The 57,671-nt window shown below is 70.3% G+C and carries 46 protein-coding genes and 1 riboswitch (2 of these 47 cut by a window edge); of the genes, 33 read left to right on the top strand and 13 right to left on the bottom strand.

The features are described from left to right. The 15 genes from murD to OU415_RS03215 all read left to right on the top strand — a co-directional run. Positions 1-1,351: the 3' portion of a UDP-N-acetylmuramoyl-L-alanine--D-glutamate ligase gene (gene murD, locus OU415_RS03145; protein WP_270946985.1), read on the top strand. It extends 47 nt beyond the left edge of the window; only the last 1,351 of its 1,398 coding nucleotides appear in the window; its start codon lies beyond the left edge, outside the window; the stop codon is at positions 1,349-1,351. A 6-nt stretch (positions 1,352-1,357) separates the two neighbouring features. Next, entirely contained in the window at positions 1,358-2,767 is a 1,410-nt protein-coding gene (gene ftsW / locus OU415_RS03150) for a putative lipid II flippase FtsW (RefSeq protein WP_270946986.1), read from the top strand. A 20-nt stretch (positions 2,768-2,787) separates the two neighbouring features. Then, the gene (murG, locus tag OU415_RS03155) at positions 2,788-3,918 is read left to right on the top strand and encodes an undecaprenyldiphospho-muramoylpentapeptide beta-N-acetylglucosaminyltransferase (protein ID WP_270947113.1); all 1,131 of its coding nucleotides are present in this window, start codon (positions 2,788-2,790) and stop codon (positions 3,916-3,918) included. Continuing rightward, entirely contained in the window at positions 3,915-5,345 is a 1,431-nt protein-coding gene (murC, locus tag OU415_RS03160) for a UDP-N-acetylmuramate--L-alanine ligase (protein ID WP_270946987.1), read from the top strand. The genes murG and murC overlap by 4 nt, the downstream gene beginning before the upstream one ends. A gap of 2 nt (positions 5,346-5,347) precedes the next feature. Next, positions 5,348-6,094 carry a cell division protein FtsQ/DivIB gene (locus tag OU415_RS03165; protein WP_270946988.1) on the top strand — a complete coding sequence of 249 codons (747 nt, stop codon included), beginning with the start codon at positions 5,348-5,350 and terminating at the stop codon, positions 6,092-6,094. A 140-nt stretch (positions 6,095-6,234) separates the two neighbouring features. Beyond that, the gene (locus OU415_RS03170; RefSeq protein ID WP_408641775.1) at positions 6,235-7,422 is read left to right on the top strand and encodes a nitric oxide synthase oxygenase; all 1,188 of its coding nucleotides are present in this window, start codon (positions 6,235-6,237) and stop codon (positions 7,420-7,422) included. Between the two features lie 138 nt (positions 7,423-7,560). Further along, a complete protein-coding gene (locus tag OU415_RS03175; RefSeq protein WP_270946989.1) occupies positions 7,561-7,947 on the top strand; it encodes an effector-associated constant component EACC1 in 387 nt (128 codons plus the stop codon). 4 nt (positions 7,948-7,951) lie between these two features. Further along, complete coding sequence (gene eccCb / locus OU415_RS03180; protein ID WP_270946990.1) at positions 7,952-12,133, top strand: type VII secretion protein EccCb; 4,182 nt, start codon at positions 7,952-7,954, stop codon at positions 12,131-12,133. Between the two features lie 214 nt (positions 12,134-12,347). Beyond that, the gene (locus OU415_RS03185; RefSeq protein ID WP_270946991.1) at positions 12,348-13,211 is read left to right on the top strand and encodes a MurR/RpiR family transcriptional regulator; all 864 of its coding nucleotides are present in this window, start codon (positions 12,348-12,350) and stop codon (positions 13,209-13,211) included. Between the two features lie 396 nt (positions 13,212-13,607). Then, positions 13,608-14,723, top strand: a complete 1,116-nt coding sequence (locus OU415_RS03190; protein ID WP_270946992.1) for an ABC transporter ATP-binding protein — start codon at positions 13,608-13,610, stop codon at positions 14,721-14,723. A 92-nt stretch (positions 14,724-14,815) separates the two neighbouring features. Beyond that, positions 14,816-16,195, top strand: coding sequence for an ABC transporter substrate-binding protein (locus OU415_RS03195; protein ID WP_270946993.1), 1,380 nt, complete (start codon positions 14,816-14,818; stop codon positions 16,193-16,195). Next, complete coding sequence (locus OU415_RS03200; protein WP_270946994.1) at positions 16,192-16,917, top strand: tyrosine-protein phosphatase; 726 nt, start codon at positions 16,192-16,194, stop codon at positions 16,915-16,917. Before OU415_RS03195 ends, OU415_RS03200 begins: the two co-directional genes overlap by 4 nt. Positions 16,918-16,967: 50 nt before the next feature. Then, entirely contained in the window at positions 16,968-17,804 is an 837-nt protein-coding gene (locus tag OU415_RS03205; RefSeq protein ID WP_270946995.1) for a phosphodiesterase, read from the top strand. A 3-nt stretch (positions 17,805-17,807) separates the two neighbouring features. After that, positions 17,808-18,761, top strand: a complete 954-nt coding sequence (locus tag OU415_RS03210; protein ID WP_270946996.1) for a carbohydrate ABC transporter permease — start codon at positions 17,808-17,810, stop codon at positions 18,759-18,761. 10 nt (positions 18,762-18,771) lie between these two features. Continuing rightward, positions 18,772-19,665 (top strand): carbohydrate ABC transporter permease, encoded by an 894-nt coding sequence (locus tag OU415_RS03215; RefSeq protein WP_270946997.1) that lies wholly within the window; start codon positions 18,772-18,774, stop codon positions 19,663-19,665. Positions 19,666-19,699: 34 nt separating this feature from the next. Here the strand turns inward: OU415_RS03215 and OU415_RS03220 are convergent, their stop codons facing one another. The 5 genes from OU415_RS03220 to phnA form a co-directional block, all read right to left on the bottom strand. After that, positions 19,700-20,596, bottom strand: a complete 897-nt coding sequence (locus tag OU415_RS03220; protein ID WP_270946998.1) for a LysR family transcriptional regulator — start codon at positions 20,594-20,596, stop codon at positions 19,700-19,702. A gap of 31 nt (positions 20,597-20,627) precedes the next feature. After that, on the bottom strand, positions 20,628-22,067 hold the full coding sequence (locus OU415_RS03225; protein ID WP_270946999.1) for an aldehyde dehydrogenase family protein: 1,440 nt from the start codon (positions 22,065-22,067) through the stop codon (positions 20,628-20,630). 118 nt (positions 22,068-22,185) lie between these two features. After that, positions 22,186-23,313, bottom strand: coding sequence for a TIGR03364 family FAD-dependent oxidoreductase (locus tag OU415_RS03230; RefSeq protein WP_270947000.1), 1,128 nt, complete (start codon positions 23,311-23,313; stop codon positions 22,186-22,188). A 39-nt stretch (positions 23,314-23,352) separates the two neighbouring features. Next, a complete protein-coding gene (locus OU415_RS03235) occupies positions 23,353-24,621 on the bottom strand; it encodes an MFS transporter (RefSeq protein ID WP_270947001.1) in 1,269 nt (422 codons plus the stop codon). Continuing rightward, entirely contained in the window at positions 24,618-25,841 is a 1,224-nt protein-coding gene (phnA, locus tag OU415_RS03240; RefSeq protein WP_270947002.1) for a phosphonoacetate hydrolase, read from the bottom strand. Before phnA ends, OU415_RS03235 begins: the two co-directional genes overlap by 4 nt. Before the next feature lie 237 nt (positions 25,842-26,078). Here phnA and OU415_RS03245 point away from each other — a divergent pair, with 237 nt between their 5' ends. The 4 genes from OU415_RS03245 to OU415_RS03260 all read left to right on the top strand — a co-directional run bounded on the left by OU415_RS03245 (position 26,079) and on the right by OU415_RS03260 (position 30,338). Then, positions 26,079-27,416, top strand: a complete 1,338-nt coding sequence (locus tag OU415_RS03245) for an ABC transporter substrate-binding protein (RefSeq protein WP_270947003.1) — start codon at positions 26,079-26,081, stop codon at positions 27,414-27,416. Beyond that, positions 27,413-28,291, top strand: coding sequence for a carbohydrate ABC transporter permease (locus tag OU415_RS03250; RefSeq protein WP_270947004.1), 879 nt, complete (start codon positions 27,413-27,415; stop codon positions 28,289-28,291). Before OU415_RS03245 ends, OU415_RS03250 begins: the two co-directional genes overlap by 4 nt. After that, positions 28,284-29,084 (top strand): carbohydrate ABC transporter permease, encoded by an 801-nt coding sequence (locus OU415_RS03255; protein ID WP_270947005.1) that lies wholly within the window; start codon positions 28,284-28,286, stop codon positions 29,082-29,084. Before OU415_RS03250 ends, OU415_RS03255 begins: the two co-directional genes overlap by 8 nt. Positions 29,085-29,369: 285 nt before the next feature. Next, entirely contained in the window at positions 29,370-30,338 is a 969-nt protein-coding gene (locus tag OU415_RS03260; protein ID WP_333776930.1) for a helix-turn-helix transcriptional regulator, read from the top strand. A gap of 45 nt (positions 30,339-30,383) precedes the next feature. Here the strand turns inward: OU415_RS03260 and OU415_RS03265 are convergent, their stop codons facing one another. Further along, entirely contained in the window at positions 30,384-31,301 is a 918-nt protein-coding gene (locus OU415_RS03265; protein ID WP_270947006.1) for an SDR family oxidoreductase, read from the bottom strand. 534 nt (positions 31,302-31,835) lie between these two features. On the opposite strand from OU415_RS03265, the gene ftsZ reads away from it, so the two are divergent. From ftsZ to OU415_RS03325, 12 genes are all read left to right on the top strand, one after another. Continuing rightward, entirely contained in the window at positions 31,836-33,296 is a 1,461-nt protein-coding gene (ftsZ, locus tag OU415_RS03270) for a cell division protein FtsZ (RefSeq protein ID WP_270947007.1), read from the top strand. A 134-nt stretch (positions 33,297-33,430) separates the two neighbouring features. Then, on the top strand, positions 33,431-34,150 hold the full coding sequence (pgeF, locus tag OU415_RS03275; protein WP_270947008.1) for a peptidoglycan editing factor PgeF: 720 nt from the start codon (positions 33,431-33,433) through the stop codon (positions 34,148-34,150). After that, complete coding sequence (locus tag OU415_RS03280; protein WP_270947009.1) at positions 34,147-34,881, top strand: YggS family pyridoxal phosphate-dependent enzyme; 735 nt, start codon at positions 34,147-34,149, stop codon at positions 34,879-34,881. Before pgeF ends, OU415_RS03280 begins: the two co-directional genes overlap by 4 nt. Positions 34,882-34,951: 70 nt before the next feature. After that, on the top strand, positions 34,952-35,575 hold the full coding sequence (sepF, locus tag OU415_RS03285; RefSeq protein WP_270947010.1) for a cell division protein SepF: 624 nt from the start codon (positions 34,952-34,954) through the stop codon (positions 35,573-35,575). Between the two features lie 19 nt (positions 35,576-35,594). Then, a complete protein-coding gene (locus OU415_RS03290) occupies positions 35,595-35,879 on the top strand; it encodes a YggT family protein (RefSeq protein WP_093160639.1) in 285 nt (94 codons plus the stop codon). A 47-nt stretch (positions 35,880-35,926) separates the two neighbouring features. Then, on the top strand, positions 35,927-36,757 hold the full coding sequence (wag31, locus tag OU415_RS03295) for a DivIVA-like cell division protein Wag31 (protein WP_270947011.1): 831 nt from the start codon (positions 35,927-35,929) through the stop codon (positions 36,755-36,757). An 88-nt stretch (positions 36,758-36,845) separates the two neighbouring features. Continuing rightward, entirely contained in the window at positions 36,846-37,271 is a 426-nt protein-coding gene (locus tag OU415_RS03300; RefSeq protein ID WP_270947012.1) for a hypothetical protein, read from the top strand. Positions 37,272-37,588: 317 nt separating this feature from the next. Beyond that, positions 37,589-40,744: an isoleucine--tRNA ligase gene (ileS, locus tag OU415_RS03305; RefSeq protein ID WP_270947013.1), complete on the top strand. Its 3,156-nt coding sequence runs from the start codon at positions 37,589-37,591 to the stop codon at positions 40,742-40,744. A 133-nt stretch (positions 40,745-40,877) separates the two neighbouring features. Next, a riboswitch (SAM riboswitch) is annotated at positions 40,878-40,993 on the top strand. 39 nt (positions 40,994-41,032) lie between these two features. Next, positions 41,033-42,370 (top strand): aminotransferase class V-fold PLP-dependent enzyme, encoded by a 1,338-nt coding sequence (locus OU415_RS03310; RefSeq protein WP_270947014.1) that lies wholly within the window; start codon positions 41,033-41,035, stop codon positions 42,368-42,370. 399 nt (positions 42,371-42,769) lie between these two features. Next, positions 42,770-43,444 (top strand): signal peptidase II, encoded by a 675-nt coding sequence (lspA, locus tag OU415_RS03315; RefSeq protein WP_408641771.1) that lies wholly within the window; start codon positions 42,770-42,772, stop codon positions 43,442-43,444. 41 nt (positions 43,445-43,485) lie between these two features. After that, on the top strand, positions 43,486-44,370 hold the full coding sequence (locus tag OU415_RS03320) for an RluA family pseudouridine synthase (RefSeq protein WP_270947117.1): 885 nt from the start codon (positions 43,486-43,488) through the stop codon (positions 44,368-44,370). Positions 44,371-44,415: 45 nt separating this feature from the next. Continuing rightward, complete coding sequence (locus OU415_RS03325; RefSeq protein ID WP_270947015.1) at positions 44,416-44,718, top strand: hypothetical protein; 303 nt, start codon at positions 44,416-44,418, stop codon at positions 44,716-44,718. 60 nt (positions 44,719-44,778) lie between these two features. On the opposite strand, the gene OU415_RS03330 is transcribed toward OU415_RS03325, so the two are convergent. From OU415_RS03330 to OU415_RS03345, 4 genes are all read right to left on the bottom strand, one after another. Further along, positions 44,779-46,158: an NAD(P)(+) transhydrogenase (Re/Si-specific) subunit beta gene (locus OU415_RS03330; RefSeq protein ID WP_270947016.1), complete on the bottom strand. Its 1,380-nt coding sequence runs from the start codon at positions 46,156-46,158 to the stop codon at positions 44,779-44,781. Beyond that, entirely contained in the window at positions 46,155-46,460 is a 306-nt protein-coding gene (locus OU415_RS03335) for an NAD(P) transhydrogenase subunit alpha (protein WP_270947017.1), read from the bottom strand. The genes OU415_RS03330 and OU415_RS03335 overlap by 4 nt, the downstream gene beginning before the upstream one ends. 35 nt (positions 46,461-46,495) lie before the next feature. Further along, complete coding sequence (locus OU415_RS03340; RefSeq protein WP_270947018.1) at positions 46,496-47,608, bottom strand: Re/Si-specific NAD(P)(+) transhydrogenase subunit alpha; 1,113 nt, start codon at positions 47,606-47,608, stop codon at positions 46,496-46,498. Between the two features lie 258 nt (positions 47,609-47,866). After that, on the bottom strand, positions 47,867-48,790 hold the full coding sequence (locus OU415_RS03345) for an AsnC family protein (protein ID WP_270947118.1): 924 nt from the start codon (positions 48,788-48,790) through the stop codon (positions 47,867-47,869). Positions 48,791-49,014: 224 nt separating this feature from the next. On the opposite strand from OU415_RS03345, the gene dnaE reads away from it, so the two are divergent. Further along, on the top strand, positions 49,015-52,599 hold the full coding sequence (dnaE, locus tag OU415_RS03350) for a DNA polymerase III subunit alpha (protein ID WP_270947019.1): 3,585 nt from the start codon (positions 49,015-49,017) through the stop codon (positions 52,597-52,599). A 44-nt stretch (positions 52,600-52,643) separates the two neighbouring features. On the opposite strand, the gene OU415_RS03355 is transcribed toward dnaE, so the two are convergent. Then, positions 52,644-55,139 carry a glycoside hydrolase family 3 protein gene (locus OU415_RS03355; protein ID WP_270947020.1) on the bottom strand — a complete coding sequence of 832 codons (2,496 nt, stop codon included), beginning with the start codon at positions 55,137-55,139 and terminating at the stop codon, positions 52,644-52,646. After that, a complete protein-coding gene (locus OU415_RS03360) occupies positions 55,136-56,395 on the bottom strand; it encodes an MFS transporter (protein ID WP_270947021.1) in 1,260 nt (419 codons plus the stop codon). Before OU415_RS03360 ends, OU415_RS03355 begins: the two co-directional genes overlap by 4 nt. A 173-nt stretch (positions 56,396-56,568) precedes the next feature. Between OU415_RS03360 and OU415_RS03365 the strand changes: the two genes are divergently transcribed. Beyond that, positions 56,569-57,177, top strand: coding sequence for a TetR/AcrR family transcriptional regulator (locus OU415_RS03365; RefSeq protein ID WP_270947022.1), 609 nt, complete (start codon positions 56,569-56,571; stop codon positions 57,175-57,177). An 11-nt stretch (positions 57,178-57,188) separates the two neighbouring features. On the opposite strand, the gene OU415_RS03370 is transcribed toward OU415_RS03365, so the two are convergent. Next, a protein-coding gene (locus OU415_RS03370) for a multicopper oxidase family protein (protein WP_270947023.1) crosses the window boundary here: on the bottom strand, positions 57,189-57,671 show its end. The gene runs 1,080 nt beyond the window's last position; 483 of the gene's 1,563 nt are visible here — the last part of the coding sequence; the start codon falls outside the window, past its right edge; the stop codon is at positions 57,189-57,191.

Here is a 57,671-nt window from a genome sequence, read left to right on the forward strand (position 1 = left end):
GGTGTCCGGCCGCTCGGCGGCTGAAGCGCTGCTCGCGGCGGGCGCCGCGGTGACCGTCACCGACGGTTCGGCCGATCGGCTCGCCGCCCTCGCCTCGTTGCAGTCGCAGGGCGCGGAGCTGGTTCCCGGTCTGTCCGAGCCGCCGACCGGCACGGACCTGGTGGTCACCAGCCCCGGCTGGCGGCCGGACGCGCCGCTGCTGGCGGCATCGGCCGCCGCGGGCGTCGAGGTGATGGGCGAGGTCGAGCTGGCCTGGCGCCTGGACCAGGAGAAGGAGACCCCGGCGACCTGGCTCGCGGTCACCGGCACCAACGGCAAGACCACCACCGTCAGCATGCTGGAGTCGGTGCTGCGCGCCGCCGGCGTCGACGTGGTGGCCTGCGGGAACGTGGGCCTGCCGGTGGTCGACGCGGTCCGCGCCGGGCACGAGGTGCTGGCCGTGGAGCTGTCCAGCTTCCAGCTGCACTGGTCGGAGTCGCTCGCGCCGCACGCCGCCGTCGTGCTCAACCTCGCCGCCGATCACCTGGACTGGCACGGCGACCTCGACGCCTACGGCGCCGCCAAGGCCAAGATCTACGCGGGCAACTCGGTTTCCATCGCCAACGCCGACGACGAGTGGTCGACCCGCCTGGTCGCCGCCGCGACCGGTCGGACGGTGTCCTTCACGCTCGGCGCCCCGGAGTCGGGGCAGCTCGGCGTCGAGGGCGGCGAACTGGTGGACCGGGCCTTCGGCGACCGCGCGGTGCTCGCGTCGCTCGCCGACGTGCACCCGGCGGGCCCGCACAACGTCGCCAACGCGCTGGCCGCGGCGTCGCTCGCGCGCGCCTACGGCGTGCAGCCGGAAGCGGTGGCCGACGGGTTGCGGGCGTTCCAGCCCGGTGCCCACCGGTCGGTCCCGGTGGCCGAAGCCGCCGGAGTGTCCTATGTGGACGATTCGAAGGCGACGAACCCGCACGCGGCCGACGCGGCGCTGCGGGCGCACCCCGAGGTGGTGTGGATCGCCGGCGGCCTGCTCAAGGGCGCCGACGTGGACGAGCTCGTCGCGGCCAACGCCGACCGGCTCGCCGCGGTGGTGCTGATCGGCCGCGATCGCGAGCAGTTCGCCACCGCACTGGCCCGACACGCGCCGGATGTGCCCGTGCGCGAGGTGTCGGCAGGGGACGATGCGGGAATGCTGCAAGCTGTCCGGCTGGCCCACGAGTTCGCAAGTCCGGGTTCGGTGGTGCTGCTCGCCCCGGCCGCCGCGTCGATGGACATGTTCACCGACTACGCCCACCGCGGTCGCGCCTTCGCCGACGCGGTGCGCGAGGTTCTGGCCGACACCCCGACGGCGCCCGCGCACGGCGGGTGATCTGCCGTGCCCACCGCCACCAAGACCGCGCGCAGCGGCCCGAAGCGGACCGGTCTGACCGTCCTGTCCCCGCTGACCGCTTGGCTGACCCGGCCGCTGGCCTCGTTCCACCTGCTGCTCGCGGTCTTCGGCCTGCTGACGGTCTTCGGCCTGGTGATGGTGCTCTCGGCCTCCAGCGTCGACTCGTTCAACAAGGACGGTTCGTCCTACAGCGTCTTCAGCAAGCAGGTGATGTACTGCATCGCCGGGCTGGTGCTGTTCTACGCGGCGCTGCGGGTGCCGGTGAAGCTGATGCGCCGCCACAGCCTGATCCTGCTCACCATCTGCCTCGGACTGCTCGCCCTGGTGCTCACGCCGCTCGGCACCAAGCTCAACGGTGCGCGGAGCTGGTTCGTGGTGGCCGGTGTGTCGTTCCAGCCGGTGGAGTTCGCCAAGGTCGCCTTCGCGCTGTGGGGCGCGCACGTGCTGGTCACCAAGCGCGGCCTGATGAACCAGTACCGCCACCTGCTGGTGCCGGTGGTGCCCGCCGCGCTGCTGATGTTCACGCTGGTGATGCTGCAGCCCGACCTCGGTTCGACGATCACGCTGTTCGCGGTGCTGCTGGCGCTGCTGTGGTTCGCCGGTGCGCCGCTGCGGTTGTTCGTGGTGATGCTGCTCGGCGCGGCGACGGCCGGTGTGGCGCTGTCGATGGTCGCCGACTACCGGATGGCGCGGATCACCTCGTTCCTGGACCCGATGGGCGACCCGTCCGGCCAGGGCTACCAGGCCCTGCAGGCGCTCTACGCGCTCGCCGACGGCGGGCTGTTCGGCCGCGGGCTGGGGCAGGGCTGGTCGAAGTGGCAGTACTTGCCCAACGTGCACAACGACTTCATCTTCGCGGTGATCGGTGAGGAGCTGGGCTTCGTCGGCTGCGCGATGGTGCTGGTGCTGTTCGGCACCGTCGCCTACGTGGGCATGCGCATCGCGTTCCGCAACACCGACCCGTGGATCCGGCTGGTCGCGGCGACGCTGACCACCTTCCTGGTCTGCCAGGCGGTCATCAACATCGGCTACGTGGTCGGCCTGCTGCCCACCACCGGGCTGCCGCTGCCGCTGATCTCCTCCGGCGGATCCTCGGTGGTCACCAGCATGCTGGTGTTCGGGCTGCTGGCGAACTTCGCCCGGAACGAACCCGAGGCGATCGCCGCGCTACGGTCTTTGGGACCGGGCCGCGTCGGCAAGCTGCTGCGGCTGCCGACCCCGGCGCCGTACCGGCCGCCGGCCAAGCGGCGCCCGGCACGACCCACCCCACGAAGCCGACCGGGTGCGAAGGGCTCCGGCACGGCGGCAACACGCCGGGGAGGCGGGGACACCCGCGCGCGCGGCGCGCGCAGCGGCCCCGGATCCCGGGCGCAGACACGAGGAGGACACCGTTGAGCGGCGATCAGACGGCCCGCATCGACCAGGGCGCGCTCGGCGACCCCAGGGGTGCTGCCGCGGCGCGGCGCCCCCTGTCGGTCGTGGTCGCCGGAGGCGGCACCGCCGGGCACGTCGAGCCCGCGCTGGCGCTGGCCGATGCGGTGCGCCGGCTGCGCCCGGACGCCCGGGTGACGGCGCTGGGCACCGAGCGCGGCCTGGAGAACAAGCTGGTTCCGGCGCGCGGCTACCCGCTGGAGCTGATCCCGCCGGTGCCGATGCCGCGCAAGCCCAACGCCGACCTGCTGAAGCTGCCGCTGAAGGTGCGCGAGTCGGTGAAGCAGACCCGCGCGGTGCTCGACCGGGTCGGCGCCGACGTGGTGGTCGGCTTCGGCGGTTACGTGTCGCTGCCCGCCTACCTCGCCGCGCGCGGCCGGGTGCCGATCGTGGTGCACGAGGCCAACGCGCGCGCGGGCCTGGCGAACAAGGTCGGCGCGAAGTTCGCCGAGCGCGTGCTGGCGGCGACCCCGGACAGCGGGCTGCCCGGCGCGCAGACCATCGGCATCCCGCTGCGCGAGTCCATCACCCGGCTCGACCGCTGGGCGCTGCGCGCGCAGGCCCGCCAGCACTTCGGGCTGCACCCGCACGCCCCGACGATCCTGGTCTTCGGCGGTTCGCAGGGCGCCCGCACGCTCAACACGGCGTTCTCCGGCGCGGCCGAGGCACTGGGCCGGGCCGGGATCGGCGTGCTGCACGCGCACGGCCCGAAGAACACCATCGCGGTGCAGCAGGTCCCGGGCGCGCCCGTCTACAACGCGGTGCCCTACCTGGAGCGGATGGACCTGGCCTACGCGGCGGCGGACCTGGTGGTGTGCCGGTCCGGTGCGATGACCGTCGCCGAGGTCTCCGCGCTCGGACTGCCCGCCGTGTTCGTGCCGCTGCCGCACGGCAACGGCGAGCAGGCGCTCAACGCGCAGCCGGTGGTGTCCAAGGGCGGTGCGCGGTTGGTGTCCGATGAGGACATGACCTCGCAGAAGGTGATCGACGAGGTCCTGCCGCTGGCGCTGGACCCGCAGCGGCTGCAGGAGATGAGCCGCGCGACCCTCGGCAGCGGACACCGGGAAGCCGACCACGTGTTGGCGCAGATCGTGCTGGAGGTGGCCGGACAGTGACCGCAACGTCAGACGTCGACGCCGTGCTGTCCCGGGTGCACCTGGTCGGCATCGGCGGGGCCGGGATGAGCGGCATCGCCCGCATCCTGCTCGCCCGCGGCCAGCAGGTGTCGGGCTCGGACGCCCGCGATTCGCGGACCGTGCTCGCGCTCCGCGCGCAGGGCGCGAACATCGGCATCGGGCACCGCGCGGAGAACCTGGACCAGTTCGACACCGATCCGTCGGCCGTCGTGGTGTCCACCGCGATCCGCCCGGACAACCCCGAGCTGGTGGCCGCGCAGGAGCGCGGCATCACGGTGCTGCGCCGCGCCGAGGCGCTGGCCGCGCTGATGGCCGGGCACCGGGTGGCCTGCGTGGCGGGCACCCACGGCAAGACCTCGACGACGTCGATGCTGACCGTGGCCCTGCAGCACTGCCGGTTCGACCCGTCGTTCGCGATCGGCGGCGACCTCAACGAGTCCGGCGCGAACGCGCACCACGGCGACGGCAGCATCTTCGTCGCCGAAGCCGACGAGAGCGACGGCTCGTTCCTGGTCTTCGCCCCGTCGGTGGCGGTGGTGACCAACGTCGAGCCCGACCACCTGGACCACCACGGCACCGCCGAGGCCTACACGAAGGTCTTCGAGGACTTCGTGCAGCGCATCGAGCCCGGCGGCGTGCTGATCATCAGCGCCGACGACGCGGGTGCGGTGGAGCTGGCGGAGCGCGCCGAGGCCCTCGGGGTCCGGGTGCGCCGCTACGGCAAGTCCGCGACCGGCGCCGACGACGCGCGGCTCGTCGACTACCGGGCCGTGAACGGTGCCGGGGTGGCGACCGTGGAGCTCGGCGGCCAGCGCATCGACGTGCAGGTGGCGGTGCCGGGTGAGCACATGGCGGGCAACGCGATCGCCGCGGTGCTGGCCGGTCTGGAGCTCGGTGCGCCGCTGGGCGGACTGCTCGACGGGCTCGCCGCTTTCGGCGGTGTGCGGCGCCGTTTCGAGTTCCGCGGGCGGGCGCGCGGGATCCGCGTCTACGACGACTACGCGCACCACCCGACCGAGGTGGACGCCCAGCTGCGGGCGGCTCGCCCGGTGGCCGGGGACGGCCGGCTGGTCGTGGTGTTCCAGCCGCACCTGTTCTCCCGCACGGCGGCGTTCGCGGCGGAGTTCGCGAACGCGCTGGCGCTGGCCGACGAGGTGGTCGTGCTCGACGTCTACGGCGCGCGGGAGGATCCGCAGCCCGGCGTCACCGGCAAGCTGATCGCCGACCAGATCCCGCTGCCTTCCGAGAAGGTGCACTACCAGCCGTCGTTCACCGAGGTGACGCCGCTGGTGGCGGGCCTGGTGCGCTCCGGTGACCTGGTGCTGACCATGGGTGCCGGTGACGTGACCATGCTCGGCGCGGAGATCCTCGCGGAGATCGACCGCGGATCCGCCGAGGAGGACTGAGGGTGACTTCGACGCGCCGCCGCGCAACGGACCGGCCCGGGGTGCGCAGCACTCGCGGACGACCGGTGCGCGGCGGCGCGTTGGCGCCGGCGAAGTGGCGCCGCTGGGCGCTGCCGCTGGTGCTGGCCGCGGTGACCGTGCTGGCGCTGGTCCTGTACTTCACCCCGCTGCTGGGCGTGCGGTCGGTGGAGGTCTCGGGCAACACCTCGCTCGACCACGAGGAGGTCGTGCGCGCCGGGGGCATCGAGACCGGAACCCCGATGATGCAGGTCGACGCGGGCGAGATCCGGGACCGCCTGCAGACGGTCCCGAAGGTCGCGGCAGCGGAGGTGACGCTGTCCTGGCCGTCGACGGTCCAGGTGCGGATCACCGAGCGGGTCGCGGCGGCGTTCCTGGTGGCGCGCAACGGAATTCAGCTGGTGGACGCGACCGGCATGCCGTTCCAGACGGTCCCTGACCCCCCGGCGGACCTCCCGGAGCTGAAGGTCCGGGAAGCCTCCCAGGCCGATCCGGCGACCAAGGCCGGGATGCTGGTGCTGACCTCTGTCCCGGAGCCGGTGCGGGGTGAGATCACCACGGTCGAGGCGGAGAACCCCAACGACATCCGCCTCCTGCTCAAGGGCGACCGCAGGATCGAGTGGGGTTCCAAGGACCAGTCGGACAAGAAGGCGCAAATACTCCCGGCCCTCCTGACCCGCCCGGGCAACGTCTACGACGTGACCACCCCAGCCCTGCCCACGGTGTCCTGACCGGTCGTGAGTGCAAAAACCGGCTAGAACCGGCCTACGCACTGACGACCCCGGAGCCAGTGGGATCAAGATCGTTTTTGTCGCGCTAACGTGTGAGGGTGTTCAGGGTCAGCGGCGAGGCGCCGGAGTCCGTTTTCTCCATGCCGGCTCATCCGACCAGGCGGTTGCGTCCGGTGCAGCCGCCCGCTCGCCGCGCCGCGCCTCCGGTGGACATGCGGGAGGCCGAGGAGTTCTTGCGGCTCTTCCACGCTGAGAACCGGGACTCCGGGTCGTTGCAGCAGCGCTTGGACCGGGTTCGCTACGAGGTCGAGACCGTCGGCACCTACCGGCACACCGCGGAGGAGCTGACCTTCGGCGCGCGGGTGGCTTGGCGCAACAGCGCTCGGTGCATCGGGCGGTTGTACTGGCGGAGCTTGAAGGTGCGCGATCTGCGCGACGTGCGCACCGCCGCCGGGGTTGCCGGGCATTGCGTCGAGCACCTCCGAATGGCTACCAACAAGGGCAAGATCCGGCCGGTGATCAGCGTTTTCCCGCCGGAGATGCCGCAGCGGCCCGCGCCGCGGATCTGGAACGACCAGTTGATCCGGTACGCCGGGTACCAGTGCCCGGACGGTTCGGTGCTCGGTGATCCGCGGTACGCGCGGTTCACCGAGGCGATGGCGGGTTTCGGTTGGCGGCCGCCGCGGCGCGGCGCCTTCGACGTGCTGCCGCTGGTCGTGGAGACCGCCGAGGAGGGGCCGCGCATGTTCGGGCTGCCCTCGGACGCAGTGCTGGAAGTGCCGATGAGCCACCCGGACCTGCCCTGGTTCGCCGAACTCGGGTTGCGCTGGCACGCGGTCCCGGTGATCAGCAACATGCGGTTGAGCATCGGTGGCGTTTCCTACCCGGCCGCGCCCTTCAACGGCTGGTACATGGGCACCGAGATCGGTGCGCGCAACTTCGCCGACACCGATCGCTACGACATGATCCCGGTGGTCGCCGAGCGGTTGGGGCTGGACACCTCGAGCGAGGACACCCTGTGGCGGGACCGCGCGCTGGTCGAGCTCAACCGCGCGGTGCTGCACTCCTACGGCAAGGCCGGGGTGACCATCACCGACCACCACACGGAGTCCCAGCGCTTCTTGACGCACCTGGCCAAGGAGGAGTCCGCGGGCCGGAAGTGCCCGGTGGACTGGAGCTGGATCGTGCCGCCGATGTCGGGTTCGCTGACGCCGGTCTTCCACCGCTACTACGACGAATCCCACCAGCTGCCGAACTTCCACCTCGACGACGACGCCGCCCGCCGGGGCACCGACGGCGGCCCGCCGTGCTTCTCGCCGCGCGGCTGAGGTGCGCCTTGGGCCCGGCAGCGGCGATTTCGCATGAAACACCCACGTTTCCGTCGATGTCACCGATCGCACACGCTGCGTTGCGGGTTTTTGATATACATGGCCCGTCCAATCGCACAAGGCGTTCGGGAGCGGGGCATGGCCGAGGCGAGGATCAGCATCCACGAGTCGGCAGTTCCGCCGCAGCGGCTGCACCAGCTGCACGACCAGCTGTCGCGAGACCTCCGCGCGGTGCCGGGGATCGACATCCGGCGGGCGCGGGAAGAAGCGCCGCAGAACAGCAAAGCGGGGACGGGGGCCCAGCTGGCCGAGCTGATCGTCACCGGCACGCTCTCCGGCGGCACCGTCGCCGCCGTCACCCGCGTCCTCATCGCACTGATCAACCGCTCTGCGAAGCGCTCGGTGACGGTCAAGAAGGCCAACGGGGACGAGATCACCGTCGACGCCACCTCGGCTGACGTCCAGCGCCGGATTGCGGAGTTGTTCGCAGCGGACGAGGAAGTCCGTCCCACCCCAGATCGGTGAGGCGATGGGCAACCGCCGCGCGCTGCTGGTCGCCACCTCCCTCTACGCCGATGCCCGCCTCCGACGGCTGCGCTCGCCGGTGAAGGAAGCCCACGAGTTCGGTCGGCTCCTGGAGAACGAGGTCATCGGGGCGTTCGACTCGGTGCTGCCGGTGCTCAACCAGTCCAAGGCCGAGGTCGAACGGCAGATGGAGTCGTTCTTCCGGGACTGCGGACCGGAGGACGAGGTGCTGCTCTTCGTCTCCGGCCACGGCATCAAGAACGACCACAACGAGCTCTTCTTCGCCGCCTCCACCACCGACATGAGGTTGCCGTACTCCACTGCGGTGCCGGCCTTCGCGGTGCAGCGCATGATTCAGCAGAGCCAGGCGCGGTCGATCGCGGTAATCCTCGACTGCTGCTACAGCGGGGCCTTCACCAGCAACGTCATCGCTCGCAGCGGTACGTCGATCGACATCGAGGAACAGCTCGGCGCCGGCGTGTACGTGATGACCGCGACCAACGAGATCGAGTACGCCTACGAGCAGGAGAAGCTCGTCCTCGACAAGCCTGTGAGCGCTAGCGCTTTCACCGCAACGCTCATCGAGGCGCTGCGGACCGGGGCCGCCGACACTGACCGCGACGGGATCATCACCGCCGAAGAGCTCTACCAGTTCGCCTTCCGCAAGCTGAGTGCCGAAGGGCAGCAGACACCGACCAGCAGCGGGGCGGGGCACGGTTCGATCCGCATCGCCAGGGCCGCGCAGCGCAGGCTTTCCGGCGAAGTCGTCGCCCCGCAGCTGAAGGAGCTGATCGCCAGGGGTGGGAGCGCATTCGTCCCGGTCGGGCTGGCGCACGAGGCCGACCGGCACCACGGCGAGATCGTGCACGTCGACCCGTTCGGCCACCACGGTCATCTCGCCGTGGTCGGCCGGTTCCGCTCGGGCAAGTCCACGCTGCTGCGGACGCTCATCGTCGGCCACTGCGAGAAGCAGTCGGCCACCGAGGTCCGTTTCCACTGCCTCGACGGCGATGGTGCGCTGGTGGGGCTGGCTCGTAACGAGCACGTCGCGGCCCACGCGATCGACGCGGACAGCGCTCGGGAAGTCCTGCGCGAGGTCGAGCAGCTCATCGCGCGGCGGAAGAACCTGTTCCACCGGTTGGGCATCGCCGACCTCGAGACCTACCGCCTGCTGCGTCGTGGTCACTCCGACCTGCTGCCGGGCGACGACCACGCCGACGTGTTCCTGGTCGTCGATGGCTGGGAGACCTTCAGCGAGGACAGCAGGGAGTTCGGTGCTGCGGTCCGGCGGATCGCCGAACGCGGGGTGCGCTTCGGGGTGCACGTCATGCTGACCGCGCGGCAGTGGGAGAACCTCCCGCACCAGGTGGCGGTCCTATTTCGGGGCTGCATCGAACTCGCCCTGGATGACCCGGCGAGCTCGCGGATCGACCCGGAGCTGTCGGCCACGCTGCCGGACGAGCCGGGCTGGGCGCTGTCCGGCAGCCAGCGGTTCCGCGTCGCACTGCCGCAGCTAGCGGACGAGCCCGGGGACATCGCCACGATCCTGGAGAACTTGCGCCGCACGCCGATCGCGATCGAGACGCCGCAGCGCGCCACCGGCGGCACGGTTGATCCCGTCGCGCTGTGGAATCTCAGCAGCGGGTTCGACGTGTACCGCGCCTGGGCGCAGCGTCCTGTCGAGGAGCGATACAAGATCGTCTTCGGTGTGGACGACTTCGGGCGTCCGGTGCAGCTGGACATCAAGGAAACGGCCTCCGGTGGGATGGGCCCGCACGGGCTGTGCGTCGGTGCGACAGGCTCCGGAAAGTCGGAGCTGCTGCGCGCCATCGTGCTCGGGATGATGGCCACGCATCCCACGACTGCCCTGAACTTCGTGCTGATCGACTTCAAGGGCGGCGCGACGTTCAACGAATTCGCGGCGGCACCGCACGTTTCGGCGGTGGTCTCCAATCTGGAAGACGACGTATCGCTGATCGACCGCATGCAGGACGCACTGGCCGGTGAGATGAACCGCCGCCAGGAACTCCTGAACAAGGCGGGCGCGAAGAACGTCTGGGACTACCGCCGGATGTGGGAATCGGGCGACGAGCGGTGCCGAGAACCGCTGCCGACGCTGTTCGTCATCGTTGACGAGTTCACCGAACTGCTGACTCAGCAGCCGGACTTCGCCGAGCTGTTCGTGATGATCGGTCGTATGGGTCGTTCGCTGCAGGTCCACCTGCTGCTCGCGTCGCAGCGGCTGGAAGAGGGCAGGCTGCGCGGTCTGGACTCGCACCTGTCGTACCGGATCTGCCTGCGCACGTTCTCCGCCGCGGAAAGTCGAAGGGCGCTCGGTGTTCCAGATGCCTACGAGCTGCCGCCGCAGCCCGGCGTCGGATACCTCAAGCAGCCTGATGGTATGGAGCGCTTCCGCGCCGTGTACGTGTCCGGCCCGGCCAGCGGGGATACCAGCGCCACCTTCCTGGACTCGTTGCTGGCCGAACTCCGCGACCAGGGGCCGCCGGCGCGCGAGATCTGGCTGTCGCCGTTGGCCGAACCTCCCGCTTTGAACACCTTGCTGCCGTCGTTGCGGCAGACCGGCGACCGGGGTTACGCGGCTGCCGGTCATGCGGGCAATGGCCAGTTGCAGGTGCCGGTGGGGCTGATCGACATGCCGTACCACCAGCGGCAGGACCCGATGCTGCTGGACCTGAGCGGTCAGGGTGGCCACGGTGCGATCGTCGGCGGGGTCGGCTCCGGCAAATCGAACGCCGTGCGCACGCTGATCGCTTCGACCGCGCTCACCCACACCCCGCATGAGGTGCAGTTCTACTGCGTCGACCTCGGCGGTGGCGGGCTCTTCGCGTTGCAGGACCTGCCGCACGTCGGCAGTGTCGCCGGACGCCGCAACGCGGATGTCGTGCGGCGGACGGTTGCCGAGCTCAAGACACTGCTGGCCGAGCGGGAAGCCCGCTTCGCGCAGCACGGCGTCGAGGGCATGAACGACTACCGGAAACGCAGGCGGCGCGGTGAGTTCTCCCATGACCCGTACGGCGACGTGTTCCTCGTCATCGACGGCTGGCGGGCGTTCCGCGAGGAGTTCGACACCCTCGAGCAGGATGTGATGAACCTGGTGTCCGAAGGCCTCGCGTTCGGGATCCACCTGTTCGTCACGGCCGCGCGCTGGGCGGAGATCCGCCCGGCGATGAAGGACATGATGCAGACCCGCATCGAGCTGCGGCTGGGTGACCCGAGCGAATCGGAGATCGAGCGCAAGCTCGCGGTGAAGGTGCCGCAGGGGCGGCCGGGTCGTGGCTTGCATCCGTCGAAGCTGCACTTCTTGATCGCGTTGCCGCAGGTGAGCGACGACGTCTCCGACGGTGTCGCGGACCTGGTGAACCGGGTCAAGAGCTCGTGGAAGGGGCGCCCGGCGCCGCAGGTCCGCCTGCTGCCGGATCTCCTGCCGCACCAGCAGCTGCCGCGTCCGGAGCAGCAGCCGAACCCGAAGCTGGTGCCGATCGGCATCAACGAGGACGGTCTGCACCCGGTGTACCTGGACTTCAACGCCGAGCCGAACTTCTACGCGTTCGGCGAGCGGGAGTCGGGCAAGACGGCCCTGCTGCGCACGATCGTCCGGGGCATCACCGAGCGGTACACGCCGAAGGAAGCGCTCATCCTGCTGGTGGACTACCGGCGCACGATGCTCGGCTTCCTCAACACCGGCCACCTGCTGGAGTACGCGGTCGGTGCGGACCAGCTCAAGAGCAACGTCAAGGATGTGGCGGGGTCGCTGAAGAAGCGCCTGCCGGGTCCGGACGTGACGCAGGAGCAGCTGAAGAACCGTTCCTGGTGGAAGGGTCCGGAGCTGTTCGTGATCGTCGACGACTACGAGCTGGTGGCGCCGCAGGGCAACAACCCGCTGGCTCCGCTGGCGGAGTTCATCCCGACGGCCAGCGATGTGGGTCTGCACATCATCCTGGCCCGCAACTCCGGTGGTGCGGGTCGTGCGCTGTACGAGCCGCTGATCGGCAAGATGCGCGAGACGTCGGCCCCGGGTCTGGCGATGAGCGCGAACAAGGACGACGGCCAGCTGGTGGCGAACATCAAGTCGCGTGCGCTCCCGCCGGGTCGCGGTACCTTGGTGAGCCGCAGCCTGCGTGGTGGCCCGCAGATGATCCAGACGGCGTTCATCCCGCCGGAGTGAGTCTTTCGGCGTTCTCGGGCGGAATTCCGGGAAGGTCAGGTCGGCCAGTCGCGGAGTTCGTGGAGCAGGTCAGGAAGGCACCTCGACGACGACGCCGCCCGCCGTGGCACCGACGGCGGACCGCCGTGCTTCTCGCCGCGCGGCTGAGGTGCGCCTCGTCTCGAAAACCGCGCTGGCGGGTGGTTCAGCGCTGCCCGCTGGTATTCATGTCGTCATGAACGACCAACCGGTTGGTGGGACGCTCGCGCGGATCAGGGCGACCTTGCCCGCCCTGCTGCCCAGCGAGCAGCGGGTCGCCGAGGTGCTGCTCGCGCGGCCCAAGGAAGTCGTCGACTGGTCGGTCGCCGATCTGGCCGCCGCGGCCAGCACCTCCTCGGCGACCGCGGTGCGCGCCTGCCAGCACCTCGGGTTCCGGGGTTTCCAGCAGCTGCGGCTGCTGCTGGCCCGCGACATCGGTGCCGGGGCGCAGCAGGCCGAACCCGAGTTCTCGCCGGAGGATCCGCCGGAAGCCGTCGCATCGGCGGTGTTCAGCGCGGTGAGTTCCGCCGTTTCCGCCGGCATGAGCACCATCGACGCGGATGCGTTGGCGCGTGCCGCGGATCGGATGACCGCTGCTCGCCGGATCCTGTTCGTCGGCAACGGCGGTTCGTCGTTCGTCGCGCAGGCCGCGGCCTTCCGGTTCGCTGCCGCTGGTTTCCCGGCGGACGCCCCGGTGGACGCGGTGACGCAGCAGATCACCGCGCGGTTGCTGGCTCCGGAGGACCTGTGCGTGGCGGTCAGCTCCAGCGGGGCCAACGAGTTGACGGTCCGGGCCGCTGAGGCGGCGCAGAAGGCCGGGGCCGGGATGATCGGGGTGACGGGTTTCGCGCGGTCGCCGCTGGCCTCGGTCAGCGACATCGTGCTGGTGACCGGAACCGCTCCGCCGGTGGCCGAGCCCAACGTGCTGTCCGGTCCGATGACGCAGCTGGCGCTGCTGGTGTCGTTGCAGATCACCGTGGGGTTCCGGCGCGCGGACCGCTCGCAGGAGGTGCTGGAGGAGGTCTGGCGGATCGTTTCGCCCGATCTGCGCCGAAGCTGACCGACGCCTGCTCAATGAGGGTTTTCCATCCTCGTTCTGCGTGGCGGTGCGGGTAGCGGAACCTCAGCGCCCGCCTGGACTCCGGTTGCCCGACTTTATGTATGCCAATACACGGCAGTCGGGCCGTCCTCGCCAGGCGAACGCTGAGAACCCGCGGCGGTGCGAGCTGCGAGGGTGGGTTATGCGCCTGCGGCGCATGCGACCCGCACAGGGCGGTACCGGTCGTGCTTCGCGGTCGCAGTCCGAGCAGGATGAAAAAGGCTCAATCCTGGCCGAGCGGATGGATCCTGCTCGGCTGCCGGTCATCTCTCGTTCACGGAGCTCGATGAGACTCCCCGTGTAAGCGCGTTACTCAAGATCCACCGATCTGTGGAACGCGAATTCATAGGAGGAGTCGTGGGACGGATTCGCCTCGAGCGGCTGGGGCGGCGCTTCGGCGCCGTCGCGGCGGTGGACGGCATGGACCTGGAAATCGAGCACGGAGACTTCCTGGCTCTGCTCGGGCCGAGCGGCTGCGGGAAGACGACCCTGTTGCGCATGATCGCCGGGCTCCTGCCGCCCAGCGAAGGGCGCATCCTGGTCGACGGCGAGGACGTGACGGACCTGCCGCCCAAGCGGCGCGACCTGGCGATGGTCTTCCAGAGCTACGCGCTCTACCCGCACCTGACCGTGGCGAGCAACATCGGCTTCCCGCTGCGGATCCGCCGCCGTCCCCGCGCCGAGGTGCGGGAACGCGTCGCAGCGGTCGCCGCTCAACTGGAACTCGGCGGGCTGCTCGACCGGCGCCCCAAGGAGCTCTCCGGCGGCCAGCGGCAACGGGTCGCGCTGGCCCGCGCGCTGGTGCGCGATCCGAAGGCGTTCCTGATGGACGAGCCGCTGTCCAACTTGGACGCCAAGCTGCGCACCGCGACCCGGGTCGAGCTGGCCGCGCTGCACCGGCGGCTCGGATCCACCTTCATCTACGTCACGCACGACCAGGTCGAGGCCATGACGATGGCCACCCGGATCGCGCTGATCAACGGCGGTCGCCTCGAACAGGTCGGCACCCCGGCGGAGGTCTACGACCAGCCCGAGTCGGTCTTCGTCGCCGGATTCCTCGGCGCACCACCGATGAACCTGCTGTCCGCCCGGGTGGCCGCCGGGGACGAGCGCGTGCGAGTCACCGCGCCCGGGCTGGACGTCCCGTTGTGGCGCGGGACGACACCGGAGCAGGAGGTGGTGCTCGGGATCCGTCCGGAGCACCTGTCCTTCGCCGCGCTGACCGAGGAACCCGGCGAACGCCCGCTGCTGCGCGGAGTGGTGCGGGCGGTGGAGAACCTCGGCAGCGAGGAGGTGGCGATCTGCGACGTGGGCGGCACGGACGTCGCCGTTCGAGGTCCTCGTCCGCTCGGCGTCGTCGCCGGAGAAGCGGTCGCGCTGACCGCCGATCCCCACCGGATCCACCTCTTCGACGAGCCCACCGGCCGACGGCTGGTGTGGCAGGACGACCCGGTGCCCGTCAGCGCTTCTTGAGAACCCGTTCGACGAACTCGCTGAAAACCCTTGGCACGGCCCCAAAGGCGGCCAACGGCGCCGCAGAACCCCCCGAACAAGGAGAACCGAGAGTGAGAAACGCACGCCGGTCCGGCGTCCTCGGCGCGATGCTGGGCGCCGTGGTGCTGCTGGCCACCGCATGCGGTGGTCTGGGCAGCACCGCGGCGGATTCCGGTGCCGCCGAGATCGCCCCCGAACTCGATCCGAACCAGCAGGTGGACATCACCTTCGAGAGCTACAACCTGGCCACCGCGGGCGCGTGGACGGACACCATCAACGGGCTGCTCGCGGAGTTCCAGGCCAAGCACCCCAACATCAAGGTGCACGGGCAGCCCCCGCAGGGCGCGGCCGGCAGCAACGCCGGTGCCAACACGGTCGCCAGCGTGCAGAGCCAGCTCGTGGTCGGCAAGGCCCCGGACGTCGCGCAGCTGACCTTCGGCGATCTGGACTACGCCGTGCACCAGCTGCGGCCGAAGGCGCTCGACGACATCGTCGGCCGCGACGCGGTGCAGGCCCACTTCGAAGGTGCGCACCCGGTGCACCCGCGGGCCCGGGAGCTGGCGAAGCTGGACGGCAAGACCTACGGCATGCCGTACGTGTTCTCCACGCCGGTCCTCTACTACAACGCCGACCTGTTCCGCCGCGCCGGGCTGGACCCGGACAAGCCGCCGACCACCTGGGCCGAGGTGCAGCAGGCCGGTCTGGCGATCAAGAACAGCACCGGGACCCCCGGCGCGTACCTCGACTGCCTGACCAAGACCTCGGGCGACTGGTGCCTGCAGGGCCTGATCCGCTCCAACGGCGGCCAGGTGCTCTCCGCCGACCGCAAGTCGCTGACCTTCGCCGAACCGCCGGCCGTCGAAGCGATCTCGATGGCCCAGCAGCTCGTGAAGTCCGGGGTCACCCCGGACCTGACCCAGGCGCAAGCGATGGATGCGATGGGCCGCGGGCAGCTCGGCATGTTCCTGGAAACCAGTGCGCTGCAAGGGAGCTTGCAGTCGCAGTCGGCGGGCAAGTGGGAGCTGCGGGCAGCGCCGATGCCGTCCTTCGGCGGCAACCCGACGGTGCCCACCAACTCCGGCTCCGCGCTGTTCGTGATGTCCGACGACAAGGCCAAGCAGCGGGCGTCCTGGGAGCTGATCAAGTTCCTCACCAGCGACGAGGCGTACCAGGCGATCTCCTCGAAGATCGGGTACCTGCCGCTGCGCACCGGCCTGGTCGACGACCCGAACGGGCTCAAGCCGTGGGCCGACCGGAACCCGCTCATCCGCCCCAACCTGACCCAGCTGGACCGGCTGGAGCCGTGGGTGTCCTTCCCCGGCGACCACTACGTGCAGATCCGCGACCTGATGCTGCAGGCGGTGGAGAACTCCGTCTACCGCGGTCAGGATCCGCAGGCGACGTTGTCCGAGGCCCAGCGCAGGGCCACCGAGCTCATGCCGCGCTCATGAGCGCGGCGACGCAGCGGCACGTGCCGCTGACCGGCACGCACAACGTGCGCGACGTCGGCGGCTACCCGACCGCCGACGGCCGGTCGATCCGCTGGAACACGCTGATCCGCGCGGACGCGCTGCACCGGTTGACCGACGCGGGACGGGCGCACTTCGCCGAGATGGGCTTGCGGACCGTTCTGGACCTGCGGGAACGCGCTGAACGGGAGCACGCGCCGGACGCGTTCACCGGACCGGATCCGGTGCAGCGGTGGGTGCCGATCTTCGCCGAGCGGTTGGACTCGGCGGCGATGGGCCTGCCGGAGATCTACCGGCGGATGGTCGACGACTTCGGCGACCGGCTCGTGCTCGCCGTGCGGGAGCTGGCCCGGCCGGGCGCGTTGCCCGCGGTGGTGCACTGCAGCGCCGGGAAGGACCGGACCGGTGTCGTCATCGCCCTGGCGCTGTCGGTGGCCGGGGTGGCACCGGAGGTGATCGCCGAGGACTACGCGATGACCGGCGAATTCCTCGGCGCCGAGTACCTGGCCGACATCGAGCAGCGGATGGCCGCGATCGGCCTCTCCCAGCAACCGCGCGACAACGCCGTCGCCTGCCCGCCCGAACTCATCCACGACACCCTGACCCGCATCACCGGAAAGCACGGCACGGTGCGGGACTTCCTGCTCGCGCACGGCGCGACCGGAGAAGAACTCGAAGCACTCCGCACCGCGCTCGTGTCGTGAGCGCGAAACCCGCGCTCACGATCCCGCGCAAGTCCCCGAGGAGCCCGGAAATGTCCTTGCCCCGCCACACGATCATCCAGATCAGCGACACCCACATCGTCCCCGAAGGCGACCTCCTGCACGGCCGCGTCGACACCGCGGAGAACCTGACCTCGGCCCTGGAAGACGTCGAGAAGCTGTCCACCCCGCCGGACGCGGTGCTGCTCAGCGGAGACCTCGCCGACACCGCGGACCCCGCCGCCTACCGCCGGCTGCGCGCGATCGTCGAAGCCTTCGGCGAGCGCACCGGGATCCCGGTGCTGTACGCGATGGGCAACCACGACGAGCGAGCCGCGTTCCGGGCGGGCCTGCTGGACGCCGACGGCGTCGAACCGTACGACCACGTCCGCATGCTCGGTGACCTGCGGTTGATCGTGCTGGACAGCACGGTGCCCGGCAAGCACCACGGCGAGCTGACCGAGGAACAGCTGTCCTGGTTGGCCGACGAGCTCGCCACGCCCGCGCCGGGCGGCACCGTCCTCGCCCTGCACCACCCGCCGATGGATTCGCCGATCCCGCTGATGGATTCGGTCGCCTTCCACGGCACCGCGCAGCTGGGCGAGGTGTTGCGGGGCAGCGACGTGCGGATCGTCGTCAGCGGCCACGCGCACTACCCGTCGGCCGGCCTGCTCGGCGGCGTGCCGGTGTGGATCAGCGGTGCCAGCGCTTACACCCAGGACGTGCTGATCGAGCAGAACGGTCTGCGCGGGGTCGTCGGCGGCGCCTACACCCGCATCGACGTGTTCGAGGAGACCGCGATCGCGACGTCGGTCCCGATCGGCGCCCGCGAAACGGTCTACGAGATCACCATCGAGCAGCTGAAGTCCTACATGGAGCAGGAGAGCTGACACGTGCTGGTCCCGGTCGCCCGACCGGCGGCACCAGCCGCGGAGAGCCGGCCCGCCCGGCCCTCCGCGGCGCGGCGGCTGCGCGGTCTGCTCCCACCGCTGCTGTACCTGGCCCCGGCCCTGGTCTTCCTCTACGCGTGGACCTACCGGCCGCTGGCCCAGACCTTCCAGCTCTCCTTCTACAACTGGAACCTGCTGCCCAGCTCGCCGATGGAGCCGGCGGGCCTGGACAACTACGCGCGCGTGCTCCAGCTGCCCGAGATGGGGCAGGCGGTCGGGAACACGCTGATCTACATGGCGGCGCTGCTGCCGTTCACGGTGCTGCTCCCGATCGCCGCGGCGCTGCTCGCCCGGCGGATCCGGGGCCGCGCCCGGACCGCGTACCAGGCCCTGATCTTCGTGCCCACGCTGGTGACCCCGGTGGCCGGGGCCGCGGTGTGGCGGTGGTTGCTGGACCCGAACAGCGGGCCGGTGAACCAGCTGATCACGGCGTTCGGCGGCGAGGCGGTCAACTTCTTCCGGGAGCCCGGTGCCGCGATCACGGCGATCATCGCCATCTCGGGGTGGAGCCTGCTGGGCTTCGCCACCCTGGTCGTGTCCGCGGGCCTGGCCGGGATCAACGACGACTACGCCGCTGCCGCGTCGCTCGACGGGGCCTCCCGCTGGCAGACGACGCGGTGGATCACGTTGCCGCTGCTGTCGCCGACCGTGCTGTTCCTGGTGCTGATGACCACGCTGCTGTCGGTGCAGATCACCTTCCCGCTGATCGACGTGCTCACGCAGGGCGGGCCGGACGGGACCACCACGAACGTCTACTACCTGCTCTGGGAGTACGGCTTCCGCAACTTCGACGCGGGCTTCGCCGGCGCCGCCGGAACCGTCTTCTTCCTCTCGTTCGGGCTGGTGGCGGTGTTCTTCGTCTGGCTGTCGAACAAGTTGAGCTTCTACGACAACTGAGAGGTGTGAGATGCCGCTGACCGTGATGGCCGCGCCGCACGCGGCCGAACGACCTCCCGCGCGGGTGGCGCGGCCCGAGGACGGCCCGGTGGGGGAGGGGAGCCGGGGACGTTCGGTGATCGGGCACCTCGTGCTGATCGCGCTGGCGATCGTGGCGGTCTTCCCGGTCTACTGGATGTACTCGACCTCGGTGCGCCCGCCGTCGGACGCCCTCGGCCAGTCGCTGCTGCCGTGGCCGCTGTCGTTGGCGAACTACGAGTACGTGTGGCAGGTCATCCCGATGGGGAAGATGCTGCTGAACACCTTCGCGGTGGCGGCGGCGTCCAGCCTGGCGCAGCTGCTCGTGGCGCTGCTGGCGGCCTACGCGTTCGCGGCGTGGGACTTCCCCGGGAAGGGGCTGCTGCACCTGCTGTTCGTCGGCGCCTGGCTGGTCCCGTTCCAGGTCACGATGATCCCCAACTACGTGTACCTCTCCCAGCTCGGGCTGCTCAACACGCTGGCCGGGGTGGTGGTCCCGACGGTGTGCTCGACGATGGCTGTCCTGCTGCTGCGCCAGCACATCCAGGCGTTCCCCCGGGAGCTGCTGGACGCGGCGCGGATGGACGGCCGCTCGTCGTGGGGGACGCTGTGGACGGTCGTGGTGCCGAACCTGCGCCCGGCGTTGGCGTCCATGTCGATCCTGCTGTTCATCTCGGCGTGGAACGAGTACTTCTGGCCCGCGCTGGTCCTGCAACGCACGGACTCGGTGCTGCAGATCGGCGTGCGCAGCTTCCTGTCCGCCGAAGGCGACAACTGGGGCGCGGTGATGGCGGCGTCGGGCCTGGCCTGCCTGCCGATCTTCGTCCTCTACCTCCTCCTGCAACGCCAGGTCGTGGACGCCTTCGTCCGCTCCGGCCTCCGCTGAACGCCTGTCCTTCCCACTGTGCCGAGCGGGAAGGTCAGGTCGGCCAGTCGCGGAGTTCGTGGAGCAGGGCCAGGAAAGCCCGTTCCGCTGCGGACAGGAGGCGGTCCCGGCGGTAGCCGATGACCACCGGGCGGACCGGTGGTTCCGGACTGACGTGGATCACGGCCAGTTCGCCTTCGCGGACCTCGTGCGCGACCGCGTGCTCGGAGATGAGCGAGACGCCCAGGGCGGCCATCACTCCCTGCTTCAGGGTTTCGGTGCTGGACATGTCGATCGGCTCCAGCGCTTCCAGTCCCCAGTGGACGATCGTTTCCTCTTGCAGGCGGCGGGTTGCCGAGCCTCGCTCGCGCATGAGGAACCGCTCGCCGGACAGGTCGCGCGGGGTCGCCCTCGCCCCGGCCAGGGGGTGGTCGGCCGGGGCGATGAGCACCAGGCGGTCGGAGAACATCGGCTCCACCACCACCTGGTCGGCGTCCGGGCGGTCGGCGAACACCGCGATTCCCACCTCGCCGTCCAGCAGGTCGCGCAGGACCTGCTCGCCGTTGCTGGTGCGCACCGCGAAGCGCAGGTCCGGGTGGCGGTGGTGGAAGCGGGCGATGAGCCGCGGCAGCAGGTAAGTGCCGACCGTGCTCGTGCCGCCCACCACCAGCTCCCCGGCCTGCAGGTTCTTGACCTGCTCGATCGCCGCCACGGCCTCGCCTGCCAGCAGGAAGATCCGGCGCGCGTAGTCGGCGAGCACCTGCCCCTCGGTGGTCGGCCGGATGCGCGCGCCGGACCGGTCGATCAGCGTCGCCTTCAGCGACTGCTCCAGCTGCCGGACCTGGTTGGACACCGAGGGCTGGCTCATGAACAGCTGCTGCGCCGCTGCGGAGAACCCGCCGCAGTCCACCACGTGCAGGAAGATCCACAACCGGTGCAGGTTGAGCTGCATCCTGCCACCTTCGGCGTGCGGTGCTCGGCGGTCAATAGCTGATGCACGCCGACCGCCACTCGGTGTAGAAGTCCCACACCTGCGGCGAGCACTCCGGCGGGCCGTGCTGCGACTGCTTGGAACCCACGTGCGGCAGGTGCGCGTAAGCGCCGACGCCGGGCCGGTTGACGTGCAGCATGCCCGCCTCGAAGCGGTCCAGCGCGGCGAAGATCCGCGACTGGTCGCGGGTGCAGATCGTGCCGGACATGCCGTAGCGGACCGAGTTGGCGATGCGCATCGCGTCGTCGAAGCCGTCGGCGGCGATCACCGACAGCACCGGGCCGAAGACCTCCTCCTGCGCGATCTCGGCGTCCCACGGCACATCGCGCAGCACCGTCGGTTCCACGTAGTAGCCGTCGGGGAGATCCGGCGCGGCGTTGCCGCCGCAGACGACCTTCGCACCGTCATCTTGGGCCCTGGCCACGGCCGCCAGGCACGCCTGCAGCCGGTCTTCGTTGACCACCGGGCAGATGTCGCTGGCCGGATCGGTGCCGGGACCGACGCGCATCGCCGAGACCCGCGCGGCCAGCCGGTCGACGAGCTCGTCGAGGATCCGGGAGTCGGCGACGACCCGGCTGGTGGCGCTGCAGCGCTGTCCGGCCTGGCCGAAGGCGCCCTTCACGATCGCGTCCACGGCCACCTCCAGATCCGCGTCGTCGAGCACCACGACCGCGTTCTTGCCGCCCAGCTCCAGCTGCGTCTTGAGCAGCCGGTGCGCGCCCGCGCGCTGGATGGCGGTGCCGACCGGGACCGAGCCGGTGAACGAGATCCCGGCCACCGCGTCGTGCGCGACGAGGGCTTCGCCCACCGGCCGATCGCCTTGGACGAGGTTGAGCACGCCCGGCGGGAGTCCGGCGTCGGCGAAGACCTGGGTCAGCAGTTCGGCGGTCAGCGGCGTCAGCGGCGACGGCTTGAACACCGCGGGGCAGCCGGCCAGCAGCGCCGGGGCGACCTTCCACATCGGAATGGCCAGGGGGAAGTTCCAGGGCGTGATCAGGCCGACCACGCCGATCGGGCGGCGGAAGGTGAACGCCCAGGTGCGCGGTTCCTCGGCGGGGGTGGTGACGCCGTTGAGCCGCCGGGCCTCGCCGGTGGTGAAGTCCAGGACGGCCAGCGACCGCTGCACCTCGCCGCGGGCTTCGGAGAGCAGCTTGCCCTGCTCGCGGGTGATCGCCCGGGCGAACTCCTCGCCGCGCTGGTCGAGCAGGCGCCACGCCTCGCGGAGGTGCTCGGCGCGGCGGATCGGTCCGAGGTCGTGCCAGCCCTGCTGGGCGGCTCGGGCGGCCTCGACCGCGGATTCCACGTCGACGCCACCGGATTCGGCGAACTCGCCGATGACGTCCGAGGTGTCGGCCGGGTTGACGTTCGGCCGGGTGAGCCCGGTTTCCGGGGCGACCCACCGGCCACCGATGAAATTCACGAATTCGGGCATGGGAACTCCACTTCCGGATGATCGCGGTCCGAGAGGCCAGTGGCACGCATGAAGTCGGGCACCGGGAGTCCAGGCGGGCGCTGAGGTTCCGCTACCCGCACCGACCCCCGAAATGAGTTCAAGGACAGGCGAGGACTTCTTCGGCGAGGCCGAAGGAGAGGGTCATGCCGGCCCCGCCGAGACCGTTGACCACGGTGACGTCGGGTTCCGGATGGGCGATGAGTTCGGTCCGGCCGTCGGGGAGGGACGGGTAGACGCCGTGCCAGCGCTCGGTGATCTCCGGGCGCGGGACGGCCGCGAAACCGTTGAAGTAGTCCAGGATCGCGCTGTTGACGTCTTCGCGTTCGAACGGGTCGTGGGTGTCGGCGTAGTGGTGCGAGTCGCCGATGGTGACCCGCCCGTCGGCGGTTTGCGACACCAGCACGTGGATGCCGTGCTCCAGGTGGAACGGCAGCTCCTCCGCGAACCGCTGCCGGAGCGGGGCCAGGGACTCGCAGTGCGAGAACGCCCGGTAGTGCAGCAGGGTCAGGCCCGCGCACAAGGTCGGCCCCAACGCCCAACCGCCGGGCTGCGGGGCGGTGCGCATCATCTGCAGCTTGCAGCGCCGGATCCCGGTGCGCTCGAACGCTTCCGGGTACAGCGCCTGGAACTCGTTGCCGCTGCAGACGAAAACCCGTTGCACCCGCCAGTTCCCGGCGGTGGTCTCGACGGTCGGCATCGAGATCCCGCGCACCGCGGTGCCGAACCGGACGTCGACGCCGAAGTCCCGCGCCAGCACCTCCGCAACGCCCGGGATCGTCTGCCGCGGGTCCACGTTGATCTCGGTCGGGCTCCACAACGCCGACAGCAGCCCGTCCTGGACCACGACGTCGCTGCGCTCGGCCACCTCGGCCGGGGTGAGCAGCCGGCAGCCTGCGTCCCGCGCGCCCGGGGTGGTGGCCAGGAACTCCGCCAGCACGTCCTGCTCGTCCTGGTGGTGGGCCAGGTGCAGGGACCCGACGTCGGCGTGCCACAGGTCGGCGCGCTTGATGACGTCCAGCCAGATCTCCCTTGCGCGAAGCGCCCTCTCGTAGGTCTCGGTGGGCTGGCCGATCGGCCACAGCAGCCCGAAGTTGCGGATCGAGGCGCCGACCGCGCGCTCGTCCCGGTCGAACAACACCACGCGCGCGCCCCGCTTCGCGGCGGCCAGGGTGTGCGCCAGGCCGACGATCCCGCCGCCGACGACTGCGACATCTGCTTCGTTCACGACTAGCTCCTCCCACGCGGAATGCCTTGTCCTGAAGCCCTATTCGGCGGGTCGTTGGTTCCAGCGGGGGACGAGGACCAGACCGGCGAGCAGCGCGGCCCCGGCGAAACCGAGGAACAGGCTGGTCCCGCCCAGGTATCCGGGCAGCAGGCCGCCGAGGATCGCCCCGACCGATCCGCACCCGTTGACGAACCCGGCGGCGGCACCGGCCCGCGCCGAGGTCCCGAAGTCCACCGCGGCGACGCACGAGATCATCGCGTCCGCGGCGTAGGCGGTGAAGCCGATGACGGCCAGCACGGTCACCATCAGCCCGACGCTGCCCGACGCCGTCAGCGGGATGAACAGCGCCAACGCCACGACCAGCGCGGCCAGGCTCAGCACGCACGGCGGCATGCGGCGCGCGGCGAACAGCTTGTCGGAGATGAAGCCGATCGCGATCGGCGCGAGCAGACCGGCGACGCCGAAGGCGACCGGGATGACGACCGCTTCGAACTTGCCGACGTCGGGGATCCGCTCGGTCACGATCACCGGGCCCCACAGCAGGATCGCGTACCGCGCGGGCTTGAGCAGGAAGTACGCGAGCCCGAGCGTGCGCACGTTCCGGTCCCGCACACCGGTGAGCAGCGCTTCGCGCAAGCTCGGCCGCTCCTCGGCGGGCACCGCTGCCTCGTCGTGGGAATCGAGCCCGACCTGCGCCGGGTGGTTGCGCTGGAAGACCGCGAACGCGATCAGGACGATCACCAGGACGCCGGCCCCGGCGAGGAAAGCCACCCGCCAGTCCGACCAGAGCGTGTAGGCCACCCAGCCCACGAACGGGCTCGCGACCAGCCCGCCGAAGGCGTAGTTCGTGCTCCACAAGCCGAGCACCCGGCCGCGCTGGTGGCTCGGGAAGAAGCTGGACACGTTCTTGCACAGCGACGCCCACCCGGTCGACTGCGCGAGGCCCTGGACGATCATCAGCGGCAGGAACAGCGCCACCGCGGGCACCAGTCCCATGAACATCGCGGCCACCGCGGACATGGCCATCCCGCCGAGGACCACGACCCGCGGCCCCCACCGGTCGGCCAGCGATCCCCAGACGAACTGCCCGACCGCGTAAGCCGCCAGGTAGGCCGCGTCGAGGTCGCCGAGGACCTGCTTGGTGAGCACGGTGTTGACCGACGGGTCGTCCAGGATGCCGACCTTGGCCGCGGAGAACGCCTGCCGGGTGAAGTAGAAGGCGGCGTAGGCGATCCAGGTGATCGCGAAGATCCGGAGCTGCCAGCGGCGGGTCCGGACCGCGACGGGGGTTGCGGTCGTCGTCGTCATCTGTCCTGCCTCCCCAGGTTCAGCGCGACCCAGTAGGCGTCGAAGTTGCGCAGCCGGTGCCCGTCGGGGACCTGCACGGGCCGGTTGATCAGGAACGGCACCTCCTGCTCGGTCAGTCCGCCGTGGGAGCGCAGGTGCCCGTCGAGCTGCGTCAGGTCGTGGCGGTCCGGGCTGGTGCCCAGCGCGGTGTTGCGGTCGCCGATGACCACCAGCTCGCCGATCCGGTCGGCGGGCAGCTCGAAGGCCTCGCAGGCCTCCTCGCGGCGCAGGACCTGCTGCACGCCGGGGACTCCGGCGATCCGCCCGGCGATGGCCGGGACGTCGGCGTCGGCGGGCAGGTGCACGGTCGCGAACGACCCCAGCGCGCCGTGGTGGACGGTGTACGGATCGGTGATGGGCAGCACGACCCGCCCGCCCGGACCGGCCAGTTCGTCGAGGTAGACGACGTTCGGGGCGCCCCCGGCGGTCTTGGCGTTCATGCCGTGGTCGGCGGTGATCACCAGCACCGCGCCCAGCTCGTCGAGCCGCTTGAAGTAGCGGTCGAGCATCGCGTAGAAGTCGTTGGCGACCGGGGAACCCGGCGCGTGCTTGTGCTGGATGAAGTCGGTCAGCGACAGGTACATCAGGTCGGGCCGGTCGCGTTCCAGCAGCGCGACCCCGGCGGCCATCACGAACTCGCTCAGGTCCGCGCTGTACACCGAGGGCAGCGGGCGTCCGACCAGGTCGAGCACGTCGGTGATCCCGTTGTCGGCGGTGGTGGCGCGGTCGGCGTGCTCGGCGGAGAAGCACACGCCCTTCTCCAGGCCTTCGCCCAGCAGCCGCCGCAGCTTGTCCTTGGCCGTCACCACCGCGACCTTGGCGCCGATCCGCTCGAACTCGGCGAAGATCGTCGGTGCGCGCAGATAGCGCGGATCGTTCATCATCACTTCGGAATCGGATTCCGCGTCGTAGAAGTAGTTCCCGCAGATCCCGTGCACCGCGGGCGGAACCCCGGTGGCGATGGAGATGTTGTTCGGGTTGGTGAACGAGGGCATCGTGCACTCGCCGACCAGGCTGGTGCCGTGCTCGGGGAGTTCGGCCAGATAAGGCATCAGACCTGCGGCGATGGCCTGCTCGTGGTAGTCGGCCTCGCTGCCGTCGATGCACACGACCACCACCGGTGCGGCGGGGGCGCGGTAACTGCGGCCGTTGACTTCCAGCACGTCCGAAGCAGCGTTCATCGATGTCTCCAATGGGTGGGAAGTGGTTGCGACGGAAGGACTTTCGCGTTGCGCGGAGGGGAATTCCGGTGGTGATTACTTCTTAACAGCGCGGCGAACCGCCGGGAACCTGCGTTGTCGCTATGGGGTCCATAACCGATCGTGCAAGCCGGTCGCGCACCCACACGAATGGCCCATTGACCTGGGATGCGGCAGATCAATAGCGTCAGCAATCGTTTTCCGGAGGGGGGATTCGACGTGACTCGCCCGCGAGAGGGGATCAGCCGGCGGTCGTTCCTGGGCGGCGTCGGCGCCGCTGCGCTGGCCGCTCCGGCGCTGGTCGGGTGCGGCCCGTCGCGCGATCCGAACGAGATCACCTTCTGGAACTTCTACGGGCCCGGCGGGCAGCAGAAGTCGCAGAGCGACTGGTTCGTGCAGCTGGCCGAGGAGTGGAACGCCACGCACGACATCAAGGTCCGGCTGCGCTACATACCGACCAAGGACTACACCTCCGGCCCGACCCTGCAGACCTCGTTCAGCGCGGGCGCCGGACCGGACGTCTTCCTGCTCAGCCCCGGCGACTTCCTGCGCTACCACAACGGCGGCGCGCTGCTCGACCTCACGCCGCACCTGGCACCGGAGGTGCGCGCGGACTTCCTGCCCGAGGTGCTGCAGACCCGGCTGGTCGGCGACCGGATCTACGGCCTGCCGATGGAGATCGAACCGCTCGCGCTCTACTACGGCGAAGCGGCGATGGAGCAGGCCGGGCTCGCCGAGGGCGACCTGCCGCGCACCTGGGACCAGCTGATCTCCGTCGCGGAGAAGCTGACCACCCCGGACCGGTTCGGGCTGCTGCTGGAGACCAACCCGGGCTACTACCAGAACTTCACCTTCTACCAGGCGATGTGGATGGCCGGGGGAGAGGTGTTCACCCCGGACCAGCGGCGCGCGGCGTTCAACGGCCCGGGCGTGCACGCGGCGCTGCAGTTCTGGCAGGACACCGTCAACGCCGGCGTCGCCCCGCGCCGGGTGAAGGGCTCGGGCGGCAACGACTCGATCTCCAACATCGCCGACGGCTACTGCGCGATGCAGCAGCTCGGCGTCTGGGGCATCGCCGAGATCGCCGAGCAGGCCCCGGACTTCCGCTACGGCGTCGTCCCCATGCCCAGTCCGACCGGCGGCGGCTACACCACCGCGCTGGGCAGCTGGGCGATGGTGGCCAACGCCAAGAGCGCGAATCCGCAGGCCGCGGCCGAGTTCGTGGTGTGGGCGCTGGGATCCACCGATCCGGCGTGCATCGAGCGGATGCGCCGCTGGAACACCATCGCCAAGACGAACCTGCCGCCGCGCTACTCGGTCCAGCGCGCCGCGCAGCAGCACGGGGCCTTCGACCACGGACCGATGCGGGTGTTCGCCGAGGAAGTGATGGCCGAGGCGCGACCGGAACCGCGCTACCCGCCGGAGATCTACCGGGCGATCTCCGACGCGGTGCAGTCCTGCCAGCTCGACGGAGGTGACCCGGTGGCCTCGGCGGAGGCCGCGGCAGAGCAGATCGACACGTTCTTGTCCACCTACGACGGAGCGCCGATCAATTGAGCGACCGACGACGATCCGACGCGGCGGCGGCCTTCGCCTTCCTGGCCCCCGACGGCATCGGGCTGCTGCTGTTCATCATCATCCCGACGGCCCTCGCGCTGGTGGTGGGGCTGTTCAGCGTCGACGGCTTCGGCAACGTCGAGTGGGCGGGACTGGACAACTTCCGGCTGATGGCCGGGGACGGGCTGCTGTGGCGCAGCTTCGGCATCACCGCGCTGTACGCGGTGCTGTTCGTGCCGCTGGCGTTCTTCGCCGCGCTCGGGTTGGCGCTGCTGGTCAAGGACCACTTCCCCGGGGTGGGCGCGGTGCGCGCGGCGCTGTTCCTGCCGAACGCGGTGAGCCTGGTGGTGATCGGGCTGCTCTGGCAGTTCCTGCTCACCGACAAGACCGGCGCGCTGGCGAAGCTGACCGGCCTGGACGGGGTGTCCTGGCTGGGCGATCCGAGCCTGGCGCTGGTCACGCTGGTGCTGATCAGCGTGTGGTTCCTGATGGGCTACCAGATGCTGATCTTCCTCGGCGGACTGCAGGACATCCCGCGCGAGTACTACGACGCGGCCACTGTGGACGGTGGTGGTCCGTGGCAGCGGTTCCGGCACGTGACCTGGCCGATGCTGCGCCCGACCAGCTTCTTCGTGCTGGTCACCTCGACGATCAACGCGGTCACCGGGATGCAGGTGTTCGACCTGGTCTTCGTCACCACCTCCGGCGGACCGGCCAACGCCACCACGACCGTCGTCTACTACGCCTACCAGCAGGCGTTCCAGTTCGGCCGGTTCGGCTACGCCGGGGCGATCTGCGCGCTGCTGGTGGTCGCGCTCGGCGCGGTCACCTCGGCGATGTTCGCCCTGACCAGGGGAGGTCGGTTCGATGCGTAGGGTTCGCGGGCGCGCGATCGCGGCCTACCTGGTGGCGTTCCTGGCGGTCGCTCCGCTGCTGTGGTTCCTGCTCAGCGCCTTCCGGCCGGAGGAGGAGCTCTACGACCTGGGATGGCCGAGCACGCTGACGCTGGACAACGTGATCTACGTGCTGACCGAGGTGCCGTTCCTGCGCTACCTCGCCAACAGCGCGTTCGTGGCCATCACCGTCACGGTGATCGCCCTGTTCCTGCACTCGATGGCGGCCTACGCGCTGGCCCGGATGTCGTTCCGGGGCAGGGGATTCGCCTTCGCCTCGGTGGTGGCCACGCTGCTGATCTCGCTGCCGGTGATCCTGGTTCCGCTGTTCATCGTGGTGCGCGGGCTGGGCATGGTCGACACCTACGCGGGCCTGATCGTGCCGGGCCTGTTCAACGCCTTCGGCATCTTCCTGCTGCGCCAGTTCTACCTGGGCGTGCCGCGCGAGCTGGAGGAAGCCGCGCACCTCGACGGCTGCGGCCACTGGCGGATCTACTGGCACGTCGTCCTGCCGCTGAGCCGCCCGATGCTGGCGGCCCTGGCGGTGCTGTTCTTCCTGGCCAACTGGAACTCGTTCCTCTGGCCCCTGGCGGTGGCCCAGGACGAATCCCTGCGCGTGGTCCAGGTCGGCATCGCGTCCCTGCAAGGCCAGTACGCGTCCAAGCAGCACTACGTGACAGCAGCGGCGGTCCTCGCAGCGCTCCCCACGGTCCTGGTCTTCCTCCTCGGCCAACGCTGGCTGGTCGCCTCCCTCAAGACCACCGGCCTGCGCTGACCAGTCCCCGACGACGCAATTTCAATGGAATTTCGACCTCCAATTTCCATTGAACTTGCGGAAATCCTCCACAGGTGACCCGGGTTGTCCCCACCTCCCGACACGCCGGTGTCCCGACACGCCCGGGTGTGCAGTTTCAATTGAAACTGTGATCCGCCGTGGGTGGGATCTGCAGTTTCAATTGAAACTGTGGTACTGCACCAGCCAGGCGGAACCGCAAGGTCGGCACTGCGGCGTGGTGTCGGTGCGCCGGGGTAGCTTCGCCGCGGGTGAGGAGGTGGCCGGGTGCGGGCGTCGCGGTTGGTCTCGTTGTTGTGCTTGCTCCAGGTGCGGGAATCGATGACCGCTCCGGAACTCGCCCGCGAGCTGGAGGTTTCCGAGCGCACCGTGGCCCGCGACGTGCTCGCGCTGGCCGAGGCGGGAGTCCCGGTCTACGCCGAGCGAGGCCGGGCCGGCGGGTACCGGCTGCTGGGCGGCTACCGCTCGAAGCTCACCGGACTGCACCAGGCCGAAGCCGAAGCGCTGTTCCTGTCCGGGGTGCCCGCAGCGGCCACCGGGATGGGACTGGAGGAGGCGGCCGCGGCCGCACGGCGCAAGGCGTCGGCCGCCCTCGCACCACCGTTCCGCGACGCGCCGCAGCGCGTGGGCCAGCGCTTCCACCTCGACGCACCGCGCTGGTTCCGAGCGGCCGAAACACCCGAGGTGCTGCCGGAGCTGAGCCGCGCGGTCTGGTCCGACCTGAAGGTCGCCGCGTCCTACGCGCGCGGGAACGAGGTGGTGCGGCGCGAGCTCGAACCGCACGGACTCGTGCTCAAAGCCGGTGTTTGGTACGTGATCGCCCGCCACGGCCAGCGCTTCCCGAGCTACCGCGTGGACCGCTTCCGCAGCGTCGAGGTCAGCGGCGAGGGGTTCGCGCGGGCCGAGGACTTCGACCTGGCGGCCTTCTGGGAGGAGAAGTCCGAGGAGTTCGCCCGCTCCCTGCTGCGCGAAACCATCGACATCCGGGTCAGCCCGTCCGGCCTGCGGAAACTCTCCGCGGCCACCGATCGCTTGGGCGCCCGGGAAGCCGAAGCCACGGCAGGCGAACCGGACGCCGAGGGCTGGGTGACCACCCGGCTCCCGGTCGAATCCCTCGACATCGCCTACGACCAGCTCCTCGCTCTCGGCCCGGAGCTGGAAGTCCTCGCCCCGCCAGAACTCCGCCACCGCTTCGCCCAGGCCGCCCGCCGCCTCACCGCGCTCTACGACTCGTGAGCGGCGGCGGTGGCACTTACCACCGCCGCCGCTCACGAGTCCGGATCAGCGGTAATCGGCGGGGTCGCCCGGTTTCCCGACCCACTCGACTTCCTGGATGTAGCGCCAGGCGTCCGGCTGGGAACCGTCGATGTCGGTGAAGCCGTAGGTCTTCGCCAGGTGCCCGCTGGACAGCGACTGCGTGTTCCACCGCGCCACGTCCGGATCCGCTGCCAGCGCGACGACCGCGCGGCCGACGTAGGCCGGTGACTCGGCGATCCCGAAGCCCTCGGGGGCGGTGGTGGATTCCCGCCAGTTCTCCTCGGTGACGCCGAAGTGCTCCAGCATCATCTCCGAGCGCAACCAACCCGGCGTCAGCGACACCGCCGTGCCGCCGAACTCCCGCAGCTCCTCGCCCTCCGCGCGCGCCAACCGGTGCATGGCCGTCTTCGCGATGTCGAAGAACGCGCCGCACTCGCTGCGGTAGTACTGCTCGTGGACCTCCGCGGTGCCGTCGGTGAGTTCCACGACCAGCCCGCCCGGCTGCTTGCTCAGCAGCGCCAGGGCGAAGTGCGCGGTGATCATGTGCGCTTCGATGCCGACCCGCAGCCGCCCCAGGCCCTTGTCCAGGTCCTGCTCCCAGATCGGTTTGCCCCAGTCCATCAGGTGTTCGCCGCCGAGGTCGTTGACCAGGACGTCCAACCGCCCCTGCTCCGCCTCGATCCGCCGCACCAGGTCCCGGACCTGCTCGGGGTCGGTGTGGTCGACCTGGACCGCGATGCCGGTGCCGCCGGCCCGGGTCACCAGCTCGGCAGTGTCCTCAATGGTCTCCGGCCGGTCGTAGTCCGAGCGCTGCGCCCGCGTGCTGCGCCCGGTCCCGTACACGATCGCACCGGCCGCCCCCAGTTCCACGGCGATGCCGCGCCCCGCGCCGCGGGTGGCTCCGGCGACCAGCGCGACCTTGCCGTGCAGTTGTCCTGCCATGCCTCGATTTCCTCCAGCTCCAGCGAATCGGTCGAGCTCCGACCGTGGCACCGAATCCGGACACCTCCGGTCTGGATTCCGGCGCGCGTCCGGGTGTTTCGGCCGCCGCCCGCCGCCGCCGGGCTCAGCCGCGTTGGAATTCGGCGTGATCACCCCTGCCTGCCTCGACCGGGTGAGGCGGTGGGCAGGTACGGTGTGCATTGGTGATCGCGTCCGCGACGCGAGCGCCGACAAGGGGAGGAACGAACTGGGCTCGCTGCGACTCCGCCGGCGGACCCGCTGGACAACAACGGAACCGGTCGAGACGGGAAGCGACGAGGTGCGCGGCGCAACATACCTGGCACGGATCCCGGCGTGGCTGCTGGACGCAACGGCGTCGCCCCGCCTACGGTCCGGATCGGGCACGGGATCGGCCGCACCAGGCGAACCCTTGCCGTGGCGACCAGGGGGACCGGAATCGGCGGCGACCGGCCAGCGACCATCCCGGCGGTCGACGCAGAGAGCACTCCAGCCACGATCAGGAAGGCGGATCCGATGACGCCCCCGCACAACTATCTCGCGGTGATCAAGGTCGTCGGCATCGGTGGCGGCGGCGTCAACGCCGTGAACCGCATGATCGAGGTCGGGCTCAAGGGCGTCGAGTTCATCGCGGTGAACACCGACGCGCAGGCCCTGCTGATGTCCGATGCCGACGTGAAGCTCGACATCGGTCGGGAGCTCACCCGCGGCCTGGGCGCGGGTGCCGCGCCGGAGGTCGGTCACAAGGCGGCCGAGGACCACGCCGAGGAGATCGAAGAGGTCCTCAAGGGCGCCGACATGGTGTTCGTGACCGCGGGCGAAGGCGGTGGCACCGGTACCGGTGGCGCACCGGTCGTCGCTTCGATCGCGCGCAAGCTCGGCGCGCTGACCATCGGTGTGGTCACGCGGCCGTTCACCTTCGAGGGCAAGCGCCGCGCGGCCCAGGCGGAGCAGGGCATCAAGGAGCTCCGCGACTGCTGCGACACGCTGATCGTCATCCCGAACGACCGGCTGCTGCAGCTCGGAGACATCGGCGTGAGCCTGATGGACGCCTTCCGCTCCGCCGACGAGGTGCTGCTCTCCGGTGTCCAGGGCATCACCGACCTGATCACCACGCCCGGTCTGATCAACCTCGACTTCGCCGACGTCAAGAGCGTCATGTCCGGTGCGGGCAGCGCGCTGATGGGCATCGGTTCGGCCGCCGGTGAGGGCAGAGCCGTGCAGGCCGCGCAGAAGGCGATCAACTCGCCGCTGCTGGAAGCGTCCATGGAGGGCGCGCACGGCGTCCTGCTGGCCATAGCGGGTGGTTCCGACCTCGGTCTGTTCGAGATCAACGAGTCGGCATCGCTGGTCCAGGAGTCCGCGCACCCCGAGGCCAACATCATCTTCGGTACGGTCATCGACGACTCGCTCGGCGACGAGGTGCGGGTGACGGTGATCGCCGCGGGCTTCGACTCCGGCACGCCGACGCACAAGAAGCTCGAGCCGACCAAGGTCGGCGGCCGCACCGAGGACGCCGAACCGGTGGCGAGCACCGAGAAGCCGGCCCAGCCGCAGGTCGTCGAGAGCCGGGTGGAGACCGCTCCGGCGCCCGCGCCGACCCCGCAGCCGGAGCAGCCGGTCGCCGCGCCGGAGCCGCCGCAGCAGGTCGCGCAGCCGGCCCAGCCCGCTCAGCCGGTCGAGCAGGCTCCGCAGCCCGCGCAGCCGGTCCAGCAGCAGCCGGAAACCCCGGCGCAGGCCGAGCCGGAGCCGGTGCGCCAGCGCCCGGACATCGGCCAGCGGTCCGGGCTGTTCGGCAGCGACGGTTCCTCGACGGCCCAGCAGGGCGTCACGGTGCCGACGACGCGGGGCACGAGCGGTTTCCCGACGCACGGCGGCACTTCGACGCGGTCCGGTGCCGGGCTGGGCAACCGCGCCGTGCCGGTGAACGACGACAGCGACGACGACGTCGACATACCGCCGTTCATGCGCCGATGAGCGCACCTCCGGTCCAGCCGAAACGCCGGACCGGAGTGGACGCACCGTTAGAGGTGGCGGCGCATGGGCGAGAATCGACACCGGGAGCACTCCGCTCCCGGTGTCGACTCATGTTTAGGGGAGGCTGAGCAGCAGTGCGGATCCGGCGCGTGATCACCACGCGGGAGGGCGGCAGTTCCAAGCCGCCGTTCGATTCGTTCAACCTCGGGGGTCGCGTCGGCGACGACCCGGCGGCGCTGGCCGCGAACCAGCGCAAGCTGGCCGACGGCATCGGCCTGCCCGAGGACCGCCTGGTGTGGATGGAGCAGATCCACGGCCGCACCGCGACCGTCGTCGACGGCCCGCGGTCCGAGCCGGTGGAGGCCACCGACGCGTTGGTGACAGCTGAGCCGAACCTGGCGCTCGCGGTGCTCACCGCGGACTGCGTGCCGGTGCTGCTCGGCGACCCGGAGACCGGTGTCGTCTCGGCGGTGCACGCCGGACGGGTCGGCGCGCGCGTCGGAGTCGTCGTGGCGGCGCTCAAAGCGATGCAGCAGGCGGGCGCCGAGCTCGGTCGCATCGAGGCGCTGCTCGGACCTGCCGCCTGCGGCGAGTGCTACGAGGTGCCCGCCGCCATGCAGGCCGACGTGGAGGAGCACCTTCCCGGCAGCGCGTGCAAGACCCGCAAGGGCACGCCGGGGCTCGACCTGCGCGCCGGGCTCTGGGAGCAGCTGGCCGCGGCCGGCATCGCCAAGATCGGCGTGGATCCGCGCTGCACGATGGAGTCGCCGGAGCTGTTCAGCCACCGCCGCGACGACGGGCGCACCGGGCGGTTCGCCGCGGTGATCTGGGCCGAGCCGGAGGACGCCGAGTGAGCGAGGAACTGCGTCGGCAGGAACTGGCGGAATCGCTGCGCGAGGTGCGCGACCGGGTCGACCGGGCGTGCCTGGCCGCCGGACGTCAGCCGCAGGAGGTCGAGCTCCTGGCCGTGACGAAGACGTTCCCGGCCTCGGACGCGGCGCTGCTGGCCGATCTGGGGCTCGTCGAGTTCGCGGAGAACCGCGAGCAGGAAGCGCGCGGCAAGGTCACCGAGTTCGACGAGCTGCGCCCGTCCGCGGCGGTGCGCTGGCACATGGTCGGCCAGTTGCAGCGGAACAAGGCGCGAGCCGTGGTCCGCTGGGCCGACGTGGTCGAGTCGGTGGACAGCGCGCGCCTGGTCGAGGCGCTGAGCCGGGCGACCTCGAACGCCATCGAGGCGGGTGATCGAACACACCCGCTGGACGTGTTGTTGCAGGTCAGCCTGGACGAGTCGGAGGGTCGCGGGGGTTGCCGACCCGACGAGGTCCCGGAGCTGGCAGATATGATCACTCTGACGAGTGATCTTCGACTGCGCGGTGTGATGGCGGTCGCCCCCCTGGGTGGCGATCCGGATGTGGCCTTTGACACACTTTCCAAGATCTCCGAGCGGTTGCGGGGAGATCACCCCGAAGCTGTCGAGGTGTCGGCGGGGATGTCCGGCGACCTGGAAAGTGCGGTTGCCCACGGCTCGACCCGGGTGCGTGTCGGAACCGCGTTGCTCGGCGGGCGGCGGTTAACCTCGCCGTAGCCGCAGGATCGGGGGGTCGGACGGCCGCCTCGTGCTCGGTGCTAGGAGTCGCAAGAGGAAGGGCATGCCGATGAGCGCTTTGCACAAGTTGAAGGCCTACTTCGGCATGGTTCCGGCCGACGAGGTCGACGAGTACGACGACGAGGTCGGCTATCGCGACCGGTACGCCGAGTCCGATCGCGACACCTACGACGGCCCCGCGGAGCGGGGCGCACGACGTCGTGTCGGCACCCGCGGCGGATACCAGTCGGAGCCCGATGCCGAGCCGGACTTCATCGAGGAGTTCCGGGAACCGGCACCGCGCCCGCGGCGGCAGTGGTCGGCGGAAGCGCCGCCGCGCAGCTCGCTGCCCAGCCAGTCGCGGGAGAACGTCTCCCAGCTTCGGGCCGTCACCGACACCGGTTCGCTGTTCAACTTGAGCAAGATCACAACCCTGCACCCTCGCAGCTACAGCGAGGCCCGTACGATCGGCGAGCAGTACCGGGACGGCACGCCGGTGATCATGAACCTGACCGAGATGGAGGAGGCCGACGCGAAGCGCCTGGTCGACTTCGCCGCTGGGTTGGCGTTCGCCCTCCGGGGCTCGATCGAGAAGGTCACCAACCGCGTGTTCTTGCTCTCACCGCCCAACGTGGACGTTGCGGCCGAGGACAAGAGGCGGCTCGCCGAGGGTGCCTTTTTCAACTACGGGTGAGTGGTGGCACAGTTGAGGCGTGAATCCGGTGCAGATCGTCCTGTTTTACGTTCTGTTCTTCTTCTGGCTCCTGCTCACGGCCCGTATCGTGATCGAACTCGTTCGAGTGTTCGCTCGCGATTGGCGGCCCGTTGGGGGGGTTGCAATCGCGTTGGAGAGCATCTACACAGTGACCGACCCACCCGTAAAGTTGGTGCGTCGGGTGATTCCGACGGTCCGGATCGGCGGCGTCGGACTGGACCTATCGATTATGGTGCTGCTGCTGGTCGTGTTCATACTGATGCGACTGGTGCAGCCCGGGTGACGGGGAACCCGGGCTACCCGCAGCCGAGGAGTGCGTGAGGTGATCTTGTGGGCCTGACCCCCGCCGACGTGCATAACGTCGCGTTCAGCAAACCTCCGATCGGTAAGCGGGGCTACAACGAGGACGAGGTGGATGCATTCCTCGACCTGGTTGAAGCCGAGCTTGCCCGGCTGGTGGAGGAGAACAACGACCTGCGCGGCCAGGTCGAGCAGCTGGAGTCCCAGCTGCAGACCGCGCAGGTCGACTTGGACGACGCCCGCAGCCAGGCGGCGTCCGCTTCCTCGACCCCGGCCGCACCGACGGAGGAACCGCGCCGGCTCACCCCGGTTCCGGCGCCGTCCGCTGCCGAGCAGACCTCGCCCGGCGGTGACCACCACGTGCAGGCCGCCAAGGTGCTGGGCCTGGCGCAGGAGATGGCCGACCGGCTGACCGGTGAGGCCAAGGCCGAGGCCGACGGCATGCTGGCCGAAGCGCGGACGAAGTCCGAGCAGCTGCTTTCCGAAGCGCGCTCGAAGTCCGACAGCATGGTCAACGAGTCCCGGACCCGTGCCGAGACGATGCTCAACGACGCCCGGACCCGGGCCGAGACGTTGGAGCGGCAGGCCCGCGAGAAGGCCGCCAACCTGGAGCGCGACGCGCAGCGCAAGCACGCCGAGGTGATGGGCAACATCACGTCGGAGAAGAACGCCCTCGAGAAGAAGATCGAAACCCTGCGCACGTTCGAGCGCGAGTACCGCACTCGACTGCAGACGTACCTGGAGTCGCAGCTCCGCGAACTGCAGGACCGGGGTTCGGCCGCGCCGGCCGAGAGCGGCAGCAGCCGTTCGGGCCAGCAGGCCAGCTACAGCTTCGGCGCACGTGCCGCCGAGGCCGGCTGACGGAACTGTCCGCATCAGCGGCGACGGGTGGCGCGCCCGTCGCCGCTGGTCTGCGTCCGGGGCCGTGTCGCGAGAGGTGTGAGGTCGCGTGCTGTTGGTCGTGCTCCTGCTGGTCCTGCTGGCCGCTGGTGTGCTGGTCGGCGCCGTCCTCGGCGGCGAGGCCGAACTGGCGTGGCTGTCGGTGCTGGCGAGCGCGGTCGCGGTCGGCCTGCTGGCGGCGGACCGGGTGCGGCGGCGCCGGGCGGCGGCCAAGCAGGAGACGGCCGAACCGCCGTTCGCCGACGTCGGCGAGGAGCCGGCGGAGGAGCGCAGCAACGCCTCCGAGGTCGCGCGACCGGACGCCCAGGTCCTGGTGATCGACGAGCGGCCGCGCTACCACGTCCGCACCTGCGAGTGGATCGGTTCCCGCAAGACCATCGAGCTGACCTTGCGCGAAGCCCGCGAACTGGGCTTCACGCCCTGCGCCCTCTGCGCCCCCAACGCCACGATCGCCGCCGAGGTCCGCCGCTCGTGAGAGCGGTCCTCCAGGTGGGATGGCGGACCGGTGAAAACCGGTGGCGGGGGACCGGTACGCTGGAACGACCAGGCGATGATCCGGCCATCACCGGGGAGCCTCCGGAAGAACGGGTGCCCGTGGCACCTCAGTAGAACCGGACGGGTCCAGCCCGTCACAGCTGGCAACGAGTGGTCGTCGACGTTCGTCGGCGGCAAGCGGGGTGGTACCGCGGATCTCGTGCGGAGCACGCGCACGAGGTGTCGTCCCCGTGTGGGCACCGAACCATCGGTGACCGTGCGGCGGCAACGACACACACCGCGAGGAGCGCATCCGCGATGTCATATCCCAAGGTTCAGTTCGGCGACGCCGGTGAGCGCGGCGTGGCTGCCCAGCCCGCGTTCCCGGCCATCGAGCGCCAGGTGCTGGATTTCTGGGCGAGCGACGACACCTTCCGGGCCTCGGTGGAGGCCCGCGAGGCCGGGACCAACGGTGCCAACGAGTTCGTCTTCTACGACGGCCCGCCGTTCGCCAACGGCCTGCCGCACTACGGGCACCTGCTGACCGGCTACGTCAAGGACGTGGTGCCGCGCTACCAGACGATGCGCGGTCGCCGCGTCGAGCGCCGGTTCGGCTGGGACTGCCACGGCCTGCCCGCCGAGGTGGAGGCGGAGAAGCAGCTCGGCATCTCCTCGAAGTCCGAGATCGAGAGCATGGGCGTGGCCCAGTTCAACGACGCCTGCCGCACCTCCGTGCTGCGCTACACCGCGGAGTGGGAGGACTACGTCACCCGGCAGGCGCGGTGGGTGGACTTCGACAACGACTACAAGACGCTCGACCTGGACTACATGGAAAGCGTCATGTGGGCCTTCAAGACCCTGTGGGACAAGGGTCTGGTCTACGAGGGCTTCCGGGTGCTCTGGTACTGCTGGCGCTGCGAGACGCCGCTGTCCAACACCGAGACCAAGATGGACGACGTCTACCGCCAGCGGCAGGACCCGGCGGTGACGATCGGCCTGCGGCTCCAGGCCCCCGGCAAGGCCTACGACGGCGCGCTGGCCCTGGCGTGGACGACCACGCCGTGGACCCTGCCGTCCAACCTCGCCGCCGCGGTGCACCCCGAGGTCGACTACGTGCTCGTCGCACCGGCCAACAGCTCGGAGCGCTACGTGCTGGCCGAGGCCCGGCTGAGCGCCTACGCGCGGGAGCTCGGCGAGGACGTCGCCGAGCACGTCGTGGAGCGGTTCAAGGGCAGCGACCTGCTGGGCACGAAGTACCAGCCGCCGTTCGACTTCTTCGTCGGCCGGGAGAACGCCCACCAGGTGCTCGCCGCCGACTACGTGACCACCGACGACGGCACCGGGCTGGTGCACATCGCGCCCGCCTTCGGTGAGGACGACAAGGTCGTCACCGACGCCGCGGGCATCGAGCCGGTGGTCCCGGTCGACGCGCACGGCAAGTTCACCGCCGAGGTGCCGCCGTACCAGGGCCTGCAGGTCTTCGAGGCCAACAAGCAGATCGCCCGCGACCTCAAGGACCGCGGCCTGCTGCTGCGGCACGAGACCTACGACCACCCGTACCCGCACTGCTGGCGCTGCGACAACGCGCTGATCCAGCGGGCGGTGTCGTCCTGGTTCGTGGCGGTCAGCAAGTTCAAGGACCGGATGGTCGAGCTCAACCAGCAGATCAACTGGGTGCCGGGGCACATCCGGGACGGCCAGTTCGGCAAGTGGCTGGAGAACGCCCGCGACTGGAACATCTCGCGCAACCGGTACTGGGGCTCGCCGATCCCGGTGTGGGTCTCCGACGACCCGAACTACCCGCGCACCGACGTCTACGGCTCGCTGGACGAGCTCGAGCGCGACTTCGGCGTGCGGCCGAAGGACCTGCACCGCCCGGAGATCGACGACCTGACCCGGCCCAACCCGGACGACCCGACCGGCAAGTCCACCATGCGCCGGGTGCCGGAGGTGCTGGACTGCTGGTTCGAGTCCGGCTCGATGCCGTTCGCGCAGGTGCACTACCCGTTCGAGAACTCCGAGTGGTTCGAGCACCACTACCCGGGCGACTTCATCGTCGAGTACAACGGGCAGACCCGCGGCTGGTTCTACCTGCTGCACGTGCTGGCGACGGCGCTGTTCGACCGGCCGGCGTTCACCAACGTGGTGGCGCACGGCATCGTGCTGGGCGACGACAAGCAGAAGATGTCGAAGTCCAAGCGCAACTACCCGGACGTCAACGAGGTCTTCGACCGCGACGGCTCGGACGCGATGCGCTGGTTCCTGATGGCCAGCCCGATCCTGCGCGGCGGCGACCTGGTGGTCACCGAGCAGGGCATCCGGGACGCGGTGCGCCAGGCGGTGCTGCCGCTGTGGAACTCCTGGTACTTCCTGGCGCTGTACGCCAACGCCGAGGGCGTCACCGGTCAGTCCAGGGTGGACAGCCAGCACGTGCTGGACCGCTACGTCCTGGCCAAGACCCACGAGCTGGTCGGCGACGTGCAGGCCGCGATGGACTCCCTCGACCTGGCCGGTGCGTGCAACACCGTCCGGGACTTCCTGGAGGTCCTGACCAACTGGTACGTGCGGCGCTCCCGCGACCGCTTCTGGGCTGGTGACCGCGACGCCATCGACACCCTGCACACCGTGCTGGAGGTGACCAGCCGGGTGGTGGCGCCGATGCTGCCGCTGACCGCGGAGGCGGTGTGGCGCGGCCTGACCGGTGGCCGCTCGGTGCACCTGACCGACTGGCCGCTGGTCGACGAGCTGCCCGCGGACGCGGCGCTGGTCACCGCGATGGACCAGGTCCGCCAGGTGTGCTCCTCGGCGTCGGCGCTGCGCAAGGCCAACAAGCTGCGCGTGCGGCTGCCGCTGGCCAAGCTCGTGGTCGCCACCGAGCAGGCGGAGGCCCTGCGGCCGTTCGCCGACCTGATCCGCGACGAGATCAACGTCAAGGAGCTGGAGCTGACCACCGACGTGGCCGCGCACGGCCACTTCGAGATCGCGGTGAACGCGCGGGCGGCCGGTCCGCGCCTGGGCCGCGACGTGCAGAAGGTCATCAAGGCGGTGAAGTCGGGCGAGTGGAGCCGCACCCCGGGCGGTGCGGTCGTCGCAGCCGGGATCGAGCTGCAGGACAACGAGTTCAGCGAGCAGCTGGTGTCCACCGACTCCGGTGCGGCTTCGGCGCTGCCCGCGGGCCTGGGCCTGGTCGTGCTGGACACCGAGGTGACCCCGGAGCTGGCGGCCGAGGGCGTCGCCCGCGACGCGGTCCGCGTCGTCCAGCAGGCCCGCAAGGATGCCGACTTCGAGGTCTCCGACCGGATCACGGTGACCGTTTCGGCGCCGGCGGAGGTGCTGTCGGCGGTGGCGGCGCACCGCGAGTTCATCGCCGCCGAGACCCTCGCCGACGCGGTCGAGCCCGGTGAGGTGGCCGATGGCTTCACCGGCTCGGTCGGTGACGGCACCGAGATCAAGGTGTCCGTCACCCGCGTCTGACCTGCGGTGTTCGGGTGGCGCCGGTTCGTCCGGCGCCACCCGGCCGCGCGAATGGGTGTGACGCAGACCGCTCCCACGCCTCGGGAACGGGTGTTGCCCGCAGCGCGGGCCTTTTCTAGTGTGCTGTTCCGAAGGTCATGAGTGTCAGCGCGAAGCCCCGGCTCGCTGGCCGGCAACCCTCCAACCGCGGTGGGGTGCCCCGGGTGAGGACCTGGCCGGTCGCGCAGGGCGATCCGGCAAGCGCGGACCCCTTCTCGGAGGGTCCGATGAGGCCCCTGGGAGGGCGTCATGACGTCTGCCGTTGTCCGAATCCCGAAGCAGTCCGCTGTGGACAGCCGCGTGCCCGCGGTCGCCGGGAACGAGTTGAACGTTCCGCTGGTCACCGGGGAGAGCGTCGGTTATGCCAACCTCGATCACGGGGCCAGCGCGCCTTGTCTGGACAGCGTCCGGACCGCCGTCGACCAGCTGCTCCCGTGGTACGCCAGCGTGCACCGGGGCGCCGGTTTCGCTTCGCAGGTGTGCACCAGGGTCTACGAAGGCGCGCGGGACGTTCTGCGGGACTTCGTCGGCGCCCGCCGCACCGACTCGGTGGTCTTCACCCGCAACACCACCGACGCGCTGAACCTGCTGGCGGGGGCCTTGCCGCGGGGGACTTCCGTCGTCGTCTTCGACACCGAGCACCACGCCGCGCTGCTGCCCTGGACCGGTCCGCGGGTGCGGCGGATCGAGGCCCCGGCGACGCCGGCCGACGCGGTCGCCGCGCTGGACGCCGCGCTGGCGGAATGCCCGGAGGGGCCGCGGCTGGCGGTGATCACCGGCGCGTCGAACGTCACCGGTGAGTTGTGGCCGGTCGCCGAACTCGCCCGCGTGGCCCGCCGCCGAGGCGCGCGGACCGTGCTGGACGCCGCGCAGCTCGCCCCGCACCGCCCGGTGCGGATCGCCGAGCTCGACATCGACTACGTCGCGATCTCCGGGCACAAGCTGTACGCGCCGTTCGGCGCGGGCGCGCTGATCGGACGTGCGGACTGGCTCAACGCCGCGGACCCGTACCTGGCCGGTGGCGGCGCGACGCGGAAGGTGAACGAGCGCGCGGTCAGCTGGAACACCGGTGAGGAGCGGCACGAGGCGGGCTCGCCGAACACCGTCGGCGTGCACGCGCTGGCCAAGGCCTGCGAGACGCTGTCGGTGAACTGGGTCAACGTCGTCGAGCACGAGGAGGCGCTGCTGCGCCGGTTGCGCGCCGGGTTGCGCGAGGTGCCGGGGCTGCGCGAGCTGTGCCTGTTCGACGCCGACCGCGAGCGCGTCGGTGTCGTGAGCTTCAGCATCGACGGCCAGGACCCCGGGCTGATCGCCGCTGCGCTGTCCGCCGAGCACGGCATCGGCGTCCGCGACGGCCTGTTCTGCGCCCACTTGGCGACCAAGCGGCTCCTGTCGCGCGCGGGCTCGGACGCGGAGCGCGCGGTGCGCGTGAGCATCGGCCTGGGCACCACGGCGGAGCACGTCGACCGCCTGGTGAACGCCCTGCACGAGCTCGTCGCGGAAGGCCCGGCCTGGCGCTACGAGCTGGTCGACGGCCGCTGGACCCCGTCCGACGACCCGCGCCCCCTCCCGGACTTCCTCCCCTGACCACCCGCTCCCCGGGGCCTCCCACCCCCGGTTCCGCACCCCGACGTGGCTCCGCCGCCAGTCCCGACGCAATTTCAATGGAAATTGGACCTCCAATTTCCATTGAAATTGCGGAAGTTCTCCACAGACCGGACCACTTGTCCACATCCTTCGGTGCGTCGGATCCCGACATCCGTTGGCATGTCGGGTGCGGACATGCCGAGGGACCACAGTTTCAATTGAAACTGCGGGAGGTCGTCGGTGTGTCGGGGGCGGACACGCCGGGGGTCACAGTTTCAATTGAAACTGCGGGTTGTGGGTGTGTTCGGAACTGCAGTTTCAATTGAAACTGTGGTGGCGGGGGCGGGATGCGGTGGGACTGCTGGCATCCGGTCCGGGGCGTTCAGGGACAATGGGGGCGTGAGCACCGAGCAGTCCTCTTCAGAGCGACCGTCCGAGGAGCCGGCGGACCGCGAGAACGTCGACGCCGAGCAGGCACCCGACGAGACCTCCGCCGCTGAGACCTCCGCCGACGCGCCCTCGGGCGAGACCGGCGAGAAGCCGCGCAAGTCGCCCAAGCTGCTGGCGCTGCTGTTCGGCGTAGCAGTGGTCGCGCTGGGGCTCGACGCCCTCACCAAGATCATCGTGGTCGACCAGCTGGAGGGCGAACCGCCGGTCGAGGTGTTCGGCGGGCTGCTCTACCTCGACGTGCTGCGCAACCCGGGCGCGGCGTTCTCGCTGGCCACCGGCATGACCTGGTTGCTGGCGCTGCTGGCCATCGCGGTGGTCGGCGTGATCATCTGGCTGGCGCCGAAGCTGCGCTCGCCCGGCTGGGCGGTCGGCCTCGGCCTGGTGCTCGGCGGCGCGTGCGGCAACCTCGCCGATCGCATCTTCCGCGCCCCCGGGCCGCTGCAGGGCCACGTCGTGGACTTCTTGTCCGTGCTGGCCCCCGGCGGTGCGGTGTGGCCGGTGTTCAACATCGCTGACAGCTGCATCGTCGTCGGTGGTGTGCTGGTCGTGCTGCTCTCGCTGCTCGGCCGCGACTACGACGGCACGGTGCACCGGCGGAAGAAGGCGGCGGAGAACAACTCGTGAGCGATCTTCGAAACTTGCCGGTGCCCGAGGGGCTCGACGGCATGCGGGTGGACGCAGGTCTGGCCAAGATGCTGGGCCTGTCCCGCAACGCGGTGGCCACGCTGGCCGAATCCGGTGACGTGCTGCTCGACGGCACCCCCGTCGGCAAGTCCGACCGGCTGGTGGCCGGGTCGTGGCTGGAGGTGACGCTGCCCGCGGCGCAGCAGCCGCTGCAGGTCGTCGCGGTCCCGGTGGACGGCATGAAGATCCTCCACCAGGACGACGACATCGTGGTGGTCGACAAGCCGATCGGCGTCGCGGTGCACCCGAGCCCGGGCTGGGAAGGACCGACGGTGGTCGGCGGGCTGGCCGCGGCCGGCGTGAGCATCGCGACCTCCGGGGCCGCGGAGCGGCAGGGCGTCGTGCATCGGCTCGACGCGGGCACCACCGGGGTCATGGTCGTCGCCAAGAGCGAGCACGCGTACTCGGTGCTCAAGCGGGCGTTCAAGGAGCGCACCGTGGACAAGCGCTACCACGCGGTCGTGCAGGGGCACCCGGATCCCAGCCGCGGCACCATCGACGCGCCGATCGACCGGCACCCCCGCCACGACTACAAGTTCGCGGTGGTCACCGGCGGCAAGCCGAGCATCACGCACTACGAGACGGTGGAGGCGTTCCGCGCCGCCTCGCTGGTGGACGTGAAGCTGGAAACCGGCCGCACGCACCAGATCCGCGTGCACTTCTCGGCGATCAAGCACCCGTGCGTCGGCGACCTGACCTACGGCGCGGACCCGGTGCTGGCGCGGCGGCTGGCGATCACCAGGCAGTGGCTGCACGCCCGGAGCCTCTCGTTCGAGCACCCCGCAGGCGGTTGGGTGAGCTACGAGAGCGAATACCCGGACGACCTGCAGCACGCGCTCGACGAGCTCCGCGATCAGGACGGCTGAAGCAGGTACCGTGGCGGAAAGCGAGCTACCAACGGAGGGGGCTTGATGGCACAGTCGAGATCGTTCGAAGGCTCGGATGCGCCGACGCCGCCCACCGGCATCCCGGTGATCGACCCGGCAGCGGACGCCGAAACCCCGGCCAGCGGGTTCAACAGCCTCGGCGACGTGATCAACGCCGAGGACGTGGGCACGGCGGCGCCGTCGGTCCTCGGCGCACCGGAACCCACGCGCGCTCCAGGCGAGGCGGGGGACTGGCCGACGCTGGAGTACCGCAGCCGGAACAAGCCGGAGCGGCCCAAGCGGTCCAGCCCGCTGGACTTCTTCCGCCGGGAGAAGAAGGAGAGCTGAGCTCGCGTTCCGCAATTTCCATTGAAATCGCACGTCCGATTTCAATGGAAATCGCGGTTCTCAGAGGGCTTTGAGCTCCTCGACGACTTCGCGGACCGAGGACTTGGCGTCGCCGAAGAGCATCGCCGTCCTCGGGTCGGTGTAGAGCGGGTTGTCGACTCCGGCGAACCCCGCGCGCATCGAGCGCTTCAGCACGATCACCGCCTTGGCCTGGTCGACGTTGAGGATCGGCATGCCGTAGATCGGCGAGTTCGGGTCGGTGCGGGCCGCGGGGTTGGTGACGTCGTTCGCGCCGATCACCAGGGCGACGTCGGTGCGGGCGAACTCGTCGTTGATCTCGTCCATCTCCTTGAGCTGCTCGTAGGGCACGTCGGCCTCGGCGAGCAGCACGTTCATGTGACCGGGCATCCGGCCGGCCACCGGGTGGATCGCGTAGGACACGCCGACACCCCTGTCGACCAGCAGCTTCGCCATGTCCTGCACCGCGTGCTGGGCCTGCGCGACCGCCATGCCGTAGCCGGGCACCACGATCACCTGCCCCGCGTAGGCGAGCTGGATGGCCACGTCGGCGGCGCCGATCGAGCGCACCGTCCCGCTGCTGGTCACCGGGGCGGACGAGGCCGTTCCGCCGAAGCCGCCGGCGACGATCGACGGGATCGAGCGGTTCATCGCCTTGGCCATCTGGTCGGTCAGGATCGAACCGGAGGCGCCGACGAGCATCCCGGCGACGATCATCGCCGTGTTGCTCAGCGCCAGCCCGGCCGCCGCCGCGGACAGCCCGGTGAAGGCGTTGAGCAGCGACACCACGACCGGCATGTCGGCACCGCCGATCGGCAGGACCACCGCGATCCCCGCCAACCCGGCCAGCACCAGCACCGCCACCAGCAGCAGCTCGGCACCGCTGCCCAGGCCGATCGCCACCGCGCACACCACCGCGCCGACCAGCAGCAGCACGTTCAGCGGCAGCTGCAGGCGACCCACCGAGATCGGCCGGCCGGGCACGAGCTCCTGCAGCTTGCCGAAGGCCACCAGCGAACCCCAGAACGAGATCGAGCCGATGATCGCGGCGAACAGCGTCGCGATCGGCACGAACGCCGGTTCGCCCTGGAACCCGGCGCTGTCCCGGAACTCGACCCAGGCGGTCAGCGCCACCGCACCACCGCCGACGCCGTTGAACAGCGCCACCATCTGCGGCATCGCGGTCATCTTCACCCGCCGCGCGGCCGGGACGCCGATCACCGTGCCGACGACCAGGCCGAACACGATCAGGCCCCAGTTGCTCAGGCCGGGGGTGAGCAGCGTGGCGACCACCGCGACCACCATGCCCGCAGCCGCGATCGCGTTGCCGCGCACCGCGGTCCGGGGACCGGTCAGACCCATCAACCCGTAGATGAACAGGGCGAACGCCAGGATGTAGAGGACCGACCGCAGCGTGATCACTTCTCGGCGTCCTTCCGCGCGGGTTCCGGCTTGCGCTTGAACATGCCCAGCATCCGGTCGGTGACCAGGAATCCGCCGACGACGTTGATCGTGCCGAAGATGATCGCCACCAGCGCCAGCAGCTGCGACCCCAGGTCGCTCACCCCGGATCCGAGCACCAGCACACCGCCGAGCAGCACGATCCCGTGGATGGCGTTGGTCCCGGACATCAGCGGGGTGTGCAAGGTGTTCGGCACCTTCGAGATCACCGCGAAGCCGACGAACCCGGCCAGCACGAGCACCGCCAGATCAGCCAGGAACATCGCCCCTCCTCCCTGAGTCGGGCCGGGGTGAAGGGTCAGGCGTGCCCTTCACCCCGTTCTGATCGGGTGATGCAGGTGGCGGCCAGGACCTCGTCGGTGAAGTCGGGGGCGAGGCGGCCTTCGACCAGCATCAGGTCGAGCAGTGCTTGGACGTTGCGGGCGTAGAGCTCGCTGGCGTGCTCCGGCATGGTCGCCGGGAGGTTCAGCGGGGCGGCGATGGTGACGTCGTGGTGCACCGCGATCCGGCCGGGTTCGCTGAGCTCGCAGTTCCCGCCCGCCGAACCGGCGAGGTCGACGATCACGCTGCCCGGCCGCATCCGGCGGACCGCCTCGGCGGGCACCAGCCGCGGTGCCGGACGCCCGGGGACCAGGGCGGTCGTGATCACCACGTCGAAACCGCTGATCGCGGCGTTCAGCCGTTGGGCCTGCTCGGCGCGCTCGTCCTCGGTCAGCTCGCGGGCGTAGCCGCCTTCGCCGACCGCCGAGATGCCCAGGTCCAGCCACTTCGCGCCGACCGAACGCACCTGGTCGGCGACCTCCGGCCGCACGTCGTAGCCGGTGGTGCGGGCGCCGAGCCGCTTGGCCGTGGCGAGCGCCTGCAGCCCGGCCACGCCGACGCCGAGCACCAGCGCCGAAGCGGGTTTCACGGTGCCCGCCGCGGTGGTCAGCATCGGGAAGAAGCGGGTGCACTGGTCGGCGGCCAGCAGCACCGCGCGGTACCCGGACACGTTGGCCTGCGAGGACAGCGCGTCCATCGACTGGGCGCGGGAGATGCGCGGCACCGACTCCAGCGCGAACCCGGTCACCCCGGCCTCGCGCAGGCGCGGCACCAGGTCGGGGTCGGTCAGCGGGGCGAGGAAGCCGATGAGCGTCGAGCCGCGTTGGAGCTTGCCGAGCTCTGCCGTGCTGGGCGGGTTCACCTTGACCACCACGTCCGCCGACCACGGGTCGCCGAGGTCCGCGCCCGCCTTGGTGAACGCGTCGTCGGGGATCAGCGCGGCCTGCCCGGCGCCGGGTTCGACGACCACCTCGAGCCCCTGCGCGCACAGCCGCTCGACCACGCCGGGCACGAGCGCGACCCGCCGCTCACCGGCCAGCGACTCGCGCGGGACACCGACGCTGGTGCGACCGCCCTCCTGCGAGGTCATGACTCCAGATGTCCACAACGCGGACCAAACCGCAAGACCACACGCCCGCGTATCACCAGGACAGACGTACTCCGAACGGCGATCACCGGTATTCACACCGGCCGACCGGGGACTTGCCGATCGCTGTCGAGGCCGTCCCGTTGTTCCGCCTGATCAGAGCACGTGAGCACTTTGTGGCGCTATAGCACCACAAAGTACTCACGTGCCTTGACCAGGCGGAACGATCTCCCGCGCGGAGGCAGGAGCAGGTGGAGCCCGCTACAGGTCGGTGATGTCCCAGGTGAGGGTGCGCTGGGCGTCGCCGGGGCGGGGCGTCCAGCGGACCGCGGTCAGCTCCGTCGACTCCGGCAGGACGTAGACGGTGTGGCCGCCGGCCGTTTCGCCCGGCGGGACGCCGATGCGGTGCGGGGGCCGGGACGACAGCGACACCGGGGACTTCGCGATCGCGGAGCCGTCCGTGGTGATCAGCTCCAGGTACAGGTCCGGCAGCGAGGTGAACGGCGTCTGGCCGCGGTTGGTCAGCTCGGTGTGCACCACGACCGCGCGCTCGCCGTCCTGCAGCTCGTAACCGGCCGCGGTGAACAGGAAGTCCGCCGGGTCGACGACCTCGACCAGCAGGATCGTGATCCGCTCGCCCTCCAGGCCTTCCACGTCGAGCTTGCTGCCGACCTTGCCGGTGCGCGCCGGCTGCTGCTGGGCGGGCTGCTGCGGTTGCTGATCACCGCGCGCCCACGCGGCCGATCCGGGCGGGCCCCAGACGTTCATCGGGTCCTGCGGAGCGGCGGGCTGCTGCGGGAACGAGGTCGGCGGCGGGCCCGGCGGGACGAACTGCTGCGGTCCGCTGGGCTGGCCGTAAGCGGGTGCGGGGAAACCGCCGCTGTGCGCCGGGTAGCCGCCCGTCGGCTGCGGGAAGGAGCCGGAGTGCTGGACCTGGTGCGGACCGGACACCGGGTAGGGGCCGCTGGCCATGTTCTGCTGCGCGGCCCAGTGCTGGGCGGCGGCGACCGCGTTGCGGATGCCCTGGACGTCGCACTCGACCCCGACGATCAGCGGGAGACCGGTGGTGGAGAGGGTAGCGAGGCGCGCAGCGACGTCGCGCACGTCCATGCCGAGCCGACCGGCGATCTCGGGTACCGCCGCCCGGCCCATCTCGGCGACGACGCTCAGCAATCGCACATCCACAGGATCAGGGCCAGCCACGACGAACCACGCTACCCGTTCCGCAAACCTGGTGCGTGAACGGCACGTGGTTTCGTCCAGTTCTAGCGCGGGGCGTGATCGACCGCACCTGTTTCTGCTCGTCGTGGTGGAAAACGCTCGCAACGCCGGGGGAATCGGCGGTCACAGCGGGTGCGCGCGTTAGGCTGGCGGCTCTCCCCGAAGCTGTCGCGAAGGAGGACTTCCCCGTGCCTGTCGACCCCTTCGTCCACCTGCATGTGCACACCGAGTACTCGATGCTCGACGGTGCCGCGAAGGTGGGGGCGTTGTTCGCCGAGGCCCAGCGCCTCGGGATGCCTGCGGTGGGGATGACCGACCACGGGAACATGTTCGGTGCCGACGAGTTCTACCAGCAGGCGAAGAAGACCGGGATCAAGCCGATCATCGGCATCGAGGCCTACCTGGCGCCGACCAACCGCTTCCACAAGAAGCCGGTGTTCTGGGGTGAGGCGAAGCAGCGCGGCGCCGACGAGTTCGGTGAGGGCGGTGACGTCTCGGGTGCCGGTGCGTATACGCACATGACGATGGTGGCGCGTAACGCCACCGGCCTGCGGAACCTGTTCACGTTGTCCAGTCGCGCGAGTTTCGAGGGCATGTACCGCAAGCCGCGGATGGACCGCGAGTTGATCTCGGAGTTCTCTGAGGGCATCATCGCCACCACGGGTTGTCCGTCCGGTGAGGTGCAGACCCGGCTGCGGCTGAGGCAGTTCGACGAGGCGTTGCAGGCGGCGGCCGATTACCAGGAGATCTTCGGCAAGGAGAACTTCTTCCTGGAGTTGATGGATCATGGGCTGCCGATCGAGCGGTCGGTGCGCCAGGGTCTGCTGGAGATCTCCAAGAAGCTCGGTATTCCGCCGTTGGCCACCAACGACAGCCATTACGTGACCGTTGACCAGGCCGATTCGCATGGCGCGTTGCTGTGTGTGCAGTCCGGTAAGACGCTCAGCGACGAGTCGCGGTTCAAGTTCGACGGCGATGGCTACTACTTGAAGTCCGCCGAGGAGATGCGCGAGTACTGGGACTCCGAGGTTCCGGGTGCGGCGGACAACACGCTGCGGGTCGCGGAGATGGTCGAGTCCTACGAGGACGTGTGGGACTTCAAGGACCGGATGCCGCGCGTGACCGACGGCAGCGGCCGTTCCGAGCGGGAGTTGCTGGCCGCTGAGCTCGAGCAGTACTTGCCGACGCGTTACCCGAACGGTCCGACCGAGGAGTGCCGCAGGCGCATCCAGGTCGAGTTGGACGTGCTGGACACCAAGGGGTATTGCGCGTACTTCCTGGTGGTCGGTGACCTGACCCGGTGGGCGAAGTCGCAGGGCATCCACGTGGGGCCGGGTCGTGGTTCGGCCGCGGGGTCGCTGCTGGCCTACATCCTGCACATCACGAACCTGGATCCGCTGGAGCACGGTCTGATCTTCGAGCGGTTCCTGAACCCGGAGCGCGACTCGCCGCCCGACATCGACCTCGACTTCGACGACCGGCGTCGTGACGAGGTGCTGCAGTACGCGATCAACAAGTACGGGCGGGACAAGGTCGCCCAGGTCATCACCTTCGGCAAGATCAAGACGAAGGCGGCGATCAAGGACTCGGCGCGTGTGCACCACGGCCAGCCGGGGTTCGCGATCGCGGACAAGATCTCCAAGGCGTTGCCGCCGCCGATCGCGGCCAAGGACATCCCGCTGTCGGGCATCGTGGATCCGCAGCACGAGCGCTACACCGAGGCTGCCGAGGTCCGCAGCCTGATCGAGACCGATCCGGCGGTGTCGCAGATCTTCGACACGGCGCGGGGCCTGGAGGGCCTGATCCGCAACGCCGGTGTGCACGCGTGCGCGGTGATCCTCTCGTCGCAGCCGCTGCTGGGCACGGTGCCGTTGTGGGCGCGTGATGACGGCTCGATCATCACCGGCTGGGACTACCCGTCGTGCGAGGCCATCGGTCTGCTGAAGATGGACTTCCTGGGCCTGTCCAACCTCACCATCCTCGGCGACGCGCTGCGGATGGTGAAGGAGAACCACGACCGGGAGATCGACCTGTCCAACCTCGCGTTGGACGACAAGGCCACTTACGAGCTGCTCGCCCGCGGGGAGAGCCTGGGAGTGTTCCAGCTCGAAGGTGGCGGCATGCGCGAACTGCTCAAGCGCATGCAACCCACCGAGTTCGCCGACATCGTGGCCTGCAACGCGCTGTACCGGCCGGGCCCGATGGAGGTCAACGCGCACAACGACTACGCGGACCGCAAGAACGGCAAGAAACCGGTCGAGCCGATCCACCCCGAGCTGGACGAGCCGCTCAAGGACATCCTCGCCGAGACCTACGGCCTGATCGTCTACCAAGAGCAGATCATGGCGATCGCGCAGAAGGTGGCCGGTTACAGCCTCGGTCGAGCGGACATCCTGCGCCGCGCGATGGGCAAGAAGAAGAAGGAGGTCCTGGACCAGGAGTTCGAGGGCTTCCGGGACGGGATGCTCGCGCAGGGCTTCTCCGACGAGGCGATCGAGAAGCTGTGGGCGACCGTCCTGCCCTTCGCCGGTTACGCGTTCAACAAGTCGCACGCGGCGGGTTACGCCCTCGTGGCGTACTGGACGGCCTACCTGAAGGCGAACTACCCGGCCGAGTACATGGCGGGCTTGTTGACCTCCAACGGTGACAACAAGGACAAGATGGCCATCTACCTGGCCGAGTGCCGGCGGATGGGCGTCAAGGTGCTCTCGCCGGACGTCAACGACTCCAAGGACACCTTCGCCGCGGTCGGCTCCGACATCCGCTTCGGCATGAGCGCGATCCGCAACGTCGGGTCGAACGTGGTGGCCTCGATCGTCAAGTCCCGCCAGGAGAAGGGCCGCTACACCTCCTTCACCGACTTCCTGGACAAGTCGGAGATCCTGGCCTGCAACAAGCGCGTCATCGAGTCGCTGATCAAGGCCGGTGCGTTCGACTCGCTGGGGCACACCCGCATGTCGCTGGTGCAGCACCACGAGAACGCGGTGGACGCGGTCATCGGGTTGAAGCGGCAGCAGGCGATGGGCCAGTTCGACCTGTTCGGCGCCGACGATTCGGCCGACAGCGCGGACGCCTCGCCGCTGGCGCACCTGAACTTCACGCCGGAGGAGTGGCCGCGCAAGCAGCTGCTGTCCTACGAGCGGGAGATGCTGGGCCTGTACGTCTCCGCGCACCCGCTCGACGGGGCCGAGCGGCTGCTCGCGCCCTACCAGGACACCGGGATCGCGGATCTGGTCGGCGGTGAGCGGGAGTTCGGCGGCGGCAAGGAGCAGATCAAGATCGCCGGGATGATCTCGGGGATCCAGCGCCGCATCAACAAGAACGGCCACCCGTGGGCGATCGTGACCCTCGAGGACCTCGACGCCAGCGTCGAAGTGCTGTTCTTCCCGAAGTCCTACGAGATGTTCGCCGACTGCCTGGTCGAGGACACCGCGCTGGCGGTCAAGGGCCGCATCAACGAGCGCGAGGGCACCATCAGCGTCTTCGCCTCCGACGCGGTGCCGGTCGACATCTCGGCGGCCGAAACGGACCCGGGCACCGACCCGGCGTTCGTGATCAAGGTGCCGGTGGGCCGGGTGGACCAGTCCTTGGTGCTGGAGCTGAAGCGGACCCTCCAGGCGCACTCGGGCACGACCCCGGTGCACCTCAAGCTGCAGAGCCCCCGCGGCGTGACCCGCCTGGCGCTGTCCAGCGACTACTTCGTCTCGACGGAGAACGGCCTGCAGGGCGAGCTCAAGGGCCTCCTCGGAGCAGGCTGCTTCGAAACCGTCTGACGCGCGGTGCGCCGGTCCGCAGCGGACCGGCGCACCGAACGGTGTCAGGCCGTCTCGACGCTGGTGCGCAGGCGCAGGTCGTCGAGGCTGCGGCCGGTTTCCGCGGTGTAGCTGCCGGGGATCAGGCGCCAGGTCCCGGCTTCCTCGTCCCAGAGCTCGGCGGCTCGGCGGGGCAGCACGACAGTCGCTTCGGCGGTCTCACCGGGTTCTGCCGTCACGGACGCGAAGCCGGCGAGGCGGCGGGCCGGGCGTTCGGCGGCATCCCCCTCCGGGACGGCGAGGTAGACCTGGACCACTTCGCGTCCGGCCCGGTCGCCGGCGTTGCGCACGCGGACGGTGAGCCTGCCCAGCTCGTCCGCGCCCTGCGGTGCGGCGAGCTCGGCCGACTCGTACTGCCAGTCGGTGTAGCCGAGGCCGTGCCCGAAGCAGTACGCCGGGGCGGTCCCGGCCCGCTGCCAGGCCCGGTAGCCGATGAAAACGCCTTCGTCGTAGCGGAGTTCTCCGTCGTCCGGGGTCACCTGGGTGACCGGGGCGTCCGCCAGCTGCACCGGCCAAGTGGTGGGCAGCCGGCCGCCCGGCTCCTCGACGCCGAGCAGGACGTCGGCGAGCGCGGCACCGGCCTCCTGGCCGGGGAACCAGGTGAGCAGGACGGCGGCGACGTCCTCGCGCCACGGCATCTCCACCGGTGAACCCGAGTTGACCACCACGACGGTGTTCGGGTTGGCCTCCGCCACCCGCTGCACCAGCTCGTCCTGCCGGCCGGGCAGCCGCAGGCTCGTGCGGTCGGCGCCCTCGCTCTCCACCCGCTCGGTGGTGGCGACGATGACGATCGCCGTCCCGGCGGATCGCGCGGCGGCGACCGCCTCGTCGAGGAGTTCGTCGGCGTCGCGCTGCGGGTCCAGGTGCGCGAGGCCGACGCCCACCGAGTCCAGCGGCAGCGGCGTCGCGCTCTTGGGGATGACGTTGAGCAGGCTGACCTCGACCGCCTCCCCGGCGGCGAGCTCGACCTGGCCCCGCTCCACCGGGGCCTCGAAGAACGCCTCGAACGGGTCGCGGCCGTCGAGCGAGTGCGCGCCGTCGAAGACGACTTCGCCGGCCACGGTGAGCTTGAACCCGCCGAGGCCCTTGGTGCCGAAGGTGTGCAGGCCGCTCTCGCGCGGGGTGAACGTGCCGACGATCTCGACGCTGTGCAGCTCCTCGTAGCGCACGCCGTCGGGGAAGTCGCCGTGCCACTGCACCATCCCGTTGGGCAGCTCCTCCTCGCCCAGCACCCGGCCGTCCGCGTCGCGCACGACCGCCCGAAGGGCGAAGCCGGCCCCGGCGATCCCGAGTTCGTCGCTGGTCTCGGTGCCGACCGCGAAGGTCACCTGGCCACCGGGCAGCGCGGCGCGCAGCCCGTCGAGCGGGGACACGACGCGGTCCGGGAACACCTGGGCCGAACCGCCGCCGAGCACCCGGGCGTCCCGCGCCGCCGAACCGATCACGGCGACCCCGGAAGCGGCCGACGGGTCGAGCGGCAGCAGGTGGTTCTCGTTGCGGACCAGGACGAATGCGCGCCTGGCGATCTCCCGCGCGAGCGCGTGCCCGTCGACCTCGGCGGGCCGCTCCTCAGCCGGGACGGCGGCCGGTACGCCCTCCAGCGCTCCGACCCGGGCGGCGAGCCGCAGGACGTTGCGCACCGCATCGTCCACAACGGACTCGTCGACCTCGCCGGCGCGGACCGCGGCGGCCAGCGCCTCGCCGTAGACCGTGCGGGGGCCGGGCATGGCGACGTCCAGGCCGCCCCGGATGGCGCCCGCCGTGTCACGCGCGGCGAACCAGTCGGACACGATGTAGCCGTCGAAACCCCACTCCCCGCGCAAGACCTCGTTCTGCAGCCGGGAGTGCTCGGTCATCGTCGGGCCGTTCACCGAGTTGTAGGCGGCCATCACGCCCCACGGGCGGGCCCGCTCGACGATCATCTCGAACGGCGCCAGGTAGAGCTCGCGCAGCGCCCGCTCGCCGACGATGTTGTTGACGGTGAAGCGCTCGGTCTCCGCGTCGTTGGCGACGAAGTGCTTGACCGTGGTGCCGACCCCGCCCTCCTGCACGCCGCGCACGTAACCGGTGCCGATCTCGCCGGTCAGGTGCGGGTCCTCGGAGTAGCACTCGAAGTGCCGCCCGCCCAGCGGCGAGCGGTGCAGGTTCACCGTGGGCGCGAGCAGCACGTGCACCCCCTTGCGCCGAGCCTCCTGGGCCAGCAGGTGACCGGCGCGCCGGGCCAGTTCCGGGTCCCAGGTGGCGGCCAGCGCGGTGGGGCTGGGCAGCGCGATCGACGGGTCGTCCGCCGTCCAGCGCACGCCGCGCACCCCGATCGGCCCGTCGGACATCACCAGCGGGGCGAGCCCGATCTCGGGCAGAGCGGGCAACGACCACATGCTCTGCCCGGCGAGCAGCCTGGCCTTGGCATCCAGGTCGAGTCGGGCGAGTGCCGCCGCGACCGCGGCGTCGTAGCTGACCACTGTGGACTCCTCCGGTTCGTGGTTGGTGGAACGGTTCATCGGGTGCCCTTGATGCGGGTGACAAGGAGCGCGCCCAGCAGGGCGGCGGCTGCGGCGATGCCGAACAGCAGCGGGTAGTTCTGCCCGCCGCCGACGGCCAGCACGAACGGGGCGATCATCGGCATCAACGACTGGGGGAGGGCGTTGGCGATGTTCACGATCCCCAGGTCCTTCGCGCGGCTGCTCTCGTCGGGCAGGACATGCGTGATCAGCGCGGTGTCGACGGCGTAGAACAGGCCGCCGCCGACGCTGATGACCAGCTGGGCGACCACGATCGCGGACAGGCCCGGGGCGGCGGCGAGCAGGCCGATGCCGATCGCGACGATCAGACCGGAGACCATCACGAACGGCTTGCGGCGGCCGGTCCGGTCGGAGAGCCAGCCGCCCAGCGCGGCCGTGGCGGCCTGGAGGCCGTAGCCGCCGGCGACGAGCGCGGCGACCAGGCCCGCGGTGGCGGCGGCGTCGAGGCCCATCCGGAACGGCACGTAGTAGGCCAGGTACGTCATCGGTGCGACCGAGCCGAACATGACCAGGAACTTGGTGAACCAGGCCCAGCCGAAGTCCGGGGCGCGCCGCGGGTCGAACACGAAGCTGCCGAGGAATTCCCGGACCGAGAACGGCTGCGGCGCCTCGGCCGGGGTCCGGTCGGGGAGGGTGGCGGCGAACCAGCAGACCAGGCCGACGGCCAGCACGGCCGGGAGCAGCAGCATGACGCGCAGGTCCGAGGTGAACGCGGCGATGCCCGAGCCCACCAGCACGGCGCCGGTCAGGCTGGTGCCGATCGCGCCGGACGCCCTGCCCAGGCCGGATTCCGGGACCTGGTCGGGGATGCTCGCCATGAGCGCCGAGAACGCGGCGTTGAAGGAGCACTGGGTGATCGCCCACCCGATGACCAGCGCGGGCACCGACGGCAGGAAGGCGATCACGCAGAGCCCGAGGGCGCCGCCGACGACCCCGCCGACCAGCCACGGGCGGCGGCGGCCGAAGCGCGAGCGGGTGCGGTCGGACAACCGGCCGAACAGCGGGTTCGCGACCATCGCCAGCACCGCCCCGACGCCCAGCACCAGGCCGAGGGTCGATTCCTTGTGCTGCGGTGCGACTTCCGCGACGCGCAGCGCCATGGTGACGACCACCGGGGTCAGCAGTGCGCTGTAGAGACCGAGGTTCGCCAGGCCCAAGCGGAGCACGAAGCCGCGCGGGGCGCTCCGATCGGCTTCCGGCGGCGTGGTGCGGGTGAGGGCAGTCGGTCTGTCCACTGCCGTACCTCCTCGTTGAGGTAAGGGAAAGGGGGAATTCGGGCAGGCCGGAGCGGGTACGCCGCCCTGTCGTCGGCAGCATCCTGACCGATTCACCTGTAGATCAGTAGGTGTCGTTATATTTCCGCAATAATTTGTGCTGCTGGGTGTTCCCGACGACTACGCTCGGTTCCGTGACAGCGGATCGATCAGCACCACGGGGCAGGGCGCTGCGCAGCGAGAACCGGCGCGCCGAGATCCTGCAGGCAGCGATGTCGGTGATCGCCGAGCGCGGCTACCGGGGCGCCTCGCTCAGCGCGGTGGCCGAACGCGTCGGCATGACCCAGCAGGGCCTGCTGCACTACTTCCCGACCCGGGAGGCGTTGCTCATCGCGGTGCTCGAAGCCCGGGACGAGTGGGACACCGGCGGAACCCAGGGCGGTGCGCACGCCTGGCCGCTGGAGATGTGGACCCTCCTGGTCGACTACAACACGACGCGCAGCGGTGTCGTGCAGACGTTCTCGGCCTTGCTCGGCGAGAGCGTGACCGACAACCAGCCGGCGCGCGAGTACTTCGCCCAGCGCTACGTGATGGTCCGCGAGCGCGCGGCGGCAACCCTGCGCCACGAGTTCGGGGAGCGGCTCCCCGGCGGGCTGACCCCGGAGGAAGCGGCGCCGCTGGTGGTCGCGGTGATGGACGGCATGCAGTTCCAGTGGTTGCTCGACCCGGACAGCGCCGACATGTCCGCCGCCTTCCGCCACCTGATCGCGCTGCTCGGCGAGGAGCGGCCGCAGGGCGGTTGAGGCGGCTCCTGTCACGTGGTTTCGAAGGTGGCCATCATGCCCATGTCCTCGTGCTCGGCGTTGTGGCAGTGGAAGACGTAGCGGCCGCGGTAGTGCTCGAAGCGGGTGATGACCTCCACCGCTTCGCCGGGTTGCAGGTCGACGGTGTCCTTCCAGCCAGCGTCGAGCGGGTGCGGTTCGCGGTTGCCGCGGGAGAGGACCTGGAAGTGGGCCAGGTGCAGGTGGATCGGGTGGTGCAGGTCCGCGACGAAGCGCCAGATCTCGACGTCGCCGAGGCGCGGGCGGGCCGCGACGTAGCCCGTGTCGAAGGGGCGGCCGCCGATCAGCCAGCCGCGCCGATCGCCGTGGCGGCCGCTGCGGAAGGCGAAATCCCTGGTCACCACGGCTTGTTCGCGGCGCAGCGGTTCCACTTCGGACAGTCGGGGCGGGATGGCGGAGTCGTCGGGTTCGCGGCGGGTCACGCGGAACCGCATCACCTGCGCGGTCGAACCGGT

Origin of the sequence: Saccharopolyspora oryzae, assembly GCF_027853915.1 — a bacterium.
Lineage (GTDB): Bacteria > Actinomycetota > Actinomycetes > Mycobacteriales > Pseudonocardiaceae > Saccharopolyspora > Saccharopolyspora oryzae.

What these genes read in the sequence shown, in the direction of transcription:
- OU415_RS03170 (WP_408641775.1), top strand. Translation starts at nt 6,235, where the DNA reads ATGCCGGCTCATCCGACCAGGCGGTTGCGTCCGGTGCAGCCGCCCGCT.
- OU415_RS03175 (WP_270946989.1), top strand. Translation starts at nt 7,561, where the DNA reads ATGGCCGAGGCGAGGATCAGCATCCACGAGTCGGCAGTTCCGCCGCAG.
- eccCb (WP_270946990.1), top strand. Translation starts at nt 7,952, where the DNA reads ATGGGCAACCGCCGCGCGCTGCTGGTCGCCACCTCCCTCTACGCCGAT.
- OU415_RS03185 (WP_270946991.1), top strand. Translation starts at nt 12,348, where the DNA reads ATGAACGACCAACCGGTTGGTGGGACGCTCGCGCGGATCAGGGCGACC.
- OU415_RS03200 (WP_270946994.1), top strand. Translation starts at nt 16,192, where the DNA reads ATGAGCGCGGCGACGCAGCGGCACGTGCCGCTGACCGGCACGCACAAC.
- OU415_RS03205 (WP_270946995.1), top strand. Translation starts at nt 16,968, where the DNA reads ATGTCCTTGCCCCGCCACACGATCATCCAGATCAGCGACACCCACATC.
- OU415_RS03215 (WP_270946997.1), top strand. Translation starts at nt 18,772, where the DNA reads ATGCCGCTGACCGTGATGGCCGCGCCGCACGCGGCCGAACGACCTCCC.
- OU415_RS03220 (WP_270946998.1), bottom strand. Translation starts at nt 20,596, where the DNA reads ATGCAGCTCAACCTGCACCGGTTGTGGATCTTCCTGCACGTGGTGGAC.
- OU415_RS03225 (WP_270946999.1), bottom strand. Translation starts at nt 22,067, where the DNA reads ATGCCCGAATTCGTGAATTTCATCGGTGGCCGGTGGGTCGCCCCGGAA.
- OU415_RS03235 (WP_270947001.1), bottom strand. Translation starts at nt 24,621, where the DNA reads ATGACGACGACGACCGCAACCCCCGTCGCGGTCCGGACCCGCCGCTGG.
- phnA (WP_270947002.1), bottom strand. Translation starts at nt 25,841, where the DNA reads ATGAACGCTGCTTCGGACGTGCTGGAAGTCAACGGCCGCAGTTACCGC.
- OU415_RS03255 (WP_270947005.1), top strand. Translation starts at nt 28,284, where the DNA reads ATGCGTAGGGTTCGCGGGCGCGCGATCGCGGCCTACCTGGTGGCGTTC.
- OU415_RS03265 (WP_270947006.1), bottom strand. Translation starts at nt 31,301, where the DNA reads ATGGCAGGACAACTGCACGGCAAGGTCGCGCTGGTCGCCGGAGCCACC.
- ftsZ (WP_270947007.1), top strand. Translation starts at nt 31,836, where the DNA reads ATGACGCCCCCGCACAACTATCTCGCGGTGATCAAGGTCGTCGGCATC.
- sepF (WP_270947010.1), top strand. Translation starts at nt 34,952, where the DNA reads ATGAGCGCTTTGCACAAGTTGAAGGCCTACTTCGGCATGGTTCCGGCC.
- ileS (WP_270947013.1), top strand. Translation starts at nt 37,589, where the DNA reads ATGTCATATCCCAAGGTTCAGTTCGGCGACGCCGGTGAGCGCGGCGTG.
- OU415_RS03310 (WP_270947014.1), top strand. Translation starts at nt 41,033, where the DNA reads ATGACGTCTGCCGTTGTCCGAATCCCGAAGCAGTCCGCTGTGGACAGC.
- OU415_RS03320 (WP_270947117.1), top strand. Translation starts at nt 43,486, where the DNA reads ATGCGGGTGGACGCAGGTCTGGCCAAGATGCTGGGCCTGTCCCGCAAC.
- OU415_RS03325 (WP_270947015.1), top strand. Translation starts at nt 44,416, where the DNA reads ATGGCACAGTCGAGATCGTTCGAAGGCTCGGATGCGCCGACGCCGCCC.
- OU415_RS03335 (WP_270947017.1), bottom strand. Translation starts at nt 46,460, where the DNA reads ATGTTCCTGGCTGATCTGGCGGTGCTCGTGCTGGCCGGGTTCGTCGGC.
- OU415_RS03340 (WP_270947018.1), bottom strand. Translation starts at nt 47,608, where the DNA reads ATGACCTCGCAGGAGGGCGGTCGCACCAGCGTCGGTGTCCCGCGCGAG.
- OU415_RS03355 (WP_270947020.1), bottom strand. Translation starts at nt 55,139, where the DNA reads ATGAACCGTTCCACCAACCACGAACCGGAGGAGTCCACAGTGGTCAGC.